49 protein-coding genes are annotated in these 48,539 nt (G+C 75.2%); 17 read left to right on the top strand and 32 right to left on the bottom strand.

The window, feature by feature from the left end:
• Nucleotides 1-194: 194 nt before the first annotated feature.
• The 5 genes from gndA to ACRYRX_RS18110 are packed head-to-tail and all read right to left on the bottom strand — an operon-like array spanning nt 195 to nt 5,453.
• On the bottom strand, nt 195-1,673 hold the full coding sequence (gene gndA / locus ACRYRX_RS18130) for an NADP-dependent phosphogluconate dehydrogenase (RefSeq protein WP_432514075.1): 1,479 nt from the start codon (nt 1,671-1,673) through the stop codon (nt 195-197).
• Complete coding sequence (locus ACRYRX_RS18125; RefSeq protein ID WP_432514065.1) at nt 1,654-3,030, bottom strand: MFS transporter; 1,377 nt, start codon at nt 3,028-3,030, stop codon at nt 1,654-1,656. The genes gndA and ACRYRX_RS18125 overlap by 20 nt, the downstream gene beginning before the upstream one ends.
• Nucleotides 3,027-3,662 carry a GntR family transcriptional regulator gene (locus ACRYRX_RS18120; protein ID WP_432514063.1) on the bottom strand — a complete coding sequence of 212 codons (636 nt, stop codon included), beginning with the start codon at nt 3,660-3,662 and terminating at the stop codon, nt 3,027-3,029. The genes ACRYRX_RS18125 and ACRYRX_RS18120 overlap by 4 nt, the downstream gene beginning before the upstream one ends.
• Before the next feature lie 23 nt (nt 3,663-3,685).
• On the bottom strand, nt 3,686-4,327 hold the full coding sequence (locus tag ACRYRX_RS18115) for a UdgX family uracil-DNA binding protein (RefSeq protein ID WP_432514060.1): 642 nt from the start codon (nt 4,325-4,327) through the stop codon (nt 3,686-3,688).
• Nucleotides 4,328-4,370: 43 nt separating this feature from the next.
• Nucleotides 4,371-5,453: a carbohydrate kinase family protein gene (locus ACRYRX_RS18110; protein WP_432514059.1), complete on the bottom strand. Its 1,083-nt coding sequence runs from the start codon at nt 5,451-5,453 to the stop codon at nt 4,371-4,373.
• 245 nt (nt 5,454-5,698) lie between these two features.
• Here ACRYRX_RS18110 and ACRYRX_RS18105 point away from each other — a divergent pair, with 245 nt between their 5' ends.
• Nucleotides 5,699-6,733 carry an aldo/keto reductase gene (locus ACRYRX_RS18105; RefSeq protein WP_432514057.1) on the top strand — a complete coding sequence of 345 codons (1,035 nt, stop codon included), beginning with the start codon at nt 5,699-5,701 and terminating at the stop codon, nt 6,731-6,733.
• A 30-nt stretch (nt 6,734-6,763) separates the two neighbouring features.
• On the opposite strand, the gene ACRYRX_RS18100 is transcribed toward ACRYRX_RS18105, so the two are convergent.
• The 3 genes from ACRYRX_RS18100 to ACRYRX_RS18090 all read right to left on the bottom strand — a co-directional run bounded on the left by ACRYRX_RS18100 (nt 6,764) and on the right by ACRYRX_RS18090 (nt 8,964).
• Nucleotides 6,764-7,690, bottom strand: a complete 927-nt coding sequence (locus tag ACRYRX_RS18100) for an AEC family transporter (RefSeq protein ID WP_432514055.1) — start codon at nt 7,688-7,690, stop codon at nt 6,764-6,766.
• 117 nt (nt 7,691-7,807) lie between these two features.
• A complete protein-coding gene (locus ACRYRX_RS18095; RefSeq protein WP_432514053.1) occupies nt 7,808-7,963 on the bottom strand; it encodes a hypothetical protein in 156 nt (51 codons plus the stop codon).
• Nucleotides 7,964-7,977: 14 nt separating this feature from the next.
• Nucleotides 7,978-8,964 carry a YihY/virulence factor BrkB family protein gene (locus tag ACRYRX_RS18090; RefSeq protein WP_432514052.1) on the bottom strand — a complete coding sequence of 329 codons (987 nt, stop codon included), beginning with the start codon at nt 8,962-8,964 and terminating at the stop codon, nt 7,978-7,980.
• A gap of 77 nt (nt 8,965-9,041) precedes the next feature.
• On the opposite strand from ACRYRX_RS18090, the gene ACRYRX_RS18085 reads away from it, so the two are divergent.
• Nucleotides 9,042-10,070, top strand: a complete 1,029-nt coding sequence (locus tag ACRYRX_RS18085; RefSeq protein WP_432514050.1) for an LLM class flavin-dependent oxidoreductase — start codon at nt 9,042-9,044, stop codon at nt 10,068-10,070.
• A gap of 48 nt (nt 10,071-10,118) precedes the next feature.
• On the top strand, nt 10,119-10,316 hold the full coding sequence (locus tag ACRYRX_RS18080; protein WP_432514048.1) for a hypothetical protein: 198 nt from the start codon (nt 10,119-10,121) through the stop codon (nt 10,314-10,316).
• Here ACRYRX_RS18080 and ACRYRX_RS18075 read toward each other — a convergent pair.
• The 3 genes from ACRYRX_RS18075 to ACRYRX_RS18065 all read right to left on the bottom strand — a co-directional run bounded on the left by ACRYRX_RS18075 (nt 10,307) and on the right by ACRYRX_RS18065 (nt 12,876).
• Nucleotides 10,307-10,825 (bottom strand): metallophosphoesterase family protein, encoded by a 519-nt coding sequence (locus ACRYRX_RS18075; RefSeq protein ID WP_432514073.1) that lies wholly within the window; start codon nt 10,823-10,825, stop codon nt 10,307-10,309. The two genes, ACRYRX_RS18080 and ACRYRX_RS18075, sit on opposite strands and share 10 nt — an antisense overlap.
• A gap of 10 nt (nt 10,826-10,835) precedes the next feature.
• Nucleotides 10,836-12,065, bottom strand: coding sequence for a phosphoglycerate dehydrogenase (gene serA / locus ACRYRX_RS18070; protein ID WP_432514046.1), 1,230 nt, complete (start codon nt 12,063-12,065; stop codon nt 10,836-10,838).
• A 136-nt stretch (nt 12,066-12,201) separates the two neighbouring features.
• The gene (locus tag ACRYRX_RS18065) at nt 12,202-12,876 is read right to left on the bottom strand and encodes an NAD(P)-binding oxidoreductase (RefSeq protein ID WP_432514044.1); all 675 of its coding nucleotides are present in this window, start codon (nt 12,874-12,876) and stop codon (nt 12,202-12,204) included.
• 65 nt (nt 12,877-12,941) lie between these two features.
• On the opposite strand from ACRYRX_RS18065, the gene ACRYRX_RS18060 reads away from it, so the two are divergent.
• A complete protein-coding gene (locus ACRYRX_RS18060; protein WP_432514042.1) occupies nt 12,942-13,757 on the top strand; it encodes a transglutaminase-like domain-containing protein in 816 nt (271 codons plus the stop codon).
• 30 nt (nt 13,758-13,787) lie between these two features.
• Here the strand turns inward: ACRYRX_RS18060 and ACRYRX_RS18055 are convergent, their stop codons facing one another.
• A complete protein-coding gene (locus ACRYRX_RS18055) occupies nt 13,788-14,138 on the bottom strand; it encodes a TraR/DksA family transcriptional regulator (RefSeq protein WP_432514039.1) in 351 nt (116 codons plus the stop codon).
• 88 nt (nt 14,139-14,226) lie between these two features.
• Between ACRYRX_RS18055 and ACRYRX_RS18050 the strand changes: the two genes are divergently transcribed.
• On the top strand, nt 14,227-14,682 hold the full coding sequence (locus tag ACRYRX_RS18050) for a pilus assembly protein CpaE (protein WP_432514037.1): 456 nt from the start codon (nt 14,227-14,229) through the stop codon (nt 14,680-14,682).
• 24 nt (nt 14,683-14,706) lie between these two features.
• Here ACRYRX_RS18050 and ACRYRX_RS18045 read toward each other — a convergent pair whose 3' ends face one another.
• The 4 genes from ACRYRX_RS18045 to ACRYRX_RS18030 all read right to left on the bottom strand — a co-directional run bounded on the left by ACRYRX_RS18045 (nt 14,707) and on the right by ACRYRX_RS18030 (nt 17,194).
• Entirely contained in the window at nt 14,707-15,612 is a 906-nt protein-coding gene (locus tag ACRYRX_RS18045) for a proteasome assembly chaperone family protein (protein ID WP_432514034.1), read from the bottom strand.
• Between the two features lie 42 nt (nt 15,613-15,654).
• A complete protein-coding gene (gene nrdR, locus ACRYRX_RS18040) occupies nt 15,655-16,158 on the bottom strand; it encodes a transcriptional regulator NrdR (protein ID WP_432514032.1) in 504 nt (167 codons plus the stop codon).
• A 110-nt stretch (nt 16,159-16,268) separates the two neighbouring features.
• Nucleotides 16,269-16,703: a LysM peptidoglycan-binding domain-containing protein gene (locus tag ACRYRX_RS18035; RefSeq protein ID WP_432514031.1), complete on the bottom strand. Its 435-nt coding sequence runs from the start codon at nt 16,701-16,703 to the stop codon at nt 16,269-16,271.
• 221 nt (nt 16,704-16,924) lie between these two features.
• Entirely contained in the window at nt 16,925-17,194 is a 270-nt protein-coding gene (locus ACRYRX_RS18030; protein WP_432514029.1) for a DUF2277 domain-containing protein, read from the bottom strand.
• A gap of 182 nt (nt 17,195-17,376) precedes the next feature.
• On the opposite strand from ACRYRX_RS18030, the gene lexA reads away from it, so the two are divergent.
• The gene (gene lexA / locus ACRYRX_RS18025; protein WP_432514027.1) at nt 17,377-18,120 is read left to right on the top strand and encodes a transcriptional repressor LexA; all 744 of its coding nucleotides are present in this window, start codon (nt 17,377-17,379) and stop codon (nt 18,118-18,120) included.
• Between the two features lies 1 nt (nt 18,121).
• Here the strand turns inward: lexA and ACRYRX_RS18020 are convergent, their stop codons facing one another.
• From ACRYRX_RS18020 to hflX, 3 genes are all read right to left on the bottom strand, one after another.
• A complete protein-coding gene (locus ACRYRX_RS18020; protein ID WP_432514025.1) occupies nt 18,122-18,787 on the bottom strand; it encodes an aspartate/glutamate racemase family protein in 666 nt (221 codons plus the stop codon).
• A gap of 53 nt (nt 18,788-18,840) precedes the next feature.
• Complete coding sequence (locus ACRYRX_RS18015; RefSeq protein WP_432514024.1) at nt 18,841-20,898, bottom strand: ATP-dependent DNA helicase; 2,058 nt, start codon at nt 20,896-20,898, stop codon at nt 18,841-18,843.
• A gap of 85 nt (nt 20,899-20,983) precedes the next feature.
• Nucleotides 20,984-22,528: a GTPase HflX gene (hflX, locus tag ACRYRX_RS18010; RefSeq protein WP_432514023.1), complete on the bottom strand. Its 1,545-nt coding sequence runs from the start codon at nt 22,526-22,528 to the stop codon at nt 20,984-20,986.
• 91 nt (nt 22,529-22,619) lie between these two features.
• Between hflX and ACRYRX_RS18005 the strand changes: the two genes are divergently transcribed.
• Nucleotides 22,620-23,237 (top strand): class I SAM-dependent methyltransferase, encoded by a 618-nt coding sequence (locus ACRYRX_RS18005; protein ID WP_432514021.1) that lies wholly within the window; start codon nt 22,620-22,622, stop codon nt 23,235-23,237.
• Here the strand turns inward: ACRYRX_RS18005 and dapF are convergent.
• Nucleotides 23,221-24,159 carry a diaminopimelate epimerase gene (dapF, locus tag ACRYRX_RS18000; protein WP_432514019.1) on the bottom strand — a complete coding sequence of 313 codons (939 nt, stop codon included), beginning with the start codon at nt 24,157-24,159 and terminating at the stop codon, nt 23,221-23,223. The two genes, ACRYRX_RS18005 and dapF, sit on opposite strands and share 17 nt — an antisense overlap.
• Nucleotides 24,156-25,130, bottom strand: coding sequence for a tRNA (adenosine(37)-N6)-dimethylallyltransferase MiaA (gene miaA / locus ACRYRX_RS17995; RefSeq protein WP_432514017.1), 975 nt, complete (start codon nt 25,128-25,130; stop codon nt 24,156-24,158). Before miaA ends, dapF begins: the two co-directional genes overlap by 4 nt.
• Before the next feature lie 57 nt (nt 25,131-25,187).
• Between miaA and ACRYRX_RS17990 the strand changes: the two genes are divergently transcribed.
• The gene (locus tag ACRYRX_RS17990; protein ID WP_432514070.1) at nt 25,188-25,508 is read left to right on the top strand and encodes an antitoxin; all 321 of its coding nucleotides are present in this window, start codon (nt 25,188-25,190) and stop codon (nt 25,506-25,508) included.
• 147 nt (nt 25,509-25,655) lie between these two features.
• Here ACRYRX_RS17990 and miaB read toward each other — a convergent pair whose 3' ends face one another.
• Complete coding sequence (gene miaB, locus ACRYRX_RS17985) at nt 25,656-27,161, bottom strand: tRNA (N6-isopentenyl adenosine(37)-C2)-methylthiotransferase MiaB (RefSeq protein WP_432514016.1); 1,506 nt, start codon at nt 27,159-27,161, stop codon at nt 25,656-25,658.
• Between the two features lie 140 nt (nt 27,162-27,301).
• Between miaB and ACRYRX_RS17980 the strand changes: the two genes are divergently transcribed.
• The 4 genes from ACRYRX_RS17980 (at nt 27,302) to ACRYRX_RS17965 (ending at nt 30,650) form a co-directional block, all read left to right on the top strand.
• Nucleotides 27,302-28,084 (top strand): amino acid ABC transporter ATP-binding protein, encoded by a 783-nt coding sequence (locus ACRYRX_RS17980; RefSeq protein ID WP_432514013.1) that lies wholly within the window; start codon nt 27,302-27,304, stop codon nt 28,082-28,084.
• A 46-nt stretch (nt 28,085-28,130) separates the two neighbouring features.
• Nucleotides 28,131-29,048: a glutamate ABC transporter substrate-binding protein gene (locus ACRYRX_RS17975; RefSeq protein ID WP_432514012.1), complete on the top strand. Its 918-nt coding sequence runs from the start codon at nt 28,131-28,133 to the stop codon at nt 29,046-29,048.
• 85 nt (nt 29,049-29,133) lie between these two features.
• Nucleotides 29,134-29,808 carry an amino acid ABC transporter permease gene (locus tag ACRYRX_RS17970; protein ID WP_432514010.1) on the top strand — a complete coding sequence of 225 codons (675 nt, stop codon included), beginning with the start codon at nt 29,134-29,136 and terminating at the stop codon, nt 29,806-29,808.
• Nucleotides 29,805-30,650, top strand: a complete 846-nt coding sequence (locus ACRYRX_RS17965) for an amino acid ABC transporter permease (protein WP_432514009.1) — start codon at nt 29,805-29,807, stop codon at nt 30,648-30,650. Before ACRYRX_RS17970 ends, ACRYRX_RS17965 begins: the two co-directional genes overlap by 4 nt.
• A 12-nt stretch (nt 30,651-30,662) precedes the next feature.
• Here the strand turns inward: ACRYRX_RS17965 and ACRYRX_RS17960 are convergent, their stop codons facing one another.
• From ACRYRX_RS17960 to recA, 3 genes are all read right to left on the bottom strand, one after another.
• The gene (locus ACRYRX_RS17960) at nt 30,663-30,956 is read right to left on the bottom strand and encodes a putative quinol monooxygenase (RefSeq protein ID WP_432514006.1); all 294 of its coding nucleotides are present in this window, start codon (nt 30,954-30,956) and stop codon (nt 30,663-30,665) included.
• 9 nt (nt 30,957-30,965) lie between these two features.
• Nucleotides 30,966-31,400, bottom strand: coding sequence for a regulatory protein RecX (locus ACRYRX_RS17955; protein ID WP_432514068.1), 435 nt, complete (start codon nt 31,398-31,400; stop codon nt 30,966-30,968).
• 83 nt (nt 31,401-31,483) lie between these two features.
• Complete coding sequence (gene recA, locus ACRYRX_RS17950; RefSeq protein WP_432514004.1) at nt 31,484-32,524, bottom strand: recombinase RecA; 1,041 nt, start codon at nt 32,522-32,524, stop codon at nt 31,484-31,486.
• A 205-nt stretch (nt 32,525-32,729) separates the two neighbouring features.
• Here recA and ACRYRX_RS17945 point away from each other — a divergent pair, with 205 nt between their 5' ends.
• Both ACRYRX_RS17945 and ACRYRX_RS17940 read left to right on the top strand, forming a co-directional pair.
• Complete coding sequence (locus ACRYRX_RS17945) at nt 32,730-33,704, top strand: SMP-30/gluconolactonase/LRE family protein (protein ID WP_432514002.1); 975 nt, start codon at nt 32,730-32,732, stop codon at nt 33,702-33,704.
• Nucleotides 33,701-34,243: a DinB family protein gene (locus ACRYRX_RS17940; RefSeq protein WP_432514000.1), complete on the top strand. Its 543-nt coding sequence runs from the start codon at nt 33,701-33,703 to the stop codon at nt 34,241-34,243. The genes ACRYRX_RS17945 and ACRYRX_RS17940 overlap by 4 nt, the downstream gene beginning before the upstream one ends.
• Before the next feature lies 1 nt (nt 34,244).
• On the opposite strand, the gene ACRYRX_RS17935 is transcribed toward ACRYRX_RS17940, so the two are convergent.
• The gene (locus tag ACRYRX_RS17935; protein ID WP_432513998.1) at nt 34,245-34,472 is read right to left on the bottom strand and encodes a DUF3046 domain-containing protein; all 228 of its coding nucleotides are present in this window, start codon (nt 34,470-34,472) and stop codon (nt 34,245-34,247) included.
• Between the two features lie 66 nt (nt 34,473-34,538).
• On the opposite strand from ACRYRX_RS17935, the gene ACRYRX_RS17930 reads away from it, so the two are divergent.
• On the top strand, nt 34,539-39,242 hold the full coding sequence (locus ACRYRX_RS17930; RefSeq protein ID WP_432513996.1) for an ATP-dependent helicase: 4,704 nt from the start codon (nt 34,539-34,541) through the stop codon (nt 39,240-39,242).
• Nucleotides 39,243-39,245: 3 nt separating this feature from the next.
• Nucleotides 39,246-40,133 (top strand): DNA-formamidopyrimidine glycosylase family protein, encoded by an 888-nt coding sequence (locus tag ACRYRX_RS17925; RefSeq protein ID WP_432513995.1) that lies wholly within the window; start codon nt 39,246-39,248, stop codon nt 40,131-40,133.
• A 1-nt stretch (nt 40,134) separates the two neighbouring features.
• Here the strand turns inward: ACRYRX_RS17925 and ACRYRX_RS17920 are convergent, their stop codons facing one another.
• From ACRYRX_RS17920 to ACRYRX_RS17895, 6 genes are all read right to left on the bottom strand, one after another.
• Entirely contained in the window at nt 40,135-40,647 is a 513-nt protein-coding gene (locus ACRYRX_RS17920; RefSeq protein WP_432513993.1) for a helix-turn-helix domain-containing protein, read from the bottom strand.
• Nucleotides 40,648-40,798: 151 nt separating this feature from the next.
• Nucleotides 40,799-41,317: a CinA family protein gene (locus tag ACRYRX_RS17915; RefSeq protein ID WP_432513992.1), complete on the bottom strand. Its 519-nt coding sequence runs from the start codon at nt 41,315-41,317 to the stop codon at nt 40,799-40,801.
• Nucleotides 41,314-41,889, bottom strand: a complete 576-nt coding sequence (gene pgsA / locus ACRYRX_RS17910) for a CDP-diacylglycerol--glycerol-3-phosphate 3-phosphatidyltransferase (RefSeq protein WP_432513989.1) — start codon at nt 41,887-41,889, stop codon at nt 41,314-41,316. Before pgsA ends, ACRYRX_RS17915 begins: the two co-directional genes overlap by 4 nt.
• The gene (gene rimO, locus ACRYRX_RS17905) at nt 41,886-43,367 is read right to left on the bottom strand and encodes a 30S ribosomal protein S12 methylthiotransferase RimO (RefSeq protein WP_432513988.1); all 1,482 of its coding nucleotides are present in this window, start codon (nt 43,365-43,367) and stop codon (nt 41,886-41,888) included. The genes pgsA and rimO overlap by 4 nt, the downstream gene beginning before the upstream one ends.
• 58 nt (nt 43,368-43,425) lie before the next feature.
• Complete coding sequence (locus ACRYRX_RS17900) at nt 43,426-44,295, bottom strand: NYN domain-containing protein (protein WP_432513986.1); 870 nt, start codon at nt 44,293-44,295, stop codon at nt 43,426-43,428.
• Nucleotides 44,296-44,369: 74 nt separating this feature from the next.
• A complete protein-coding gene (locus tag ACRYRX_RS17895) occupies nt 44,370-47,174 on the bottom strand; it encodes a DNA translocase FtsK 4TM domain-containing protein (protein ID WP_432513984.1) in 2,805 nt (934 codons plus the stop codon).
• Between the two features lie 140 nt (nt 47,175-47,314).
• Here ACRYRX_RS17895 and ACRYRX_RS17890 point away from each other — a divergent pair.
• Nucleotides 47,315-48,539, top strand: a 1,225-nt coding sequence (locus ACRYRX_RS17890) for a heparan-alpha-glucosaminide N-acetyltransferase domain-containing protein (RefSeq protein ID WP_432513982.1), incomplete at its 3' end; no start/stop codon positions are given.

The following is a 48,539-nucleotide window of genomic DNA, read 5'->3' as shown; positions in this document are numbered from 1 at the left end:
AGCAGCAGCGGACCGGCCGCACCCGCCGCCACGGCCAGCTCGGTCACCAGGTGCAGCGCCTGCCGCGGGGGCGCCGCGGGGGCCGGCGGGCGCCCGCCCCCCCCCCCCCCCCCCGCCCCGCGGGGGGGCCCCCCGGCCCCCCCCGCGGGGGGGCCCCCGGGGCGGCCCCACCGCCGTCGGCGTTCGTCAGCGGGTCAGGAGCGGGACTCGGCCCCGTCCCCGGTCCACTCGACGTGGAACGAGCCGTCGCGGTCGACGCGCTTGTAGGTGTGCGCCCCGAACAGGTCGCGCAGCCCCTGGACCAGCGCGGCCGAGGAGCGCTCGCGGCGCAGCCCGTCGTAGTAGGCCAGCGAGGAGGAGAAGCCGGGGGCGGGGATCCCGGCGTTCACCGAGTGCACCACGACCCGGCGCCACGCCTCCTGGCCCTTGGTCACGGCGTCGGCGAAGTACGGGTCGAGCAGCAGCGAGGGCAGCTCGGGGTTCTTGGCGTAGGCGTCCTTGATCCGGTCCAGGAACTTGGCCCGGATGATGCAGCCGCCGCGCCAGATGGTCGCCATCGCGCCGGGGTCGATGCCCCAGCCGTACTCGACCGAGCCGGCGCGGATCATGTCGAAGCCCTGCGCGTAGGCGACGACCTTGGAGGCGTACAGCGCGGCGCGGACGTCGTCGACGAACGCGTCGGCGTCGGCCTCGGCGACGAACCCGCCCGAGCCCTCGGCGCCGGCGGCCGGGCCGGGCAGCACCGGCTGGGCGGCCTTGCGCTGGGCGCCGTGGCCGGACAGGGCGCGGGCGAAGACGGCCTCGGCGATGCCGGAGACGGGGGTGCCCAGGTCCAGGGCGGTCTGCACCGTCCAGCGGCCGGTGCCCTTCTGCTCGGCCTCGTCGAGGATGACGTCGACCAGTGCGACGCCCTCCTGCGTGGGGTCGTCCTTGTCCAGGACCCGCGCGGTGATCTCGATGAGGAAGCTCTCCAGGTCCCCGGAGTTCCAGGTCGTGAAGATCTCGGCGAGCTGCTTGGGGGTGCGCCCCAGGCCGTGGCGCAGCAGGTCGTACGCCTCGGCGATGAGCTGCATGTCGGCGTACTCGATGCCGTTGTGGACCATCTTCACGAAGTGGCCCGCGCCGTCGGGGCCGACGTGCGTCGAGCACGGGGTGCCGTCGACGGACACGGCGATGTCGGCCAGGATCGGGCCCAGCTTGGCGTAGGCGTGCTCGGAGCCGCCGGGCATGATCGAGGGGCCCAGCAGGGCGCCCTCCTCACCGCCGGAGACGCCGACGCCGGCGAAGTGGATGCCCCGGGCGCGCAGCGCGGCCTCGCGGCGGCGGGTGTCGAGGAAGTGGGCGTTGCCGCCGTCGACGAGGATGTCGCCCTCGGACAGCAGCGGGGCCAGCTCGTCGATCACGGCGTCGGTGGGGCCGCCGGCCTTGACCATGATGATGATCGTGCGCGGCGACTCCAGGGAGTCGACGAACTCCTCGGCGGTGTACCCGGGGACGAAGGTGCCCTCGTCGCCGAACTCCTCGATCAGCGCCTTGGTCTTGGCGTCGGTACGGTTGTGGACGGCGGTCACGTAGCCGTGCCGGGCGATGTTGCGAGCCAGGTTGCGGCCCATCACCGCCAGACCGGTCACGCCGATCTGCGCCTTCTGCTTCTCATCGGTCACCCGCCGCATCATGCCGTGCCGGCACCGGCGCGTGAACCACGCCCCCGGCCCGTCGCTCGCGCAGGACGTCGCGCACGCGGGGGACGACGACGCCGTCGCGGGCCATCAGGGCCCGGGTCTGGCGGCGGCTGACGAGGATGCCGGCGACCCCGACGGCCCACAGCGGGTACTGCAGCGCGAACGCGACCCGGAACGCCTCCAGGGAGTACGTGGCGGGGGTCCCGGCGCCCTGGACGTCCAGGAGCACCCCGACGAGCAGGATGAGCACGACGGAGGCGGCGAACCCCATGACGTTGGTCATCCCGGTGGCGCCGCCGAGGCGGTGGGCCGGGTTGGAGGTGCGGGCGTAGTCGAAGCCGACGAGGGAGCCGGGGACGCCGGTCGCGGCGACGACGACCAGCAGGGCCAGCAGCGCCAGCGGCGCGGGACCGGACCACAGCAGCACGACGGCCCACACGACGGCCTGCGCGCCCACGATCGCCAGCACCAGCCAGGAGCGGCGCAGCGGGTGCCGGGCCACGAAGGTGCCGAACAGCGGGCCGGTGCCGGCGGCGGTGACGGTGTAGAGGGTCAACAGCGCGCTGGCGGTCCCGGCGCTCAGCCCCTGGCCGGAGACGAGGAACGGGAACCCCCACAGCGTCGCGAAGGCGTTGCCGGAGAACGGCGTGGCCCAGTGCGACCACAGGCCCAGCCGCGTCCCGGGGTGGCGCAGCGCCGCCCGCAGGTCCCCGCCGACCTCGCGCAGCGGCTTGGTGACGCGCGGGTTCTCCCGGCCCGGCGGCACGTCGCGCAGGACGATGACCGACAGCGCCGTGGCCAGCAGCGAGAACGCGCCGATCCCGGCGTAGGCGGGGGTCCAGCCGGGTCCGTGCAGCAGGGCGACCAGCGGCACGAAGCTGAACACCTGGCCGAGCTGGCCGAAGAGGCCGACGAGCTGGGTCATCACCGGCACCCGCTGCGGCGGGAACCAGTTCGTCGTGACGCGCAGGACGCTGACGAAGGTCGCCGCGTCGCCGGCGCCGACCAGGACGCGGGCCAGCACGGCCTGCCAGGTCTGGGTGCTGAAGGCCAGCACGAGCTGCCCCGCACCCATGGTCGCGGCGCCGAGGACGACGAGGCGGCGCGGCCCCCACCGGTCGATGAGGACGCCGACGGGGACCTGCAGCGCGGCGTAGACGAGGAACTGCAGGACGGCGAAGCTGGACAACGTCCCGGCGCTGATGCCGTAGCGGTGCTGGGCGTCGAGGCCGGCCGCGGCCAGGGAGGTGCGGTTGGCGACGGTGACGACGTAGGCCAGGGCGCCGACGGCGAAGACGACCCAGGCCCCCTTCGCGGCCCGCTCGCGGGCGGCGGCGACGGCGGTCACGGGCGCACCGCCCGCAGCCGGTCGGCGGCGGTCCGCACGTGGGTGCGCACGAGGTCGACCCAGGCCTGCTCGTCGTCACCCAGGAGGGCCTCGCGCTGGGCCCGGTGGTCGGCCAGGGCGCGCGCCGCGCGGTCGGTGGACCCGGCGAGGTTCGCCACGCCCATCCGCGTCTGGCGGTCGCGCAGGGAGTCGTAGAGGGCCGCGAGGACCTCGTTGCCGGCGGCGCGGACGACCTCGGCGTGGAAGGCGCGGTCGGCGCAGGTGAAGGCCCAGGTGTCCTGAGCGCGGGCGGCGCGCTCCATGGCGAGCAGGTGGGGCTGGAGGCGGTGGGCGAGCTCGGTGCGCCCGGCCCACGCCCGGCCGGCGGCGTGGACCTCCACGAGTTCGCGGGCCTCCAGGACGTCGTCGACCTCGGCCGGGGAGACGGGGACGACGAGGGCGCCGCGTTTGGGCAGGAGCCGGACGAGCCCCTCGGCCTCCAGGCGCAGCAGCCCCTCGCGGACGGGGGTGCGCGAGACGCCGACGGCCTCGGCGATCTCCCCCTCGGTGATCAGCTGCCCGCCGGGGAGGGTCCGGTCGAGGATGCGCTGCTTGACGTGGGCGTGGACCCGTTCGGAGGCTGAGGCGTCCATGATGCATCTATGGTAGCCGCATGTCAGGACAAGGCGGCCGCCGCGGTGCGCAGGTCGGCCACCAGCCCGGCGTAGGCGGCGTCCCGGTCGGCCTCGGGCACGCGCAGCACCGCCGAGGGGTGGATCGTCCCCAGGAACGTCTTCTCCCCCTTGGTGGTGTTCAGCCGCAGGAGCTGACCGCGGTGCTTGGTCACGCGGAAGTCCTTCGGCAGCAGCGCCTTCGCCGCGGTCGCCCCCAGGCACACGACGACCTCGGGGTCCACGACGGCCAGCTCGGCCGCCAGCCACGGACGGCACGCCGTGACGTGCCCCGCGTCGGGCGTGGCGTGGATCCGCCGCTTGCCCGGCGCCTCCTGCGTGAAGCGGAAATGCTTGACGGCGTTCGTCACGTACGTGGTCGAGACGTCGATCCCCGCCTCGGCGACGGCCCGCTGCAGCAGCCGGCCGGCCGGCCCGACGAACGGGACCCCGCGCCGGTCCTCCTGGTCGCCGGGCTGCTCCCCCACGAGCGCGAGCCGCCCCGACGGCGCGCCCGCGGAGAACACCACCTGGGTCGCCGGCTCCCACAGCTCGCACCCCCGGCAGGCGGCGGCGGCCTCGCGCAACCCCGTCAGGTCCGCCCCCGCCGGGACGAACTCGGCTGCTCCGGGTCGCTGGACGCTCATCGGGCGATCATCGCCGCCTCCCGCGCGCGGCGCAGCCGCAGACCTAGAAGGACGGCCGGGGGCCCGTCGGCAGGTCGTTGCCGACCGCCAGCGTCGCCGTCGCGCGGCGCACCGCCACCCGCGTGGGCGGGTGGTCGCGCAGGACCGCGTCCAGGAACCCGTACTGCCGCACCAACTGCGAGGTCGCCGAGGTCCGCGGACCCAGCCGCAGGTGGGACCACCAGTCGGCGATGTCGCCCCAGCCCGGCGCCGACAGCGAGCCGCCGAACTGCTGCACCGACAGGCCCGCGCAGAGGTTGGCGAACGACAGCCGGTCCGCCAGCGACCAGCCGGCCAGGGTCCCGGCCAGGAACCCCGCCCCGAACACGTCCCCGGCCCCGGTGGCGTCGAGCGCCTCCAGCCGCAGCCCCGGGACCTCGGCCCGCTCCCCCGTCCCGGCGTCGACCGCGACGGCGCCGTCGGGCCCGCGCGTCACCACGGCCACCTGCACCCGCTCGGCCAGCGCGGCCACCGCCGCCTCCGCGGAGTCGGTCCGGGTGTACCGCATGGCCTCGACGTGGTTGGGCAGGAAGGCGTGGCAGTGCTCCAGGCCGGCCAGCACGTCGGGGTTCCACTGCGTCGAGGAGTCCCAGCCGACGTCGGCGAACACCAGGGCCCCCTGCTCGCGGGCCCGCAGCACCCACGGCTGCGGGACCGCGGCCAGGTGCACGAGCGCGCTGCGGGCGGCCGGGACGTGCTCGGGCTCGTCGACCGGCGCGGGGTGCTCGTGGGTGACCATCGCCCGGTCCCCGCCGTAGGCCAGGGAAACGGTGACCGGGGAGTGCCAGTCGTCGACGCGGTACGACGTCGACAGGTCGACGCCCTCCTGCTCCCCGAGGGTCTGCCAGCAGAACCGGCCGTAGGCGTCGGTGCTGAACGCGGCCGACAGCGACGTGGCCAGCCCCAGCCGGGCCGCGGCGACGGCCATGTTCGCGATGCCGCCGGGGCACGAGCCCATCCCCGACGTCCACACCTCCGTCCCGAGCCGCGGCTCGTCGTCCAGCCCGGTCAGGACGATGTCGAGGAACACCGTCCCCCGGACGTGGACGTCGAACACCTCGGGACCGGCCGGTGGCTGCGTCAGCACGGCCCGATGCTGTCAGCAGCGCGGTCGGACGGCCAGGTACCCGCCGTCGACGGGGACCCGTGTGACCGCTGACCCGGGCCGGCGTCCTCGGAGGCCGGGAACGCGACGGCGGTGACGAGGACGACCTCGTCGGCGGGCCGCACGAGTCCTCCTCCCCCCGGGCCGGCCGAAGCCCGCAGCGCGCACGACGGGTGCCGGTCGGGAGTCGGGAGGTGGCGGGCCCCGGCCGGGGGCAGGATCACGGCATGGAGCACAGGACCCTGGGAAGCAGCGGCACCTCGGTGTCGAACCTCGCGCTCGGCACCATGACCTTCGGCGCCGAGAGCGACCGCGACGTCGCCTTCGAGCAGCTCGACACGTTCCTCGCCGCCGGCGGGACGCTCGTGGACACCGCGGACGTCTACTCCGGCGGGGTGTCGGAGGAGATCATCGGCGCCTGGCTGGCCGACCGGCCCACCGACGTGACCGAACGGGTGGTGCTGGCCACCAAGGGCCGGTTCCCCACCTCCGGCGAACCCAACGGCGTGGGGCTCTCGCGCCGCCACCTCACCCGCGCCCTCGACGCCTCGCTGCGCCGCCTCGGCGTCGAGGCGGTCGACTTGTACCAGGTGCACGCCTGGGACCCGTGGACGCCGATCGAGGAGACCCTGGCGACGCTGGACTCCTTCGTGCGCGCCGGGAAGGTGCACCACGTCGGGCTGTCCAACTTCACCGGCTGGCAGCTGCAGAAGGCCGTCGACGTCGCCGACGCCGGGGGCTTCTCCCCGCCGGTGACCCTGCAGCCGCAGTACAACCTGCTGGTCCGCGAGATCGAGTGGGAGATCGTGCCGGCCGCCGAGGAGAACGGCCTGGGCCTGCTGCCCTGGTCCCCGCTCGGCGGCGGCTGGCTGTCGGGCAAGTACACCCGCGACACCACCCCGACCGGCGCCACCCGCCTGGGCGAGAACCCCGAGCGCGGCGTGGAGGCGTACGCGCGGCGCAACGCCGCCGCCCGCACCTGGGCCGTCGTGGACGCCGTGCAGCGCGTCGCCGAGGAGCGCGGGGTCACGATGGCCCAGGTCGCGCTGGCCTGGCTGTGCGCCCAGCCGGCGGTGAGCTCGGTGATCCTCGGGGCGCGCACGACGGCGCAGCTCACCGAGAACCTCGGAGCCGCCGACCTCGAGCTCGAGGCCGCCGAGCTCGCCGCCCTCGACGAGGCCAGCGACCCCGAACCCGCCGACTACCCCTACGGCGGCCCGGGGTCGGCGCAGCGCTCCCGCAAGCTCGGCGGGGGGCGGTAGGGCCCGGCCACGGCGCGGGGCACCGCTCGCTCAGCCGAGGACGACGCTGATCAGCACGATCACCGGGCCGAACAGGACCGTCGTCAGGAGCACGGTGTCCCGGGCCAGGTCGCGGGCCACCCCGTACCGGACGGCGTAGGTGAACACGTTCTGCGCCGTGGGCAGGGCCGCGACGACCGTCGCGGCGTGCACGGCGGGGTCGTCCATCCGCAGGACCCACCGCGCCACGGCGAAGGTAGCCGCGGGCTGCAGGAACGCCTTGATCCCGGTGGCCAGCAGCACCTCACCCGAGCGCCAGCCCGCCGCGCTGCCGCCGTGCAGGGAGATCCCGAACGCCAGGAGCGCACCGGGGATCGCCAGCCCCGCCAGCAGGTCCAGCGGCTGGGCGACGGCGGTCGGCAGCCGCCACCCCGAGGCCGACAGCACGACCCCCACGACGCTGGCCAGCAGGATCGGGTTCACCAGGGGGGCCAGCGCGCGCCGCACCGCCGCCGCCCGCCCCGGGCCGCCGGAGTGGCGGGTCACGTCGAGGATCCCCAGCGCGACCGGGGTGAGCACGACCATCTGCAGCAGCATCGCCGGCAGGACGGCCGTCACGTCGCCGAGCACGTAGGCGGCGATCGGCAGGCCGATGTTGGCCGCGTTCACGAACGAGCCGGCGAGGCCACCCACGACGAGGTCCTCGCGGGACAGCCGCAGCCACCGCCCGGCCACCACCAGCCACACCAGGACCGAGCACAGCACCCCCGCGCTCGCCGCCACCAGCTGCTCGGAGAACAGGACGTGCACGTCGGCCTCGGCGAGCGTCTGCAGGAGCAGGGCCGGGGTCCCGACGAAGAACACCAGCCGGGAGACGACGGTCTGGCCGGAGGGGCCCAGGACGCCGGTGCGGCCGACCAGGTACCCGACGGCGACGACGGTGGCGACGACCGCCAGACCGGTGAGGAGCCCCGTCACCGCCGGGCGCTGCGCGTCGACGGCGTACGACCGGTGTCCCTCACGGGGTCATCGTGCCACGGGCCCGAAAGTGCTCCGGCCGCCCGCCGTCCCGGGGGACGGCGGACGGCCGCCGGGTCAGTCCGCCGGCGCCTGGTGCCCCTGCTCGCCCCGGACGCCCGCGTCGTCGGCCTCCTCGCTCTCGGGCAGGTCCTCCCACCCCTGGCGCGCCTGCGCGGCGAGCTCCTTCGACTCCTCCAGGTGCTCCTGGGCGCTGCTCTTCTCCTCGGGCACGTCGGCTCCTCTCGTCATCGGGCGTCGGGCTTGCGGTCGGCGGCCACCGCGTCGCGCTCGCCCATCGGCTGCTCGGGACCCACGGTGGTGTCCCGGTCGGTCTGCTTCTCCGACTCGGCGTTGACCTCGGCGCCGAGCAGGATGGCGTAGCTGGTCAGCCACAGCCACATGAGCAGGACCACCACCCCGGCCATCGCCCCGTAGTTCTTGGCGTAGGACGACTGCCCGGCCGTCGAGACGTAGATCGAGAACCCGGCCGACACGACCAGCCACAGGACCGTCGCGACCGCCGCACCCACCGACACCCACTTCGCCCGCGGGGCGTCGCGGTCGGGGGCGAGGCGGTAGACGACGGCCAGCGCCACCAGGACCAGTCCCAGCAGGAGCACCCAGCGCAGCACGTTGACCACGAGGCTCACCGCTCCGCTGGCACCGAGGGCGTTGACCAGCACCGGGGCCACGCCGATGAAGGCGATGGCCAGCAGCATGAAGACGATCGCGCCGATCGTCAGCAGGAACGCGGTGCCCTTGCGCTTGACGAACCCGCGCGACTCCTTCTCGTCGTAGGCGATGTTCGTCGCGGCCATGAGGTTCTCGACGCCGCTGGAAGCGCTCCACAGCGCCAGCAGGATCGCCACGACCGCGGTGATCCCCGCGGTGGACTTCTGCGCCGAGACGTTCTCCACCTGGGTCGTCACCAGGTCGCGCGCCTCCTGGGGGATCGCGCTGATGCCGTTGATCTGGCTCGTGATCTGGCTGGGGTCCCCGAAGATCCCCCAGATGAGGAACGCCGCCGTCAGCGCCGGGAAGATCGCGAGGAAGGCCTTGAACGCGACCCCGGCCGCCAGCAGCGGCACCTGGTCGTCCTTGGCCTCCGCCCACGCCCGCTTGGTGACGGCGAACCAGCCCTTGGCCGGGATCTGCGTCGGGGACTCGGCGTTCTCGCCGTGCGCGCCGTGCCGGTGCACCGACAGGTCGTCACGCTGGGTCGTCCTGCTCATGGTCCCAGGGTGCTCGATCCGGGTCCGGTGCGCGCGTCGAGCGGAACACCGCACCGGCCCGCCGGGTTCGGCACGGCGTGAGCGTCCCGCTGTCCGTCCTGGACCTGTCCCCCGTCACCACCGGCAGCCCGGCCTCGACGGCCCTGCGCCGCACCGTCGACCTCGCCCGGGCCGTCGAAGGGCTCGGCTACCACCGGTACTGGGTCGCCGAGCACCACGGCTCCCCCGCCGTCGTCTCGGCGCCGGCGGTCCTCATCGCCTCGATCGCCGCGGTCACCACGACGCTGCGGGTCGGCGCCGGCGGGATCATGCTGCCGCTGCACTCCCCGCTGCAGGTGGCCGAGACGTTCCGGGCGCTGGAGGCGCTGCACCCCGGCCGGATCGACCTGGGGCTGGGACGGGCGGCCGGCGCCGACGGCCGCACCGCGCGCGCCCTGGTCCGCACCCCGGGACGGGAGTTCGGCGAGCAGCTGGCCGACCTGCACGGTCACGTCGCGGGCTTCGCGCCCGGTCACCCGCTCGCCGGGATCGCCGCGACGCCCACCGACGTGCCGCTGCCGCCGGTGTGGCTGCTGGGGTCCAGCGACCACGGGGCGCAGCTGGCGGCGGCCCTCGGGACGGGGTTCGCCTACGCCGGGCACTTCGGCGCCCTCGACCCCGCGGACGTGCTGGGCAGGTACCGGCAGGGGTTCACCCCCTCGCCGCGGCCCGGCCTCGGCCGCTCCGCCCCGCACGCGGTGCTCACCGTGGCGGTCGTGGTCGCCGAGCGCGCCGAGCGGGCCGCCGAGCTGGCGCACGCCGCCAGGCTGGCCGCGGTGCGCTCGCGGCTGGGCGCCCCCGCCCCGCTGCCGACCCCCGAGGAGGCCGCCGCGCACCGGTGGACGCTCGCCGAGCGGAACACCGCCGGCCGGCTCCCGCCGCTGGTGTCCGGGACGGCCGGGGAGGTGGTGCCGCGGCTGGCCGGCCTGGTCGAGCGCACCGGCGCCGACGAGCTGATGGTCGTGACCGACGTGCACGACCCCGCCGAGCGGGTGCGCTCCCACGAACTGCTGGCCCGCGCCTGGGCGGACCGGGGCGCAGCGTCAGCGGGTGGGCCGAACGGGTGAACCCGGACGCCGGGCTCAACCACGCACCGTGACGGTCGATGGGAGGGCATGATCAGCCTCGAGAGCGTCTCCTGGACCTCGCAGGCCGTCACCACGCCTGCCCCCGCCCCCGTCGGCTCCACCGCCGACCGCGAGCGCCGACGCCGCCCGGCGATGGTGGTCCGGCGCCCCACCCCGCGCGAGGGGGTCGAGGTCGGGCCCGCCGACCCGCTGCACCCCGCCGGCCGGGTCGACATCTACCTCTGAGCCGGCGACCTCACCGGGACGGCGTGCAGCACGACGGGTGAGAGCTCGCCGTCGTGGACGTCGAGCTCCATCCAGGTCCCGGTCGGCTGACGCCGCCGGTCCGTCGGGGACCCCGGGTTCAGCAGCCGCAGCCCCCGCGGCGTCGTGGTGTCCCACGGGACGTGGCTGTGCCCGAACACGAGCACGTCGTGCGCGTCGGCGTAGGCGGCGTCGCACCGCCGTTCCCGGCCGCGGCGGTCACCGGTCTCGTGGACGAGTCCGAAGCGGACCCCCTCGAGGGTCAGCGCCGCGAAGCCCGGCAGGTGCTCGCGCACGTCCGCGCCGTCGTTGTTGCCCGCGACGCCGACGAGGCGGGCGGTGCGCCCGCGCAGGGCGAGCACCGTCGCCGCGTCGCACCAGTCCCCCGCGTGGAGCACGACGTCGGCCGCCTCGACCGCCGCCCACACCGGCGCGGGCAGGTCCTTCGCCCGCGTCGGCAGGTGCGTGTCGGACAGCAGGACGACGTGCACCACGGCCGGGTCAGCCCAGCTGGCGCACGCGGACCGTCTCGGGCAGCTCCCGCAACCGCCGGCCGACCTCGTCGGAGGCGTGCGCGGCGATGTCGGTGACCACGTAGCCCAGGTCGCCGCGGGTCGCCAGCTGCTGGCTCTCGATGTTCACCCCGGCCTCGGCCAGGACCGAGTTGATGGCCGCCAGCACCCCCGGCACGTTGCGGTGCAGGTGCGCGAGGCGGACCGTGCCGGGCGTCGCCTCGGTCCCCAGGGCCGGCAGGTTCACCGACAGCGTCGTCGCGCCGTGCAGGGCGTAGTCGCGCAGCTTCGCGGCGACGAACCGGCCGATGTCCTCCTGCGCCTCCTCGGTCGACCCGCCGACGTGCGGGGTGAGGATGACGTTCGGCAGGCCGCGCAGCTCGGACTCGAAGGCGTGCCCCGACCCCTTGGGCTCGGTGGGGAACACGTCGATCGCCGCACCCGCGATGTGGCCGCTCTCGATGTGCTTGCGCAGCGCGACGTGGTCGACGACGAACCCGCGGGAGAGGTTCAGGAAGATGGAGCCCGGCCGCATGCGGGCGAACTCCTCCTCGCCGAAGAAGCCGGAGTTGCTGCTGCGGCCGTCGACGTGCAGCGTGACGACGTCGGCGATCTCCAGCACCTCGTGCAGGCTGCCGCAGCGGCGGGCGTTGCCGAGGGCGAGCTTGTCGGTGCGGTCGTAGAAGAAGACGCTCATGCCGAGGGCCTCGGCCACGACCGACAGCTGCGAGCCGATGTTGCCGTAGCCGATGATCCCCAGCCGGCGGCCGCGGACCTCGTGCGAGCCCGCGGCGGACTTGTCCCACACCCCCGCGTGCATCGCCTGGTCCTTGACCGTCAGGCGGCGGGTCAGGGCGATGATCTCGGCCAGGGCGAGCTCGACGACGCTGCGGGTGTTGCTGTACGGGGCGTTGAACACCGCGACCCCGGCCGTGGCGGCGGCGAACAGGTCGATCTGGTTGGTGCCGATGCAAAAGGCGCCCACGGCCCGCAGGTCGGGCGCGTTGTCGAGCACCTTCGCGGTGACCTGGGTCTGCGAGCGGATGCCCAGCAGCGACACCCCGGGCAGGCGTTCGAGCAGCTCGGTCTCGTCGAGCGCCCCGGAGGTGGTCTCGACCTCCCAACCGGCCTCGGACAGCAGCGTCCGGGCATCGGCGTGGATGTTCTCCAGCAGGAGCGCACGCCCGGCGGGGGCGGGGGCGAGGTCGGGGGCGGACACGGTGTTCCTCCAGCTCAGCGACGCGGTCGGGCCCCCAGTCTCCCGCACCGGGCGCCCAGGTCGGGCACGGGTGGGCACGTCCTCGCCCCGCGGTGCCGACAGGACCGCGGGAACCGCTGCGCCGCAGCAGGTTCCCTCAGACCCCCGCCACGGCGTCCGCGACCGGCTCCTCCCCCGAGCACAGCCCCAGCACCGGTGCGGGCACGGGGCCCGCCACGAGCCGGTCCAGCAGCCCCAGCAGCACCGCGGCCACGTCGGCCCGGGGGACGCGCCCGGCGTCCACGGCCGCGGCCAGCCGCACCCGCCCCGTGCCCGGCTCGTCCGTCAGCCCCGCCGGCCGCAGCACGCACACCCGCAGCCCCTCGCGCGCGAGCAGGTCCTCCTCCGCCGCCAGCTTCGCCCGCAGGTACGCCAGGAACACCTCGTCGACCCCGTCGGGGACGGCGCCGTCGCGCACGGAGTCCACGCCGATGGACGAGACGAGCAGGTAGGCGCCGACGCCGGCGCGCTGGGCCGCGTCGGCCAGGAGCACCGCCGCGGCGCGGTCCACGAGGTCCTTGCGGGCCGCACCGCTGCCCGGGCCGGCCCCGGCGGCGAAGACGACGGCGTCGGCGCCCGCCAGGTCGGCCGCCACGTCGGCGACCTGCGAGCCCTCCAGGTCGCGCACGACGCCCCGCACGCCCACCGCCCGCAGGTCCGGCACCTGCGCGGGGTCGCGGACCAGACCGACCACGTCGTCGCCCCGTCGCGCGGCCAGCTCCCCCAGCAGCAGAGCGATCTTCCCGTGGCCCCCGGCGATGACGATGCGCATCCACCGACCGTAGGCACGGCGGCACCGGCGCGCACCCCGCGGGCGCCTGGGGCAGGATCGCGCGGGTGCGTCCCCTGAGCACCACGGTCCGGACCGAGCTGCGGTTCGAGGCCGCACGCCCCCTGGGCGCGGGCCTGGTCGTCGCGCTCGCCCGCCGCCCGGGCGTGCAGGTGCGGTCCGAGGCGCTCGCGGTCACCGGGTCCACGGGCGCCGTGCCGGTCCGCGAGGTGCAGCTGCCCGACGGCGGCCGGCTGCACGAGTTCACCGCGCCCGCCGGGGCCACGACCGTCGTCTACCGGGCCACCGCCACGACCGACCCCGCCGCGGTCGACGACGGGCTGCGCGCCAGCGAGCGGTGGGAGTTCACCCGGCCCAGCCGGTTCTGCCCGTCCGACCGCCTCACGCGGACCGCGGCGGCCGAGTTCGGGCGGGTGCCGCGCGCGGACCTGCCGCGGGCCGTGGCCGCCTGGGTCGGCGCGCGGACGGGGTACGTCAGCGGGTCCAGCCTGCCGACCGACGGCGCCCTGGAGACCCTCCTGGACCGGCGCGGGGTGTGCCGGGACTTCGCGCACCTGACGGCGGCGCTGCTGCGCGCGCTCGACGTCCCGGCCCGGGTCGCGGCCGCCTACGCGCCGGGCCTGCCCACCGACGACTTCCACGCCGTCGTCGAAGCCGCCCCGCAGGGCCGGTGGGAGGTCGTGGACGCCACCGGCCTCGCCCCCCGCCCGGCGCTGCTGCGCATCGCCGCGGGCCGGGACGCCGCCGACACCGCGTTCCTCACCACGACGGGGGAGGTCGCGCTGACCCACCTGTCGGTGCGCGCGGTGACCGACGGCGTCCTGCCCGCCGACGACCACCTCGGCGCGGTGGTCCTGGCCTGACCGCCCGGGGGTCGGGTCAGGCCGGGGCGCTCAGAGCTTCTCGCCGGCCAGGGTGGCCGCGTCCGGCAGCGCCTCGAGCCGCTCGGCCGGGATGGGCCGGCCGGAGACGACCGAGATGCCGTAGGTCCCGGCGTCCAGCCGCTTCAGGGCGTCCTGCACGCTGTCCAGCCGCCGGCGGGCGCCCTCGAGGAGCCCCTCGTTCTCGGCGGCCTGCTGCTCGTGCGCGCCGAGGTCACCGGCGTCCTGGCCGCCCTCAGCGGCGTCGGGGGTGCTCCCGGCCTCCAGGCGGGCGGTGAGGTCGTCGATCGTGGCCCGCAGGTCGCGCTGCATGGTGGTCAGCCGCTCGCGGGCGGCGTCGAGGTCGAGGGAGCTGTCGTCCATGGTGGACGTTCCTACCGTGTCGCGGCGCTCCCGGCACCACGAGGCTCCCGGCGAGACGCCCCGCGCCGGGGGGTCCATGCTGGGTCGGGTGATCTCCGTCGATCTCGCCCTCCGCCTCCGGGACGCCGGTCTGCCGTGGGAGCCCACCTCGGGCGACCGGTTCGTGATCCCCCACCGGGACATGGACTCGGACGTCTTCACGCTCTCGGACATGACCGTCGAGGTCCACGACCACCCCACGGGCCAGTTCATCGGCTTCAACGGCACGACCGAGTGGGCCCTGGACTCGGTGGACCGCCCCGAGGCGTGCTGGCTCCCGGCCGAGCACCAGCTGCGCGACCTGCTCGGGGACCGGTTCACGCGCCTGGAGCGGCGCGACGTGCCCGAGGGGTCGGTCTACCGCGTGCTGCTGCTGGACGAGCGGGGCGCCGACGCCTTCGAGGCGGCGGAGGCCTCCGACGCCTACGCCCTCGCCCTGCTGCACCACCTGTCCGGGGCGGCCGGGGGCAGCGTCGGCACCGACGGGGCGACCGCGTCCGCCTGACCGCGGCCGCCCCACCGGTCCGGCTCACTCGGGGCCGGGGTCCTCCTCGTGCTTGGCCAGGAAGCGCTCGAACTCCTCCCCCAGCTCGTCGGCGGTGGGCAGGAAGGCGCTGGCGGCGCCGGTGCCGCGCCCCTCGTCGCCGGAGGCGTCGTACTGCTCCTCCAGGGCGGTCACGACCGCGGCGGCCTCGGGCGACTCCGCGACCTGCCGGTCCACCTCGACGCGCGTGACCGAGGCCGCCTCCTGCAGCGACTGCACCGGCACCGCGACCCCGGTCATGCCGGACAGCGTGCGCACCAGGACGGCCGCGGCGTCGGGGTAGTCGCTGCCGGCGAGGTAGTGCGGCACGTGGGCCAGCACCGACACGACGTCGCGGCCGGCCTGGCCGCCGCGCAGGTGGACCAGCGCCGAGGCGTGGCCGGGCACCTGCGCCTCCAGGTCCCAGGTGCGGAAGCCCTCCAGCAGCTCGGGACGGGTGGCGCTGGCGGTGACCCCGCCGGGGCGGGTGTGCGGGACGGCCGTGGGGGCCGCCGACAGCACCGTGACCAGGCCGACGCCGAGCTCGTCGACCAGGCGCCACACGGCCGCGCTGAAGCGCTCCCACTGGACGTCCGGTTCGGGACCGGACAGCAGCAGGAGCGAGGAGCCGTCCTCGTCGGAGACGCGGTGGACCTGCAGCCGGGGCGGTTCGTACTCCACCCAGTCCTGCCCGCCGAAGGTCATCGTGGGCCGCCGGGCCCGGTAGTCGTGCAGCTGGTCGACGTCGAACGAGGCGACGACCTCGTTGCGGCAGGTCTGCAGCAGGTGGTCGACGGTCTGCCGGACGGCGTTGCCGGCGTCGATGAAGCCCGACAGGGCGATGACGAGCGGCGGTTCCACCAGGGACGGCCGCTCACCCTCGTAGGAGTACAGGGAGGCCGGATCGAGCATCCGTCCATCATCCTCCGGACCCGGAGGGGGACCGACCGAGGGTCAGCCGCGGGCGACGGCCGGCTGGTCGCCGGAGCGTCCCAGCGGGCCCAGGCCCGCTTCGCGCTCGGCGCGCAGGCGGTCGATGGCCTTCTCGAAGTCGGCGAGGGAGTCGAAGGCCTGGTAGACCGACGCGAAGCGCAGGTAGGCGACCTCGTCGAGCTCCTGGAGGAACGGCAGGGTCGCCAGCCCGACCTGGTGGGCGTCGATCTCGGCGGCGCCCTGAGCGCGGACGGCCTCCTCGACCCGGTGGGCCAGCAGGGCGATGTCGTCCTCGGACACCGGGCGCCCCTGGCACGCCTTGCGCACGCCGGACGCGATCTTGGCCCGGCTGAAGGGCTCAGGGGCACCGGACCGCTTCAGGACCGTCAGGCTGGCCGTCTCGACCGTGGTGAACCGCTTCGAGCAGTTGGGACACTGCCGACGGCGACGGATGGAGCTGCCGTCGTCCGTCGTGCGGGAGTCCACGACACGGGAATCCTCGTGCCGGCAGAACGGGCAGTGCACCCCGACTTCCTCCCCCGCGACCGAACGACAGGTCTGGCCAAGGCTCGACCGTACGTCCGGACGGGGAGGACGGGCAACCGCAGGGGTCGCGCGCGGGGTGTCCACCGGTCTCAGTCCCGGGTCGGCATCACGAGCCGCTGCCCCGCCCAGACCGTCATCGACGGCATCTCGTTGAGCTGGACGATCCGCCCGGCGACCTCGCGCCAGTCCTCCCGGGGGGCCCAGCCGGAGGCGATGGCCGACAGCGTCTGACCCGGCTGGACCGTGACGACGACGGGCGCGGGGGCCCGCTCGACCCCCGCGGCGGCCCCCGTCAGGGCGCCGGTCACGGCCACCACCGCCCCGGTGAGCGCGGTGGCCGCGGTGCAGGTGACGAGCAGGCGGCCGCGGCGGGTCAGGCGCACGCCCGCGGAGACCGCGTGCGGGCGGTGGACGGCGCGGGAGCGCCGCCGGTCGCGCTGGGGGCGGCGCGTCGCCGCGCGCGTCGGGCGGGGCAGGAACGGCGAGGACGGTTCGCAGGACGGGGCGAGGGCGGTGGTGCTCACGAGCGTGGGCCTCCATCTCGGGGTCGCCGCGATCGAACGGGTGTTCGATCGGGCGCGTCTGTTCTACCACCGTTCGAACGGTGGAGCGCAACCCCCGGCGAGCGTCCCGGGCGGGCCGACCGAGGGGGCCGACGCCCGGGTGCACCGGGGGCTGACGCGGGCAGACGCTGCCACCGCCGTCCGACAGACGCGCTGAGCTGCGACGACGTCGCGGGCCCCGGTCAGGAGGCGTACCGCCTGGCCGCCCGCTCCCGCGCCCGGGCCGCCTCGACCTCGCGGTCCTTCGGCGGGGCCGCGGTGACGAGCTCGCCCAGGAGGTGCTCGGTGGCGTGGGCGACGGCCGCGACGGCGCGGTCGAACGCCTCCTGGTTGCGCGCCGAGGGCTTCGTCGTCCCGGCGACCTTGCGCACGTACTGCAGGGCCGCCGCCCGCACCTCCTCGCTCGTGGCGGGCGGCTCGAAGTTGTGCAGCTGGCGGATGTTCCGGCACATGGCGCGAGCCTAGGCAGGCCCCCGGCGCCCGGCCAGACCCGCGATCGACACGCCGGGTTCGAACACGTGTTTGATGCCCGCGGGCCGGGTGGCTAACGTGGCTCCACCGGGCGGTCGGCGGGCTCGACCGGCCGCGCGGCACCCCGCAGCGCCCCGGGTGACCATCGGACAGGGAGAAGGACGTGGCCGACGTGCTGGACGGCACCGACGAGAGCGGACCCGTGACGGAGCAGGCGCTCGGGACGGTCCACGAGTTCCCCGGGCCGCCGCCGGCGCGCGACGGGCTCACCCAGCGGCAGCGCCGGGTCCTGCACGCCATCAAGGACTGCGTCGACCAGCGCGGGTACCCGCCGAGCATGCGGGAGATCGGGCAGGCCGTGGGCCTGACCAGCCCCTCCAGCGTCGCGCACCAGGTCAAGACGCTCGAGAAGCTGGGGTTCCTGCGCAAGGACCCGCGCCGGCCCCGCACCCTCGAGGTCGTCTCCCCGCCCCCGCGCTCGGGGTGGGGCTTGGTGGCCGGCGTCGACGGCACGGCCGCCGACAGCCGCCCGGCGCCCGCGTACGTGCCCCTCGTGGGCCGCATCGCCGCCGGGGGCCCCATCCTGGCCGAGCAGCTCGTCGAGGAGGTGTTCCCGCTGCCGTCGCAGCTGATCGGCGCCGGGGAGCACTTCGTGCTGCGCGTCGTGGGCGAGTCGATGATCGACGCGGCCATCTGCGACGGCGACTGGGTCGTCGTGCGGCGGCAGCCGACGGCCGAGAACGGCGACGTCGTGGCCGCCATGATCGACGGGGAGGCGACGGTCAAGGTCCTGCAGCGCAAGGACGGTCACGTCAAGCTGCTGCCCCGCAACCCGCTGTTCGACCCGATCGACGGGGACGAGGCCACCGTCCTGGGCCGGGTCACCGCCGTGCTGCGGAGCCTGTGACTCAGCGCACCGGCAGCACCAGCTCGACGGCCGCCTCGACCGCCAGCCGCGGTGAGGTGAGCACCGGGACGCTGAGGTCGCGCAGCAACGGCGCCGCGTCGACCATGCTGGCCTGGGCCAGCACCACCACGTCGACCGGCGGGTCCAGCGGCCGCAACGCCCGGCGGACGGTGTCGGCCACCCCCGTCGTGTAGGTCAGCAGGTCCCCGGACTCGAACGCCGACCACGTCTCGGTGCACCGCACCGGGACGAAGTCGACGCGACGGCCCGTCTCCTCAGCGCACTCCCGCAGCAGCGGGAGCAGCGTGGCGGCCGCCTCGTCCAGCGAGCTGACCACCGCGACCCGCCGCCCGGCCAGCACGGCCGCCTCGGCCATCGGGCGGTCCACCCGCACCACCCGCAGGCCCAGCTCCGCCCCGACGGACTCGGCCGTCGGCCCCACCGTCGAGCACGTGCAGACGACGACGTCGGCCCCCTCGGCCACCAGCCGGCGCAGCCGGTCGCCCAGGGCCGGACGCACGGCCTCGGGCCCGTGGGCCCGTGCGGTCGCGAGCAGGCCGGTGTCCACGAGGTGCCGGGCCTCGACGGTGTCGTCCCGTTCGGCCAGCAGGTCGCGGAAGGTGCGCACGTGGGCGTGCGCGGTGTGCAGGAAGCCGACGGTGGCCACAGGGGGAGGATGCCACGCCCCCCGCACCCCACCGCCAGCGGGTGTCGCGCACGTCACCCGCTCAGCCGCCGCAACGCCGCGAGCACCGTGCCGGTCGACGTCGTCGCCCAGAAGTCCGGCAGCGACTCCCGCAGGAAGCCGCCGTAGCGGGCCGTGGCCAGTCGGGAGTCCAGGACCGCCACGACGCCCTTGTCCTCCGCCGCCCGGATGAGCCGCCCCGCCCCCTGGGCCAGCCGCACGGCCGCGTGGGAGACCGAGACGGTCAGGAAGCCGTTGCCGCCGGCCGCGTCCACGGCCCGGGCCCGCGCCGACATCAGCGGGTCGTCCGGCCGGGGGAAGGGGATGCGGTCGATGACCACGAGCGAGCAGCTGGCCCCGGGCACGTCGACGCCCTGCCACAGCGACATCGTGCCGACCAGCGTCGTGGCGGGGTCGTCGGTGAAGTCCCGGACCAGCTTGGGCAGCCGGTCGTCGCCCTGGCACAGCACCGGCGTCGACACCCGCCGCCGCAGCGCCTCCGCGGCCTCCTCGGCCGCCCGGCGGGAGGAGAACAGCCCCAGCGTGCGGCCGCCGGCGGCCTCCACGAGCGCCGCGAGCTCGTCCATCGCCGCCTCGCCCGATCCCGCCCGCCCCGGCGGGGGCAGGTGCCGGGCGACGTAGAGGATGCCCTGCCGCGGGTAGTCGAACGGGCTGCCGACGTCGACGCCCGTCCAGGCCGTCCCCGCCCCCTTGGCGCCCTTGAGCCCGAAGGCGCCCGCGACCGGGTCGAAGGACCCGCCCAGGGTCAGGGTCGCCGACGTGGCGACCACGGTCCGCTCGCTGAACAGCCGCTCCCGCAGCAGACCGGCGACCGACAGCGGTGCGATGTGCAGGGACGGGGGCCGCGAGGCCGCCCCGAAGCCGGCGGTCACCCACGCCACGTCGTGACCGTCCTGCGCCTCGCGGCCGACGTCCGCGGCCAGCCGCTCGGCGACCGAGAAGACCTCCTGGACGGCGGCGCGGGCCAGGTGCCGGGCCCCGCGCGACTCGGGGTCCTCCTCCTTGCCCGCGGACTCCCCGGCGTCCTTGAGGTCGCTCAGGGCCTGCCGGGCGGCGTCGCGCACCGCGACGACCGCGTCGGCCAGCGCGTCCGGCCACCGGTCCAGCCGCCCCGGCGGGGCTTCCTCCAGCGCGGCCTCCAGGGCCACCGCGGCGTCGTCGAGCGCCTCGGCGACGATCCCGGCCGAGCGGCGCAGCCGCCGGGAGGCGGTGTGCAGCACCGAGGCGGACAGCTCGGCCGTGGCCACGGCCGTCACCCGGTCGGCCAGCTCGTGCGCCTCGTCGACGACGAGCACGTCGTGCTCGGGCAGCAGCAGGCCGCTGTTCTCCAGGGCGTCGATGGCGGTCATGGCGTGGTTGGTGACGACGACGTCGACCTGGCGGGCCCGGGCCCGCACCCGCTCGGAGAAGCACTCGGCCGCGACGGGGCAGCGCTGGGCGCCCAGGCACTCGCGGGCCGAGACGGACACCTGACGCCAGGCACGGTCGCTGACCCCGGGGTCCAGCTCGTCGCGGTCGCCGGTCTCGGTGGTCGCGGCCCACTCGCGCAGCCGCACCACCTCGCGGCCCAGCCGGCCGGCGTCCCCGCCGCCGGCGCCCGTCGTGAGGGTGGGGGCGGCGATGTCGAACAGGGCGCCCTCGTCGGTGGGGAATCCGCCGTCCAGCTTGTTGCGGCACAGGTAGTTCGCCCGGCCCTTGAGCAGCTCCCAGGTGGGTTCGCGGCGCAGCGCCGGGGCCAGGGCCCGGGCCAGGCGCGGCAGGTCCCGCTCGACGACCTGGGCCTGCAGCGCCAGCGTCGCCGTCGTGACGACGACGCGGTGGTCGGTGTGCACGGCGTGCGCCACCGCCGGGACGAGGTAGGCCATCGACTTGCCCGTGCCCGTCCCGGCCTGCACGAGCAGGTGGCGGCGGCTGCGGATGGCGTCGGTGACGGCCTGCGCCATCCGCGCCTGCCCCTCGCGGCGCTGGCCGCCGAGGGCGTCGACGACGGCGTCGAGGAGGCCGGCGGCCTCGGGGCCGTCGACCTCCTCGTCCTCGACGTCGTGGGGGGCGGGGTCGGTGGACGTGCTCACCGGCCCATCCTCCCCCGCGGCACCGACACGACCGTCCACCGTCCACAGCGGGTCCCCTGCCGGGAGCCCGCCGTGGACGTGGACGTCACGCGGTGCGCGAGAGCCGGTACCGCTCCAGCTCGGCCGCCAGCCGCGGGCGGACCCGGGCCAGCAGCCGCGTGCCGTCGGCGGTGTGCTCCTCGTCCAGCACCTGACCGGTCGTGTGCACCCGGTGGACGAGCTCACCGTGGTCGTAGGGGACGACCACCTCGAGCTCGACGTCGGGCACGGGCAGCATCTCGGAGATGCGGGCGAGCAGCTCCTCCACGCCGCGACCGGTGCGGGCCGAGACGGCGACCGCGTTCTTCTCCCTGCGCAGGAGCCGGTCGAGGACCTCGGGGTCGGCGATGTCGGCCTTGTTGATCGCCACCAGCTCCGGGACGCCCTGCGCGTCCACGTCCGCCAGGACGGCCCGCACCGCGGCGAGCTGACCCTCGGGGTCGGGGTGCGACCCGTCGACGACGTGCAGGACGACGTCGGACTCGGCGACCTCCTCCAGCGTCGAGCGGAACGCCTCGACGAGCTGGTGGGGCAGCGAGCGGACGAACCCGACCGTGTCGGCCAGCGTGTACGGCCGGCCCTCGGGCGTCTGGGCCCGCCGGACGGTCGGGTCCAGCGTCGCGAACAGGGCGTTCTCGACGAGGACCCCGGCGCCGGTGAGCCGGTTGAGCAGCGAGCTCTTGCCCGCGTTGGTGTACCCGGCGATCGAGACGGCCGGGACGGCCCGGGCGTGCCGCAGCGAGCGCTTCTCGACCCGCGCGGTGCCCATGCCCTTGATCTCGCGACGCAGCTTGGCCATGCGGCTGCGGATGCGCCGGCGGTCCAGCTCGATCTTCGTCTCACCGGGACCGCGGGAACCGATCCCCGCACCGCCGGCGACCCGGCCACCGGCCTGCCGGGACATCGACTCACCCCACCCGCGCAGGCGCGGGAGCAGGTACTCCAGCTGGGCGAGCTCGACCTGGGCCTTGCCCTCCCGGCTCTTGGCGTGCTGGGCGAAGATGTCGAGGATGACGGCGGTCCGGTCGACGACCTTCACCTTGACGATGTCCTCCAACCCGCGGCGCTGGGATGCCGACAGCTCCCCGTCGCAGATGACGGTGTCGGCGCCCTCGGCGGCCACGAGGTCGGCCAGGGCGGCCGCCTTGCCCGCCCCCAGGTAGGTCGCGACGTCCGGGGTCGTGCGGCGCTGCAGGACGCCCGCGAGGACGTCCGAGCCGGCCGTGGCGGCCAGGGCCGACAGCTCCTGCAGCGAGACCTCGGCCTCGGCGCGGTTGGAGTCGGCGCTGGACCACACCCCGGCCAGGACGACCCGCTCGAGCCGCAGCTGGCGGTACTCGACCTCGGTGACGTCGGAGAGCTCGGTGGACAGCCCCGCGGCCCGGCGCAGCGCGCGACGGTCGGCGAGGTCGAGCTGGTCGCCGTCGAACGCGGTGTGACCGTCGGGATCGTCGTTCTCGCCCACCTCCTGCGCCGCGTTCTCCCCGTGACCGCGCAGGATGCGGGCGATGGCCCGGTCGAACTCCTGGTCGCGCTCGCTGCTCGTGGGTCCCGCGGACTGCTCCGTCGCGGGAACGTGGCGCTGGTTCATGGACCTCCTCGGTCGGTCTGTCGTGTGCGCCTAGCGTGACAGTGCAACCACGGCGGGGGCGAGTTCATTTCACGCCCTACGCTTGCCCGTCGTGTCGCAGCCCGAGCCCGAGCACTACTTCTCCGCCCGGCCCGCCACGGCCGACGAGCGCCGCGAGCTGACCGTCGAGCTGGCCGGTCGCGAGGTCACCGTCACCACCGCCCGCGGCGTCTTCAGCGGCGACCGCCTCGACAAGGGCACCGCGGTGCTGCTTCCGCTCGTCGAGCCCGACGACGCGCCCGGCACGGTGCTCGACCTCGGCTGCGGCTGGGGCCCCGTCGCGCTGACCCTGGCGCTGCTGCGCCCGCGGCAGGCGGTCCACGCGGTCGACGTCAACGAGCGCGCGCTGGACCTGGTGCGGCGCAACGCCGCGCGCCTGGGGACGACCGTGCGCGCCGCGCTGCCCGACGAGGTCGACCCCGCCCTGCGCTTCGACGAGATCTGGTCGAACCCCCCGATCCGCATCGGCAAGGCGGCGCTGCACGAGCTGCTGCTGCGCTGGCTGCCGCGGCTGGCGCCCGGCGGGGTGGCGCACCTGGTCGTGCAGAAGAACCTGGGCGCGGACTCGCTGCAGACGTGGCTGGGCTCGGGGGTGCTGCCGGGCACCACGACGAGCCGGACCACGACGTCCGGCGGCTTCCGGGTGCTGACCGTCAGGCGGCAGGGGTGAGGATGAGGACGCCGCGGGCGACGAGCTGAGCGGGCCCGGACAGCCAGACGGTCCCCTCCGACAGCGACGAGCCCGCCCCGACGGTGACCACGAGCCGGCCGCCGGGCACCCGCACCCGCCAGACCCCCGGCGCGCCCTCGCCGGCCCACGCGCGGGTCGCGAGCGCCGCGGCGCAGGCGCCCGTGCCGCACGAGCGGGTCTCCCCGGAGCCGCGCTCGTGCACGCGCATCGCGATGTCGCCGATGTCGAGGTCGCCGTTGCCGTCGAGGTCGAGGGCGTCCACGGGGACGACGAGCTCGACGTTCGTGCCGTGCGGCGGGACGGGCTCGACGTGCGGGGCGCGGCCCAGGTCGGCGGCGGCGAGCTCGGCGGCGTCGGGCAGCGCGACGACGGTGTGCGGGTTGCCGAGGTCGACGGACAGCGCGGGGCGGGCGACGCCGTCGAGGCCGGGGACCTGGACGAGGGCGTCGGACCCGTCGGCGAGGGCCCGGGCGCCGCCGGTGAGCGACCAGCGGCCCATGTCGGCGGTCCAGGAGCCGTCGGGCTCGCGGCGCAGGCGCTTGAGACCGGCACGGGTGGCGACGCCGAACCACGTGCCGTCCCCGGCCTCGGCGGGCAGCAGGCCGCTGTCCAGCAGGAACTCGGCGAAGACGCGGACGCCGTTGCCGCACATCTCGGCGACGGAGCCGTCGGAGTTGCGGTAGTCCATGAACCACTCGGCCTGGCCGGCCAGCGCGGCGGCGGCCGGCTCGGCGGCCGTGCGGACGGCGCGGATGAGCCCGTCGGCGCCGATCCCGGCGCGACGGTCGCAGATCGCGGCGACCAGCTGCGCGTCCGGTGACCAGGAGCCGTCGGGGTCGGCGACGAGCACGAAGTCGTTCTCGGTGCCGTGGCCCTTGGTGAAGGGGATCTCGCTGGTCACGCGGCCGATGCTACGGGCAGCAGGTCCACGACCCGGCGGGCGAGGTCCTCGGCGCCGGTGCCGTCGGGGGCGTCGAGCCAGTGCACGCGCTCGTCGCGGCGGAACCAGGACTCCTGCTTGCGGGCGAAGCGGCGGGTCAGCCGGGCGGTGAGCTCGCGGGCCTCGTCCTCGGTGGTGGTGCCGTCGAGGGCGTCGAGCACCTGGGCGTAGCCCAGGGCGCGCCCGGCGGTGAGCCCCCGGCGCAGGCCGCGGGCCTCCAGGGCGCGGACCTCCTCGACCAGGCCCGCGGCCCACATCCGCTCCACGCGGGCGTCGATGCGGGCGACGAGCTGGTCGCGCGGCACCGCGAGGCCGACCTGCAGGGTCGGGCGCAGGTACGTCTGCTCGGGCAGGGCGGCCGCGAAGGGCGCGCCGGTGATCTCGCCGACCTCCAGCGCCCGCACGATGCGGCGGCCGTTGCCGGGCAGGATCCGCGCGGCGGCCTCGGGGTCGGAGGCGGCCAGCCGGGCGTGCAGGGCGTGCGGGCCGACGCGCTCGAGCTCGGCCTCGAGCCGGGCCCGGACGGCGGGGTCCTTGCCGGGGAAGCGCAGGTCGTCGAGGGCGGCGCGCACGTACAGCCCCGACCCCCCGACCAGGACGGGGACGCGGCCGCGGCCGGTGATGTCGTCGAAGGCGTCCCGGGCCCACTGCTGGAAGGCGGCGACCTCGGCGGTCTCGGTGACGTCGAGGACGTCGAGCAGGTGGTGCGGCACGCCGCGCCGCTCCGCCGGCGTGATCTTCGCGGTGCCGATGTCCATGCCGCGGTAGAACTGCAGCGCATCGGCGTTGACGACCTCGCCGGGGGTGCCGGTGGTCTGCTCGAGCAGGTGGGCGAGGGCGACGCCGACGTCGGACTTGCCGGAGGCGGTGGGGCCGACGACGGCGATCACGGGAATCTTCGGCTGGCCCACGTCGTCATGGTGGCAGAGCATTGACCCCGTCCGGGACGACCGCCGGGGACCGAGTGGAGGGACCTGACCGTGGGCACGATGAACTACCTCAAGGGCAAGCTGGGCGAGGCCGCGGACCAGGCGAAGGAGATCGCCGACCAGGCCCGCGGGAGGGCCGGCGCCTTCGCCGCGGAGAACTCCGGGCGCGCCGACGGCGCGATCGGCAAGGCCGGGGAATTCCTCAACGCCCGGACCGGCGGCAAGTACGCCGACACGGTGTCCCGGGTCGCGGACCTGGCCCGCCAGGGCGTCGACAAGGCCGCCGAGCAGGCACCGCCGACGACGACCCCGGACGGCGGGACGCCGATGCGGGGCGGGACCAGCACCGACGGCACGCCGATGAGCGGACCGGTCCGGTGACGATCCCCACGCCCCCGCCGGTCCCGGCGCCGCCGAGCCCGGTCCCGCACCCCGGTCAGCCCGGGGAGCCGCCGCTGCCGGACCCCGGCCCGACGCCGGGGCCGGACCCCGTGCCGGACCCCTCGGTCCCGCCGTCGAAGTAGCCGCTCAGAGCCGCCGGCGCAGCGACGGCATCCCCAGGCCCACCGGCCGGGGGCCGTCGGGCTCGGCGGCCGGGCGCGCCTGCCGGGCCTCCCACGCGTCGCCGGCGCGGGTGCGGCGCACCGCGAACGCGGTGAGGTCGTCGGCCTCGAGGTAGTGGGGGGCGCCGCGGGTGACGTGCACCGTGGCGACGTCCCCCGGGCGCAGCGCGGTGCCCTCCGGCACGGCGAAGTGGACGAGGCGGTTATCGGGGGCCCGGCCGGACAGGCGCTGCGTCGCGGCGTCCTTGCGGCCCTCCCCCTCGGCGACCAGGACCTCCAGCGTGCGCCCGACCTGCGCCTGGTTCTCCTCGTAGGTGATGCGGTCCTGCAGGGCGGTGAGCCGCTCGTACCGCTCCTGCACGACGCTCTTGGGGATCTGGTCGCCCATGGTCGCGGCGGGGGTCCCCGGCCGCGGGGAGTACTGGAACGTGAAGGCGCTGGAGAAGCGCGCCTGCTCCACCACGTGCAGGGTGTCCTCGAAGTCGGCGTCGGTCTCGCCGGGGAACCCGACGATGATGTCGGTGGTGATCGCGGCGTCGGGGATGCGGGAGCGGACGCCGTCGATGATGCCGAGGAACCGGGACTGCCGGTAGGAGCGGCGCATGGCCTTCAGCACCCGGTCCGAGCCGGACTGCAGGGGCATGTGCAGGCTCGGCATGACGTTGGGCGTCTCGGCCATGGCCTCGATGACGTCGTCGGTGAAGCTGGACGGGTGCGGGCTGGTGAAGCGGACCCGCTCGAGGCCCTCGATGCCGCCGGTGGCGCGCAGCAGCTTGCCGAAGGCCAGCCGGTCCCCGAACTCCACGCCGTAGGTGTTGACGTTCTGCCCCAGCAGGGTGACCTCGAGGACCCCCTCGCCGACGAGGGCCTCGATCTCGGCCAGCACATCGCCGGGACGGCGGTCCTTCTCCTTGCCGCGCAGGGCCGGGACGATGCAGAAGGTGCAGGTGTTGTTGCAGCCGACCGAGATGCTGACCCACGCCGCGTAGGGCGACTCGCGGCGCGTGGGCAGCGTGGAGGGGAACGTCTCGAGCGACTCGAGGATCTCGACCTGCGCCTCGGCGTTGTGCCGGGCGCGTTCGAGCAGGACGGGCAGGGACCCGACGTTGTGGGTGCCGAAGACGACGTCGACCCACGGCGCCTTGCGGACGATCTCGCCGCGGTCCTTCTGCGCCAGGCAGCCGCCGACGGCGATCTGCATGCCCGGCCGGCGCTCCTTGACGGGGGCGAGGTGGCCGAGGTTGCCGTACAGCTTGTTGTCGGCGTTCTCGCGCACGGCGCACGTGTTGAACACGACGACGTCGGGCTCGACCGGCGCCTGCGCGCCGGCCTCGTCGAACCGGACGTACCCCGCGTCCTCCAGCAGGCCCGACAGCCGCTCGGAGTCGTGGACGTTCATCTGGCAGCCGAAGGTGCGCACCTGGTACGTGCGCGGGGTGCCGGTCTGCGGGGAGTCGGTCGTCGTGCTCATCACACCCCAGTCTAGGTCGTGCCCGGCGTCCCGGTCCCGCGTGCGCCGGGGGCGGGAGCCCATCACTTTCGGATCACGATGTCGTCACCCGCGTGGCGGTCCGGTGGACATGTTGAGCGGCTCCTGTACGGTCCAGCGGCATGAGTGACCACGTGCAGGCCCCTCACCCGTCACCGACGACGGCCCGCCGCCCCCTCGTCCGCCTCGAGGGTGTGCAGAAGCACTTCGGCGCCCTGCACGTCCTGCGGGACATCGACCTCACCATCGCCGAGGGCGAGGTCGTCGTGGTCATCGGGCCGTCGGGGTCGGGCAAGTCGACGCTGTGCCGCACGATCAACCGGCTGGAGACGATCGACTCCGGGCGCATCACCATCGACGGCAAGGACCTGCCCGCCGAGGGCAAGGACCTGGCGCGGCTGCGCGCCGACGTCGGGATGGTCTTCCAGTCCTTCAACCTCTTCGCGCACAAGAGCGTGAAGGAGAACGTGACGCTGGGGCCGGTGAAGGTCCGCGGGAAGTCCGCGGCCGAGGCCGGCCGGCGCGCCGACGCGCTGCTGGAGCGGGTGGGCGTGGCCTCCCAGGCCGGCAAGTACCCCGCGCAGCTGTCCGGCGGTCAGCAGCAGCGCGTCGCCATCGCCCGGGCACTGGCGATGGACCCCAAGGTCATGCTCTTCGACGAGCCGACCTCGGCGCTGGACCCGGAGATGATCAACGAGGTCCTCGACGTCATGACCGGGCTGGCCCGCGAGGGCATGACGATGGTCGTGGTCACCCACGAGATGGGCTTCGCCCGTCGCGCCGCCGACCGCGTGGTCTTCATGGCCGACGGCCAGGTCCTCGAGGACACCGACCCCGAGACCTTCTTCACCGCGCCGAAGCACGCGCGCGCCCAGGACTTCCTCTCGAAGATCCTCACCCACTGATCCAGCACCGACGCAGCGCTCACCCCGATCGAGGAGACCAGACCCCGTGAAGAACGTCAGAAAGATCGTGCTGGCCGGTGCCGCCACGGCCGTCCTCGCCCTGACCGCGTGCGGTCAGGAGGGCTCGCCGGAGACCGGCGGCGGCGGCTCGACCTCCGGCGAGACGCCGGCCGCGGCACCCACCTACGCCGTGGCGACGGGCGTGACCCTGGAGGGCAGCCCGACCTTCGAGAAGATCACCTCGGCCGGCAAGGTCACGATCGGCGTGAAGGCCGACCAGCCGGGCATCGGTCAGAAGGACGCCGGGTCCGGGGAGTACGCCGGGTTCGACATCGAGATGGCCAAGCTGATGGCCGCCAAGCTCGGCCTGTCGCCGGACAAGATCGAGTTCGTCGAGACCGTCTCGGCCAACCGCGAGCCGTTCCTGCAGCAGGGCACGGTCGACATGGTCATCGCCTCGTACACGATCAACGACAAGCGCAAGGAGGTCGTCGACTTCGCCGGCCCCTACTACGTGGCCGGTCAGGACCTGCTGGTGCGGGCCGACGAGTCGGAGATCACCGGGCCGGACACCCTGGCGGGCAAGAAGGTCTGCTCGGTCGAGGGCTCGACGCCGGCGACGCGGATCCGCGACGAGTACCCCGACGCCGACCTGGTCACCTTCGACGCGTACTCCAAGTGCGTGGAGCAGCTGACCTCCAACGCGGTGGACGCCGTCACGACCGACGACGCGATCCTGCGCGGGTACGCCGCCCAGCAGCCCGACGCCCTGAAGGTCGTCGGCGCGCCGTTCAGCGAGGAGCCGTACGGCATCGGCCTGCCCAAGGGCGACACGGTGATGCGCAACGCGCTGAACGACGCGATCGAGACCGCCGTGACCGACGGCGACTGGAAGAAGGCCTACGACTACACCCTCGGCGGCAGCGGCACCGACCCCGAGCCCCCCACGGTCGACCGCTACTGAGGCACCGCGTCCGGGGTCCGCGACGGCGCGGGCCCCGGACGTCGCCGTTCCGGCTCCACCCACCAGGACACAGCAAGGAGCTGACGTGCAGGTCATCGTCGACAACCTCGACGTGTTCGGTCGCGGGGTCTGGGGGACGGTCACCCTCTTCTTCTGGGCGACCCTGGGCTCCCTGGTCCTCGGGACGATCCTCGCGGTGTTCCGCATCTCCCCCAGTGCCGCGCTGCGCGCGTTCGGCACCACCTACGTCAACGTCTTCCGGAACACCCCGCTGACGCTGATCATCGTCTTCTGCGTGCTGTGCCTGCCGACCCTGGGCATCACGTTCGGGGTCGGCACCGCGACGCAGTACCGGCTGTACGCGATCCTGGCGCTGGTGGCCTACACCTCGACGTTCGTGTGCGAGGCGGTCCGGTCCGGGATCAACACCGTCCCGGTGGGGCAGGCCGAGGCGGCCCGCGCGATCGGGCTGCCGTTCACCGGGGTGCTGCGGCTGGTGGTGCTGCCGCAGGCGTTCCGCGCGGTCGTGCCGCCGCTGGGCAGCGTCCTGAACGCGCTGCTGAAGAACACGTCGGTGGCCTCGGCGGCCAGCAACTTCGAACTCATCTCCGCGTTGCGCAACCTCGTCGAGCAGAACGGCAACGCCGTGATCTCCGTGCTGATCGGGATCACCGTGGCGTACATGCTGCTGGCCGGGGTGCTCTTCGCCGGTGTCGGCCTGCTGGAGCGGGCCCTTTCCCGCAACGGAGCCCGCGCATGAGCCAGGTCCTGTACGACGCCCCCGGCCCGCGCGCGCGGCGGCTCAACCACGTCCTGACCGTGGTGGGGATCGCCCTGTTCGCGGCGGTCGTCGCCGTGGTGGTGTGGCGGCTGGCCGGCGCGGGGCAGTTCACGCCGTCGAAGTGGAACCCCTTCGGGTACCAGGACATCCAGCGCGCGCTCGTGGGCGCCTGGTGGCGCACGATGACGGTGGCCCTGATGGCCATCGCGCTGTCGATCGTGCTGGGCGCGGTGCTGGCCAGCCTGCGGTTGTCGTCGGCGAAGGCGCTGCGCTGGGTCGCCTACGGGCTCATCCAGCTGTTCCGGGCCCCGCCGGTCCTGCTGCTGATGTTCTGGTTCTTCTACGGCGGCAACGGCAACATCCCGATCTACTGGTGCGGGGTGCTGGGTCTGACCATCTACAACGGCGCCTTCATCGCCGAGATCCTGCGCGCCGGGGTCGAGGCGCTGCCGAAGGGGCAGCGGGAGGCGGGCCTGGCGATCGGGCTGACCGAGGGCCAGGTGCTGTGGACGATCCAGCTGCCGCAAGCGGTCCGCTCGATGCTGCCGTCGCTGGTGTCACAGATCGTGGTGATCCTCAAGGACACGGCGCTGATCTACATCGTCGGGTTCACCGAGCTGCTGCGCTGGGGCACGCAGCTGGGGTCGCAGTACTTCAACCTGATCCCGGCGATGATCGTCATCGCCGTCGTGTACGTGGGGACGAACATGGTCCTCGCGGGGATCGCGAAGGTGGTTGAGCGCCGGATGCGCGGCAAGACGTCCGGCACCCCCACCATCGCGACCAACACCGCTCAGATGGGCGCCGCGGGCGCGGTCTGACCGGGGACGGGCTCAGATGTCGTCGCGGACCGTGTACAGCGTGAGCTTGCGGTCCGCGACGATGCCGCCCAGTCGCGACACGCCTTCCGGGGTGGCGCGGAACGCCCGGTAGGCGTTGTCGTTCTCGACCGACTCCCAGCGCTCGACGATCGAGACGTGGCGCTCGTCGGCGTTGTCGAAGAGCACCTCGCAGCCGAGGTTCCCCTCGAACGCGCGGGTCGCCTCGAGGGTCTCGGTGAGGATGGCCGGGGCCTGGGCGACGCCCTCGGCCGTGAGGGTCAGTTCCAGGATCGCGATGGTGGTCACGGGCGCAACCTACGCCTGCCCGTCGAGCTCTTCGCGCACGACCCGCAGGACGACGTCGGTGGGGAACCCGCGCCGGGCGAGCATCCCGAACAGCCGGCGTTCGCGGACCGCGCGCTCCAGGCCGACGGTGGAGCGCAGCTTGCGGCGCACGAGGTCCCGGGCGGCGTCGGTCTGGGTGTCGTGGTCGACGGTCTCCAGGGCCTCCTGGGCGGTCTCGTCGTCGACGCCCTTGCGCCGCAGCTCCTGGGCCAGCGCCCGCCGGCCGCGGCCGACGCTGCGCGACCGGACCCAGCCCTCGGCGAAGGCACGGTCGTCGACGAGGCCGACCTCCTCGAACCGGTCGAGCACCTCGACGGCGATGTCGGCCGGGACCTCCCGGGCGGCCATCTTCTCCGCCAGCTGCGCACGGGTCCGCGGCGCCATCGTCAGCTGCCGCAGGGCGATCGCCCGGGCGACCTCGCGCGGGTCCGCCTCCCGGTCCGGGTTCTCGTCCGGACCGGGAGGGACCTGCTCACGCCGGCGACGGCTCAGAAGTCGACCTTCTCGTCGGCCTCGGCCGGGGCGTCCATCCGGGCGCCGATGCCGAGCTTCTCCTTGATGCGCTTCTCGATCTCGTCGCCGAGGTCGGGGTTGTCGCGCAGGAAGGCGCGGGCGTTCTCCTTGCCCTGGCCGAGCTGGTCGCCCTCGTAGGTGTACCAGGCACCGGACTTGCGCACGAAGCCGTGCTCGACGCCGAGGTCGATGAGCCCACCCTCGCGGGAGATGCCCTGGCCGTAGATGATGTCGAACTCGGCCTGCTTGAACGGCGGCGAGACCTTGTTCTTGACGACCTTGACGCGGGTCCGGTTGCCGACGGGGTTCGTCCCGTCCTTCAGCGTCTCGATCCGGCGGACGTCCAGGCGCACGGAGGCGTAGAACTTCAGCGCCTTGCCGCCCGTCGTCGTCTCGGGGGAGCCGAACATGACGCCGATCTTCTCGCGCAGCTGGTTGATGAAGATCGCCGTGGTGCCGGAGTGGTTCAGCGCACCGGTGATCTTGCGCAGGGCCTGCGACATGAGGCGGGCCTGCAGGCCGACGTGGCTGTCCCCCATCTCGCCCTCGATCTCGGCCTTGGGCACCAGGGCCGCGACGGAGTCGATGACGATGATGTCGAGGGCGCCGGAGCGGATCAGCATGTCCGCGATCTCCAGCGCCTGCTCACCGGTGTCGGGCTGGGAGACCAGCAGCGCGTCGGTGTCGACGCCCAGCTTGGCCGCGTAGTCGGGGTCGAGGGCGTGCTCGGCGTCGATGAACGCCGCGATGCCGCCCTTGCGCTGGGCGTTCGCCACGGCGTGCAGGGCGACGGTCGTCTTCCCCGAGGACTCCGGGCCGTAGATCTCGACGACACGGCCGCGCGGCAGGCCGCCGATGCCGAGGGCGACGTCCAGGGCGATGGCCCCGGTGGGGATGACCTCGATGGGCGGGCGGACGTCGTCGCCCAGCCGCATGACCGAGCCCTTGCCGAAGTTCTTGTCGATCGCGGCGAGCGCGGCGTCGAGGGCCTTCTCGCGGTCCGCAGGAGCGGGCATGTCTCCACCTCGTGGTCTGGATCTGTTTGGATCGGACTGACTGGGGGAACGTTAGAGCCGACCTCCGACACGACCCCCGCGACGGCGCGGGCCTGTGGACGGATCGACCGTCCCAGCCCCCTGTGGACCCCTCGATGGTATCCGTACACCTGTTCGAACCCAAGCCGCCGGGGCCCGGTGTGTCGCGATCACTAGGGTGCTCGGTGTGACGCAGACGTCCCCCACGGTCCTCGACCCCCGCGGCGCCGGGCTGCTGCCCGCCGGCGCCGCCCTCGAACGCCTCGGCTCCGGCAGCACCTGGGCCGAGGGCCCGGTCTGGCTCCCGGGTGAGCGGGCCGTGATCTTCAGCGACATCCCCGGCGACCGCGTGCTGCGCTGGGAGGAGTCCTCCGGGGTCGACGGCGGCCTGACCGTGCACCGCGCGGGCGTGGAGTTCACCAACGGCCGCACCCTCGACCACCGGGGCCGGGTCGTCGCCTGCTCGCACGGGCGGCGCGCCGTCGAGCGCACCGAGCCCGACGGCAGCACGCACGTCCTGGTGGACCGCTTCGGCGACCGGCGCTTCAACTCCCCCAACGACGTCGTCGTCGCCTCCGACGGCGCGATCTGGTTCACCGACCCGCCGTACGGCATCACCGTGCCCGTCGAGGGGCACGAGGGGTACCGCGAGTACGGCGACAACTTCGTCTTCCGCCTCGACCCCGCCACCGGTGACCTGCGCGTGGTCGTCACCGACGTCGAGGAGCCCAACGGGCTGGCCTTCTCCCCCGACGAGTCGCTGCTCTACGTCGCCGACACCTCCGCGGCGGGCACCCCCGGCAACGGCACGCACCGGCTCATCCGGGTCTACGACGTCCTCACCGGCGTCCGCGGCGGCCGCGGGCCGCAGGCCCGCCCCAGCGGCCCCGTCGTCAAGAACGGCCGCGTCTTCGCCGAGGTCGACCGCGGCCTGGCGGACGGCTTCCGGGTCGACACGGCCGGCAACGTCTGGACGTCCAACGGGGACGCCGTGACCGTCTTCGCCCCCGACGGCACCGGGCTGCTCGAGGTCGTCGTCGGTGAGGTCGTCGCCAACGTCTGCTTCGGCGGCGAGCGCGGCACCGACCTGTTCGTGGCGGCCTCCACGAGCCTGTACCGCCTGCGGACGAGCGCCGTCGGCGCGGGGCTGTGGTGGCTGTGACCGGCTCCCGCCGCGAACCCGCGGGCTTCACGGTCCCCGCCGCCCCGCAGCGTCACGAGGCCCCGCACGTGGGCGACGAGCGCTCCACCCTGGAGGGCTTCCTGGAGTACCACCGGACGACGTTCGCGCGGAAGGTCGAGGGCCTGGGCACCGAGCAGCTGCGCCGGCGCTCGGTCGAGCCGTCGTCGATGTCGCTGCTGGGGCTGGTCCGCCACCTGGCCGACGTCGAGCGCGTGTGGTGGCAGGCCGGGGTCGCCGGTGAGGACGTCCGGGCGCGCTACTGGTCCGATGCCGACCCCGACGGCGAGTTCGACCGCGTCGAGGAGGCCGACCCCGTGCACGACCTGGCCGAGCTCGCCACCCAGCAGGACCTCGCCCGGGCGGTCCTGGCCGCGCACGACCTCGACGACACCTTCGAGCACCGGCAGGGCACGACGAGCGTGCGCTGGGTCCTGGCCCACCTCGTGGAGGAGTACGCCCGGCACAACGGCCACGCCGACCTGCTGCGGGAGCGGATCGACGGGGCCACCGGGGAGTAGGTCAGCGGCGCTTCGGCGGGCGCGGGTCCTTGCCGAGGCGGCGCGAGGCCGGCACGTCCATGGCGTCGCACAGCGCCAGCCAGATCGCCTTGGGCTCGACCCCGGCGTCCAGCGCCTGCCCGGCGGTCCGGTCGTCGAGGGCCAGCAGGTGCTGGTCGGCCACGAGCGAACGGCCGTAGGCGTCCCCGAACTCGTCGGTGACCAGGGTCCAGAACTCGCTGACGCGCACGGGGACAGGGTGCCACGACCACGGACCCGGGGGGCACGTGTCGGAGGCGGGTGGTCTCATGACGGGATGAGCCCGGATCCCGCCCCCGACCTGAGCGCGCAGGAGGTCCTGGGCCGGTTCTCCGAGGCCACGCGGGCCTGGTTCACCGGTGCCTTCGCCGCTCCCACCCCCGCCCAGGTCGGCGCCTGGGACGCCGTCAGCCGCGGGCAGCACGCCCTCGTCGTGGCCCCCACCGGGTCGGGCAAGACGCTGTCGGCGTTCCTGTGGGCGCTGGACGGGCTGGCCGGTGAACCGGTCCCCGAGGACAAGGACCACCGCTGCCGCGTCCTGTACGTCTCGCCCCTGAAGGCGCTGGCCGTGGACGTCGAGCGGAACCTCCGCTCGCCGCTGACCGGCATCCGGCAGGCCGCGCAGCGGCTCGGGCTGCCCGTGCCCGAGGTGCGCGTGGGCGTGCGCTCGGGGGACACCTCGACGGAGGAGCGGCGCGGGTTCACCCGCACCCCGCCGGACGTCCTCATCACCACCCCCGAGTCGTTGTTCCTGCTGCTGACGTCGAAGGCCCGCGAGCAGCTGCGCGGGGTGCGCACCGTGGTGCTCGACGAGGTGCACGCCATGGCCGGGTCCAAGCGCGGGGCGCACCTGGCGGTGTCGCTGGAGCGGCTGGACGCCCTCGTGACGGCGGCCGGCGGCGAACCCACCCAGCGCGTCGGGCTGTCGGCCACGGTCCGTCCCGTGCGGACGGTCGCGGAGTGGGTCTCCGGCGGCCGGCCCGTGACGGTCGTGCAGCCGCCCTCGACGAAGGAGTTCGACCTCAGGGTCGTGGTCCCCGTCGAGGACATGAGCGAGCTGGACAACTCCGGCCGCGGCGCCGAGGACCCCGACGACCTGACGGGCCAGGCGGCGGGCAACCCCCGCCGGGCGAGCATCTGGCCGCACGTCGAGGAGCGCATCGTCGACCTCGTCGCCGACCACCGCTCGACCCTGGTGTTCTCGAACTCGCGGCGGCTCTCGGAGCGGCTGACGGCGCGGCTGAACGAGATCTGGGACGAGCGCCTGAACCCCGAGGGCGAGGAGGACGCCCCGGCGCCGGTCCCCGCCGAGTTCATGGGGCAGGCCGGCGCCGCCGCGGGCAAGCCCCCCGTGCTGGCCCGCGCCCACCACGGCTCGGTGTCCAAGGAGCAGCGTTCCCTCATCGAGGAGGACCTCAAGGCCGGCCGGCTGCCCGCCGTCGTCGCGACCTCCAGCCTGGAGCTAGGGATCGACATGGGCGCCGTCGACCTCGTCGTGCAGGTCGAGTCCCCGCCGAGCGTGGCCAGCGGCCTGCAGCGCGTCGGCCGCGCCGGCCACCAGGTCGGCGCGGTCTCGCGCGGCGTGCTGTTCCCGAAGTTCCGCGGGGACCTGCTGCAGACCGCCGTCGTCGTCGAGCGCATGCGCGACGGCCGGATCGAGGAGCTGCGGATCCCGGCGAACCCGCTGGACGTCCTGGCCCAGCAGGTCGTCGCGATGGTGGCGATGGACGAGTGGACCGTCCCGGACCTGCTGGCGCTGGCCCAGCGCGCGGCGCCGTTCGCGACGCTGTCGCGGCCGATCCTGGACGCCGTCCTGGACATGCTCTCGGGCCGCTACCCCAGCGACGAGTTCGCCGAGCTGCGCCCGCGGCTGGTGTGGGACCGCGTCACCGACACCCTCACCGGGCGGCCCGGCGCGCAGCGGCTCGCCGTCACCAGCGGCGGGACGATCCCCGACCGCGGGCTGTTCGGCGTGTTCCTGGCCTCCGGCGAGGGCCCGGGACGGCGGGTCGGGGAGCTCGACGAGGAGATGGTCTACGAGTCGCGGGTGGGCGACGTCATCACGCTGGGGTCCTCGGCCTGGCGGGTCGAGGACATCACCCACGACCGGGTGCTGGTCACCCCCGCCCCCGGCCAGCCCGGGCGGCTGCCGTTCTGGCACGGCGAGGCGCTGGGCCGGCCGGCGGAGCTGGGCCGGGCCCTCGGCGAGTTCGTCCGCGAGCTCGGGTCCCTCGACGGGGGTTTCGGCGGCGACGCGGCACGCGAGCGGGTCCGGGCCGCGGGCCTGGACGACTGGGCCACGGGCAACCTGCTGACCTACCTGACCGAACAGCAGGCCGCGACGCGGCACGTCCCCGACGACCGGACGATCGTCGTCGAGCGGTTCCGCGACGAGCTCGGCGACTGGCGCGTCTGCATCCACTCCCCCTTCGGCGGGCAGGTCCACTCCCCGTGGGCGCTGGCGCTGGGTGCGCGCATGCGGGAACGGTTCGGCGTCGACGTGCAGGCCATGCCCGCCGACGACGGCATCGTCCTGCGGCTGCCCGACCTCGACCTGCCGGAGGGGCAGGCCCCCGACGTCGCCGACCTGGTGGCGCTGGAGGCCGACGAGGTCGCCGACCTCGTGACGGCTGAGATCGGCGGGTCGGCGCTGTTCGCGGCCCGGTTCCGCGAGTGCGCGGCGCGGGCGCTGCTGCTGCCCCGCCGTCAGCCCGGTCGCCGCCAGCCGCTGTGGCAGCAGCGTCAGCGCGCCGCCTCGCTGCTGCAGGTCGCCAGCCGGTTCGCGAGCTTCCCGATCGTGCTGGAGACGGTGCGCGAGTGCCTGTCCGACGTCTTCGACGTCACGGGCCTGGAACAGCTCATGCGGGACCTCGCCGCGCGCACGGTCCGGGTGGTCGAGGTCGAGTCGCAGCAGCCGTCGCCGTTCGCGCGCGGGCTGATGTTCGGCTACGTCGCGCAGTTCCTCTACGAGGGCGACTCCCCGCTGGCCGAGCGCCGGGCCGCCGCGCTCGCGCTCGACCCGAGCCTGCTGGCCGAGCTGCTCGGCCGCGGCGAGGGCGCCGCGCTGCGGGACCTGCTGGACCCCGAGGCGGTGCAGCGCACCGAGGACGAGCTGCAGCGCCTGGTCCCGGAGCGGAAGTCGACCGACGCCGAGGACGTCGCCGACCTGCTGCGCGTCCTGGGGCCCCTGACGACCGCGGAGGTCGCCGCCCGCAGCACCGCCGACCCGGCCCGCTGGCTGGCGGGCCTGGAGGAGGCGCGGCGGCTGATCCGGGTGCGCATCGCCGGTGAGGAGCACTGGGCCGTCATCGAGGACGCCGGGCGGTTGCGCGACGGCCTGGGCACCCCCCTGCCCGTCGGCATCCCGGAGGCGTTCACCGAGCCGGTCGCCGACCCGCTGGCGGAGCTGTTCGGCCGGTTCGCCCGGACCCGGGGGCCGTTCACGGTGACCGAGGCGGCCGCCCGGTTCGGGGTGGGGCGTGCCGTCGCGCACGAGGCGCTGCGCCGGCTGCAGGCCGTCGGCCGGCTGGTGGAGGGCGAGCTGCGGCCCGGCGGGACGGGTCTGGAGCTGTGCGACGCCGACGTGCTGCGGATCCTGCGGCGACGGTCGCTGGCGGCGCTGCGCGCCGACGTCGAACCGGTCCCCCCGCGCGACCTGGCCCGCTTCCTGCCCGCCTGGCAGGGGGTCAGCACCGGCCTGCGGCAGCGGCTGCGCGGCGTCGACGGGGTCCTGCGGGCCGTGGAGCAGCTCGCCGGGGCCGTCGTGCCCGCCAGCGCCCTGGAACCGCTGGTGCTGGCCGCCCGCGTCGAGGGGTACACCCCGTCGATGCTCGACGAGCTCACCGCGGCCGGAGAGGTCGTGTGGTCCGGGCACGGGGCCCTGCCCGGCGACGACGGTTGGGTGTCGCTGCACCCGGCCGACCTGGCGCCGCTGACGCTGCCGGACCCGGCGGAGTCGGAGGTGGAGGTCGACACCGAGCTGCACCGGGCGGTGCTGGACGCGCTCGGCGGGGGCGGGGCGTACTTCTTCCGCGCGCTGTCCGACGCGGTGGGGTCGACCGACGACACGGGCCTGGCGACGGTGCTGTGGGACCTGGTGTGGGCCGGGCGGCTGACGAACGACACCCTCGCGCCGCTGCGCAACCGCCTCGGCGGGCGGGGGGCGCACAAGCCGCGGGCCTCCGCACCGCGCAGCCGGTACGCGCGCCCGGCGCGGAGCCGCGGGGTGCGCCGGGTGGAGCTGCCCTCCCGCAGCGGCCCGCCGTCGGCCGCGGGTCGCTGGTCGCTGCTGCCGGAGGTCGAGACCGACGCGACGGTGCGCGCGCACGCGAGCGCCGAGGTGCTGCTGGACCGGCACGGGGTGCTGACCCGCGGGGCGGTCGGCAGCGAGCGGGTCCCGGGCGGTTTCGCCGCGGTCTACAAGGTGCTGTCGGCGTTCGAGGAGGCCGGCCGGGCCCGGCGGGGGTACTTCGTCGAGGGTCTGGGTGCCTCGCAGTTCGCGACGACGGGGGCGGTGGACCGCCTGCGGGACAGCGCGCGGCCCGTGGGCGGGGCGAGCCCGTCGCAGCGGCGCGGCCAGGACCGCGACAGCGGGCCGGGGGCGCTGGTGCTGGCGGCGACCGACCCGGCGAACCCGTACGGGGCGGCGCTGCCGTGGCCGGAGCGGCCCGCGGCGACCGAGGGGGCGACGGGGCACCGCCCGGGCCGCAAGGCGGGCGCGCTGGTGGTCGTCGTCGACGGCGACCTGGTGCTCTACGTCGAGCGCGGGGGCCGGTCGGTGCTGTCCTGGACGGCGGAGGAGACGGTCCTGCAGGCCGCGGCGGACGTGCTCGCCCTGGCCGTCCGCGAGGGCGTCCTGGGCCGGCTGACGGTCGAGAAGGCCGACGGCAGCGGGGTGCTGGTGGCGGACTCGCCGCTGGGGAGGGCGCTGGAGGCCGCCGGTTTCCACGCCACCCCGCGGGGCCTGCGGATCCGGAGCTGAGCGGTGCCCGAGGGTGACGTCGTCTGGCGCACGGCCCGGCGGCTGGACCGGGCGCTGACCGGGCGCACGCTCCTGTCCAGCGAGCTGCGCTGGCCGAGCCTGGCCACCGTCGACCTGTCGGGCCGGGCGGTGCTGGGGACGGTCAGCGCCGGCAAGCACCTGCTGACGCGGGTCGCGGCCGGGGGTGAGGACCCGCCGCTGACCCTGCACAGCCACCTGCGGATGGAGGGGTCCTGGTACGTCGAGCGCACCGGCGACCCGCGGGGGCGGCGCTCGGCGTCGGGGACGCGCGCGGTGCTGGCGACGCCGGAGTGGACCGCGGTCGGTCACAAGCTGGGGATGCTGGACCTCGTCCCCACCGACGGCGAGCACGAGCTCGTCGGGCACCTCGGCCCGGACCTGCTCGGCCCGGGCTGGGACCCCGTCGAGGCGGTGCGCCGGCTCACCGAGGACCCGGACCGCGAGCTGGGGGCGGCGCTGCTGGACCAGCGGGTCCTGGCGGGGGTGGGGACCTTCTACATGGCCGAGGCGTGCTTCCTGGCCCGCCTGACCCCGTGGGCACCGGTCGCGCGCGTGGCGGACCCGGCGGCGTTCGTGGCGCTCGTCCACCGGCTGCTGGACCTCAACAAGGACCGGGCGGACCAGGTGACGACGGGTGACCTGCGGCGGGGGCGGCAGAACTTCGCCCACGCGCGCTCGGGGCTGCCGTGCCTGCGGTGCGCCGGGACGGTCCGCGTCGCGATGATCGGGCGGCCGCCGCAGGACCGGACGGCGTTCTACTGCCCGGGGTGCCAGCGCGGGCCGGCCCCGACGGACGACGGCCGCCCGCAGCGCCCGCTGGGCAGCTCCGGACGGCCGGGTGCGGGCAGGTCCTACCGGACCCGCCGCTGAGTCAGGCGGCCGAGACGAGGCGGCGCCGGACGATGAGCTCGAGCTCGTCGGGCAGGCCCTCGAGCTCGACCGCGAACTCGCGGCTGGGCACCTCGGCGAGGGCGGAGTCGATGGCGTGGTCGACGACGGAGTCGACGGCCTGCTCGACGAGGGTGTCGAGGTCGGTGTCGAGGTCGGTCGTCGCCGCGGGCGCGGGGGTGCCGGCCACCGGGCGCTGGGGCTCGGGAGCCGGGGTCGGCACGATGCCCTCGGCGGCGTACCGGCGGTGGGTCGCGGGGCCCTCCTCGACGGCGATGCGGCGGGTCACCTCGCCGAGGACCTGCGAGAGCGGGACGTCGAGCGCGGTGCAGATGGAGGCGAGCAGCTCGCTGGAGGCTTCCTTCTGGCCGCGTTCGACCTCGCTGAGGTAGCCGAGGGAGACGCGTGCGGTGGAGGACACCTCACGCAGGGTCCGCTGCTGGCCGCGCCGTTCATCGCGCAGCACGTCACCGATCGTCCGGCGGAGCACGACCATGCGGCGGCCTCCCTCAGGGAGTCGAGGTGGCAGTCCGCGCAGGACCGGACGGGTGTCCGAGACGACTCGGTGGCTGCCAGTAGTGGAACCACTACCGTACCCCGGCCGGGGCGCGGAGGTGGTGGTGGGAGCAGAGTTGCGCACGTCAGGCTCAACTCCCGGGAGCGCCGTCCTGTTCCTCGACCCGCTCGGGGCGGTCGGCCACCGTCGCGGCGACGGCGGCCAGGGCCGCGGCGACGGTCTCCCGCCGGATGCGCGCGCGGTCCCCGGTCAGAGCCAGCCGCACGTGCCGGGCGCCGCCGGACAGCCACGGCGCGGCCACGCCCAGGAACACCGTCCCGGCCGCGAACCCGTCGGCCGGGCCGGGGCCGGCCACACCCGTCGTGGCGACGCCGAGGTCGGCCCCCAGCCGCGCGCAGGCGCCCCGGGCCATCTCCTCGGCCACGAACCCGTCCACCGGGCCGGTGCGGGCCAGCGCCTCGTCGGGCACCCCCAGCAGCGCGGTCTTGAGCTCGGTGGCGTAGGCGACGACGCCGCCGCGGACGACCGCGGAGGCCCCCGGCACGTCCACGAGGGTCGCGCACAGCAGCCCGCCCGTGAGGGACTCGGCGGTGGCGACCCGCACCCGCGCGGCGACCAGCGCGGCCACGACGTCCGCCGCGGAGGTCACGGACGCAGCAGCTTCGCCCCGGCCACCACGTACGCCCAGGCGCTCCAGAGGGTCAGGACGACGGCCACGCCCATCACGGCCAGGCACACCGGGTCCAGCGCCGCCGGCAGCGGCAGCACGAACAGCCCCACGGCGACGGTCTGGACGACGGTCTTGATCTTGCCGCCCTTGGCCGCCGGGATGACCCCGCGGCGGATGACGATGAACCGCAGCAGGGTGACGAGCAGCTCCCGGGCCAGGATGACGATCGTCATCCACCACCACAGCCGGCCCTGCAGGGACAGCACGACCAGCCCGGCCCCGATGAGGGCCTTGTCGGCGATGGGGTCGGCGATCTTGCCGAAGTCGCTCACGACCTCCCAGCGGCGGGCCAGGTGCCCGTCGTAGCGGTCGGTGATGCTGGCGGCCACGAAGACGGCCGAGGCGGCCAGCCGCCACCGCCAGTCCGTCCCGCCGTCCACGGCCAGGAACCACACGAACAGCGGGACGAAGACCAGCCGCAGGACGGTCAGGGCGTTGGGCACGTGCCCGCGGTGCACCCCCAGCCGCTCGGATCCCGTCCTGGTGCTCATGCCCCGACCGTAGCCCTCACCGGTTCGGCGAGCAGGTCGGCCCCGGCGACACCGGTGACCCGGGCGCGGACGACGTCACCGACGGCGACCGCGAAGCCCGGCGGCAGGTCCAGCTCGGTCTCGCCGTCGACGTCGGGACCCTGGTGGGCGGCGCGGCCGACGACGTGCGGGTCGCCGTCCTCGTCGACGACCGACTCCACGAGCACCTCGACGACCTCGCCGAGGCGCTCCTCGGCGCGCTGGGCGACGAGCTCCTCCACGAGCCGGCTCACCCGGTCCAGGCGGGCCGCGACGACCTCCTCGGGGTGCTTGCCGTCGAGCGTCTCGGCCTCGGTGCCGTCCTCGTCGGAGTAGCCGAACACCCCGACGACGTCGAGGCGGGCCCGCTCGAGGAAGGAGCACAGCTCGTCGAGGTCGGCCTCGGTCTCGCCGGGGAACCCGACGATGACGTTGGACCGGATGCCCGCGGTGGGGAAGCGCTCGCGCACCTGATCCAGCAGCGCCAGGAACGCCTCGGTGCTGCCGAAGCGGCGCATGCGGCGCAGCACGTTCGGCGCGGAGTGCTGGAAGGAGAGGTCGAAGTAGGGCACGACGCCGGGGGTGCCGGTGAGCGCGTCGAGCAGCCCGGGACGGACCTCGGCCGGCTGCAGGTACGACACCCGGACGCGCTCGATGCCCTCGACGGCCGCGACGCGCGGCAGCAGCGCCTCCAGGGCGCGCAGGTCCCCGAGGTCCTTGCCGTAGGAGGTGGTGTTCTCCGAGACGAGGAACACCTCCTTGACGCCCTGCTCGGCCAGCCAGTGCGTCTCGGCGAGCACCTCGTCGGCGGGCCGGGAGACGAAGGACCCGCGGAAGGCGGGGATGGCGCAGAAGGTGCAGCGGCGGTCGCAGCCGGCGGCGATCTTCACCGGCGCCCACGGGCCCGAGCCCAGGCGACGGCGCACCACGCGCGGGCCGCTGGCCGGGGCCACGCCCTCGGGCAGGTCCGGCTCGGCCGAGGCGGCGGCCCGGGCGGCGGCGGCGCGGGCGGCCTGCCGGTCCACGGGGGCCAGCGGCAGCAGCGAGCGCCGGTCGCGCGGCACGTGGGACTGCGGCTTCTCCCCGTGCAGGATCGCCTCGAGGTGGGAGGACAGGTCGCCGTAGGAGTCGAAGCCGAGGATCGCGTCGGCCTCGGGCAGGGACTCGGCGAGGTCCTTGCCGTAGCGCTCGGCCATGCACCCCACGGCCACGACCGCCTTCGTGCGGCCGGCCTCCTTGAGGTCCGCGGCGGCCAGCACGGTGTCGATGGAGTCCTTCTTGGCCTGCTCCACGAACCCGCAGGTGTTGACGACGGCCACGTCGGCCCCGTCGGCGTCGTCGACGAGGGTCCAGCCGGCGTCGGCGAGCCGTCCGGCGAGTTCTTCGGAGTCGACGTCGTTGCGGGCGCAGCCGAGCGTCACGAGCGCGACGGACCGCTGCTGTCCGGGGAGGGGAGGCACGCCTCCAGGGTACGGCCCCACCGGCGGGCGACGGGCCCGCCGGCCGGGTGGGCCGGGCTCAGGCGCTGCGGGCCCGCTGGGGGTGGGCGACCGGGACGCGGCCGACCTCGCCGACCTCGGGGGCCGCCGGGCGCGGGGCGTCCTCGGTGCCGGGTGCGGCCTCGGAGGTGTTGCGCGCCAGCCCTTCCGGCGCGGCGGCGGGCGCGTCGGACGGGGGCGCCGGGCTCTCCGGCGGCGCGGGTTCCTCCAGCAGCGCGCGCATGGGCCGGGTGGGGCGGAACCAGCCGCCGTCGGGGGGCAGCGCCGTCAGCCGGGTGCGCCCGAGGGAGACCTGGAAGGCGCCGGGGACGTCCTCGAGGTCGACGAACTCCAGGAGCGGGGACTCCTGGGCGTACCCGGCGACCTCGGCGAAGGAGAGCACGACCACGCGCACCCCGGCGCGGTGCAGCTCCTCCAGCGGGGTCAGGAAGTTGCGGCCGTCGCCGCTGGCGACGACGACCCGGCGCAGCCGGTGCGAGGCCCGCCGGGAGGCGATGTGCTGGAGCATCGCGTCGTCGACGTCGTCCTCGGGGTGGACCTTGGGGCGGGCGAACACCGCGTACCCGAAGCTGCGCAGCGCCTCGATCCAGCCCCGCAGGGACACCGCGCTCGTGGGGTGGACGTTGGTGAACACGCAGCCCTCGACCTCGTGGTCACCGGCCTCGGACAGGAACCAGCGGGCGATGGCGTCGAAGCGCGGGCGGTCGGAGGACGCGGGCCGGGAGCCGAGGATCGAGGACAGCGTCATGTCGATGTTCGGCGCGTCCCAGACCAGCAGGTCCAGGTCGCGCCGCTCGGCCTCCCGGCGCTCACCGGGCCGGTCAGCGGGCCGCTCGGAGGACCGTTCGCTGGACGGCCGGACCGGCTCGTGGGGTCGGGGCGCGTCCATGACTCAAAGTTACACGGAGAGTCACCGGAATGCGACAGACTGCTCGCTCTCCGTGACGTGTCGCGGACGGCGCCTCACCGCCGGTCGAGCAGCTCCCAGGCGTCCTCGCCGCCCTCGACCTCCACGACCTCCGGCTCCCCCACCGGGTCCTGCGCCACCGGCGGCTCCTCACCGCGCATCAGCGCCAGCGCGCCCGGCAGGTCCTCGGGCCGCACCAGCACGTCACGGGCCTTGGAGCCCTCGCTCGGCCCCACGACCCCCCGCGACTCCAGCAGGTCCATCAACCGGCCCGCCTTGGCGAACCCGACCCGCAGCTTGCGCTGCAGCATCGACGTCGACCCGAACTGCGTCGTCACCACCAGCTCGGCGGCCTGCAGCAGGACGTCGAGGTCGTCGCCGATCTCCTCGTCCACCTGCTTCTTCTGCGCCGTCACCACCACGTCGTCGCGGTACACCGGCTGCAGCTGCGACTTCACGTGCGAGACGACGGCCTCGATCTCGCTCTCGGTGACCCAGGCGCCCTGCACCCGCATCGGCTTGGACGACCCCATCGGCAGGAACAGCGCGTCGCCCTGCCCGACCAGCTTCTCCGCGCCCGGCTGGTCCAGCACGACGCGGGAGTCGGCCAGCGAGCTCGTCGCGAACGCCAGCCGCGACGGCACGTTCGCCTTGATCAGACCGGTCACGACGTCCACCGACGGCCGCTGCGTCGCCAGCACCAGGTGGATCCCCGCCGCGCGCGCCAGCTGCGTGATGCGCTGGATCGAGGCCTCCACGTCGCGCGGGGCGACCATCATGAGGTCGGCCAGCTCGTCGACGATCACCAGCAGGTACGGGTAGGGCTGCAGCACCCGCTGCGACCCCTCCGGCACCTGCACCTTGCCGGCCTTGACGGCCTTGTTGAAGTCGTCGACGTGCTTGAAGCCGAACTCGGCCAGGTCGTTGTAGCGCTGGTCCATCTCGCGCACGACCCACTCCAGGGCCTCGGCGGCCTTCTTGGGGTTCGTGATGATCGGCGTGATGAGGTGCGGGATGCCCTCGTAGATCGTCAGCTCGACGCGCTTGGGGTCGACGAGCACCATCCGGACCTCGTCCGGGGTGGCCCGCATGAGGATCGAGGTGATCATCGAGTTCACGAAGCTCGACTTGCCGGCGCCGGTCGCCCCCGCGACGAGCAGGTGCGGCATCTTGGCGAGGTTGGCGACGACGAAACCGCCCTCGACGTCCTTGCCGACGCCCATGACCATCGGGTGCTCGGTCGACGTCGCCACCTTCGAGCGCAGCACGTCACCCAGGGAGACGGTCTCGCGGTCGGAGTTGGGGATCTCGATGCCGATGGCGGACTTGCCCGGGATCGGCGACAGGATGCGGACGTCCGCGCTGGCCACCGCGTACGCGATGTTCTTCGACAGCTGCGTGACCCGTTCGACCTTCGTGCCCGGCCCGAGCTCCACCTCGTAGCGGGTGACCGTCGGGCCGCGGGAGAAGCCCGTCACCCGGGCGTCGATGTCGAACTGGTCCAGCACCCCCGACAGGGCCTCGACGACCCGGTCGTTGGCGGCGCTGCGCTCCTTCGGCGGCGTCCCCGGCGTCAGCGCGGCCGCCTCCGGCAGCGTGTACGTCACGTCCGGGGCCAGGGTCAGCTGCTCGATGCGCGGCGGCAGCGGCGTCGAGGGCGGCGCGACCAGGTCCTTCGGCGGGGTCGAGGGCACCGACGCGCCGTCCACGCGCGGTCGCTCCTCCAGGGCCTCGCGCACCGACGGCACGTCCGAGGCGACCGGCCGGCGCTGGCCCGGGCGCGGCCGCGGGCCGCTGTCCGCGTCGGCCTCCGGGGTGCTCCCGGAGACGGCGGCGTCGGTGATCGCGGCCTGCTCGAAGGCCTCGTCCCCGACCCGCTCGGCGACCGCCGCGTCGTCCTTCTTCCGGCGGCGGCGGGGCTCGGCAGCGGCCTCGGGGGCCGCCTCGACGGCGCGCGCCGCCCGCTGCCGGGCCAGCGCCGACGCCGGCAGGTCCCGCCGGCCGGTCCGCTCACCGGGCTCCTCGCGGTGCGGGTGGTGGGTCAGGCGCTCGTACGCCTCGCGCAGGCGGGAGGGGATGGCGTGCACCGGGGTGGCCGTGAGCACCAGGACGCCGAAGAAGCCCAGCAGCACCAGGATCGGCGTCGTGACCCACGGCGTCAGCGCCGTGGTGAGCGGACCGGCCACCAGGAAGCCCAGCATCCCGCCGGAGTCGGTGACCACGCTCGCGCCCTGCGGCCCCGTCGGCGCGGGCGACCCGGTGGCCAGGTGCACGAGCCCGGCGGCCGACAGCGTCAGCGCCAGGGAGCCGACGACGGCGCGCGTGGTGGTCTGGGTGTGGTCGGGGTGGCGCAGCAGGTGCACCGACAACCCGACGAGCACGACGGGCAGGGCCAGCGCCACCTCACCCAGCGTGCCCGCGGCGACGGTGTGGATGACCTGCCCGGCGCGGCCGGGCAGCCCCCACCACTCGCGGGCGGCGACGACGATGGCGAGCGCGAGCAGCGCGAACCCGGCACCGTCCCGCCGCAGCTCGGGGTCCAGGTCGCGCGCGCCGGTCCCGATGCGCCGCGCGGCGCCCCCCACCAGGTGCGCGCACCCCATCCAGACGGCCGTGACCGCCCGCACCGGCCAGGACGGGCCGGTGGGCACTGGCGCCGGGCGGCGGGCCGGGGTGCGGTTCGCGGCGGGCCGGGCCCCGGACCGGGCGGGCGCCTTGGCCGGGGTCCTGGCCGGGGCCTTGGCCGGGCTCTTGGCCCGGGACCCGTTCGCGTTCGCCTTCGTGCCACCCCGAGAACCGGTCGCCACCTTGGTGGACCCTCCCCTGCCGCTGGTCGTCCGCGTGTTCGTCCGGGTGGCCATGCGGTCACCGTACCCGGGCGCGACTGCTCCGACCGGGCGAGCACCCAGCCGGGTCCCAGGGTCTCCCGGGCGGCGGCGGGAGCATCGCCGACACGCCGACAGCAGGCCCGGGCAGGCACCGTGCCCGGCAGACTGGGCCGGTGATCCGCCTCCCCGACCGCGCCCCGGCCCGCGGCCCCGCCCCCGGGCGCGTCACCGGCGTCGACCTGGCCCGCGCCGTGGCGGTCGTCGGGATGATGACGATCCACGTCCTGCCGGGTGAGGACGCCCCCGGGGCCGGCGGTGTGCTCTACGCCCTCGCCCACGGCCGCGCGTCGGGGCTGTTCGCCGTGCTGGCCGGGGTCTCCCTCGGTCTGGCCACCCGTCGGTCCGCGGACCCGGCGCAGCGGCGCGGCGCCCGCGCGGGCGTCGTCGTCCGCGGCCTGCTCGTCGCGCTCGTCGGCCTGCTGCTCGTCGACGCCGGCAGCCGCGTCGCGATCATCCTCCCCTACTACGGGGTGGCGTTCGTGGTCGTCCTGCCGTTCCTGTGGTGGCCGGCGCGCCGGCTGGCCGTCCTCGCGGTCGGCTGGCTGGTCCTGGCCCCGCTCGTCTCCTTCGCCGTGCGCGCCGCCGGAGGCCTGCAGCCGCGGTTCGAGCAGCCGACGCTGGACTGGCTGGCCCGCCCAGGCGACCTGCTCGAGGCGCTCACCCTCACCGGGTACTACCCCGTGATCGGCTGGGCCGGGTACCTGCTGCTCGGTCTGGCGGTCTCCCGGGCCGACCTGCGGTCGCCGCGCGCCGCGCTGGGGGTGCTCGGCGCGGGCGCCGTGACGGCGGCCGGGGCGTGGGCCGGCAGCGCCCTGCTGCTGGGTGCGGGTGGCCGGGCCGCGCTCGAGGGGGTCGCGGGGCCCTCCGCGGCCGACCTCCTGCGGTTCTACGGCACCGTGCCCACCGACAGCCGCTGGTGGCTGGCGGTCGTCGCCCCGCACTCCGGGACGCCCTTCGACCTCCTGCACACCGGCGGGACGGCGCTCGCGGTCCTGGGGGCGGCGTGCCTGCTGCCGGCCGCGGTGACCCGGTTCCTCTTCCCGGTGGCGGCGGTGGGCGCGATGCCGCTGACGGTCTACACCGCCCACGTGCTCGCGCTCGCCGGCACCGACGACCAGTCCACGAGCCTGCTCGCCGCGCACGTGGCCGGGGCCCTGGTGTTCGCCACGCTCTGGCGGCTCGTGGTCGGGCGGGGACCGCTGGAGCTCCTCGTGGGACGGGGGGGGGGGGGGGGGGGGGGGGGGGGGGGGGGGGGGGGGGGGGGGGGGGGGGGGGGGGGCGGGGGGGGGGGTGGGCGCGGGGCGCCCCGCCCCCCCGCCCCCCGCGCGCGCCCGCGGC

Origin of the sequence: Kineococcus lubricus, assembly GCF_050871965.1 — a bacterium.
Taxonomy (GTDB): domain Bacteria; phylum Actinomycetota; class Actinomycetes; order Actinomycetales; family Kineococcaceae; genus Kineococcus.
Note: the sequence above shows the minus strand (reverse complement) of the source record. Positions and strands in the feature narration are given on the sequence as shown.

Coding starts and splice junctions, on each gene's coding strand:
- gndA (WP_432514075.1), bottom strand. CDS start 1,673: ATGCGGCGGGTGACCGATGAGAAGCAGAAGGCGCAGATCGGCGTGACC.
- ACRYRX_RS18120 (WP_432514063.1), bottom strand. CDS start 3,662: ATGGACGCCTCAGCCTCCGAACGGGTCCACGCCCACGTCAAGCAGCGC.
- ACRYRX_RS18115 (WP_432514060.1), bottom strand. CDS start 4,327: ATGAGCGTCCAGCGACCCGGAGCAGCCGAGTTCGTCCCGGCGGGGGCG.
- ACRYRX_RS18105 (WP_432514057.1), top strand. CDS start 5,699: ATGGAGCACAGGACCCTGGGAAGCAGCGGCACCTCGGTGTCGAACCTC.
- ACRYRX_RS18090 (WP_432514052.1), bottom strand. CDS start 8,964: ATGAGCAGGACGACCCAGCGTGACGACCTGTCGGTGCACCGGCACGGC.
- ACRYRX_RS18080 (WP_432514048.1), top strand. CDS start 10,119: ATGATCAGCCTCGAGAGCGTCTCCTGGACCTCGCAGGCCGTCACCACG.
- ACRYRX_RS18065 (WP_432514044.1), bottom strand. CDS start 12,876: ATGCGCATCGTCATCGCCGGGGGCCACGGGAAGATCGCTCTGCTGCTG.
- ACRYRX_RS18055 (WP_432514039.1), bottom strand. CDS start 14,138: ATGGACGACAGCTCCCTCGACCTCGACGCCGCCCGCGAGCGGCTGACC.
- ACRYRX_RS18045 (WP_432514034.1), bottom strand. CDS start 15,612: ATGCTCGATCCGGCCTCCCTGTACTCCTACGAGGGTGAGCGGCCGTCC.
- ACRYRX_RS18030 (WP_432514029.1), bottom strand. CDS start 17,194: ATGTGCCGGAACATCCGCCAGCTGCACAACTTCGAGCCGCCCGCCACG.
- hflX (WP_432514023.1), bottom strand. CDS start 22,528: ATGAACCAGCGCCACGTTCCCGCGACGGAGCAGTCCGCGGGACCCACG.
- miaA (WP_432514017.1), bottom strand. CDS start 25,130: ATGCTCTGCCACCATGACGACGTGGGCCAGCCGAAGATTCCCGTGATC.
- ACRYRX_RS17990 (WP_432514070.1), top strand. CDS start 25,188: ATGAACTACCTCAAGGGCAAGCTGGGCGAGGCCGCGGACCAGGCGAAG.
- miaB (WP_432514016.1), bottom strand. CDS start 27,161: ATGAGCACGACGACCGACTCCCCGCAGACCGGCACCCCGCGCACGTAC.
- ACRYRX_RS17980 (WP_432514013.1), top strand. CDS start 27,302: ATGAGTGACCACGTGCAGGCCCCTCACCCGTCACCGACGACGGCCCGC.
- ACRYRX_RS17965 (WP_432514009.1), top strand. CDS start 29,805: ATGAGCCAGGTCCTGTACGACGCCCCCGGCCCGCGCGCGCGGCGGCTC.
- recA (WP_432514004.1), bottom strand. CDS start 32,524: ATGCCCGCTCCTGCGGACCGCGAGAAGGCCCTCGACGCCGCGCTCGCC.
- ACRYRX_RS17930 (WP_432513996.1), top strand. CDS start 34,539: ATGAGCCCGGATCCCGCCCCCGACCTGAGCGCGCAGGAGGTCCTGGGC.
- ACRYRX_RS17920 (WP_432513993.1), bottom strand. CDS start 40,647: ATGGTCGTGCTCCGCCGGACGATCGGTGACGTGCTGCGCGATGAACGG.
- pgsA (WP_432513989.1), bottom strand. CDS start 41,889: ATGAGCACCAGGACGGGATCCGAGCGGCTGGGGGTGCACCGCGGGCAC.
- ACRYRX_RS17900 (WP_432513986.1), bottom strand. CDS start 44,295: ATGGACGCGCCCCGACCCCACGAGCCGGTCCGGCCGTCCAGCGAACGG.
- ACRYRX_RS17895 (WP_432513984.1), bottom strand. CDS start 47,174: ATGGCCACCCGGACGAACACGCGGACGACCAGCGGCAGGGGAGGGTCC.